57 protein-coding genes (2 of these 57 cut by a window edge) are annotated in these 57,671 nt (G+C 55.4%); 39 read left to right on the top strand and 18 right to left on the bottom strand.

From position 1 onward, the window contains the following. From NST04_RS29315 to NST04_RS29335, 5 genes are all read right to left on the bottom strand, one after another. Positions 1-674, bottom strand: partial view of an ABC transporter permease gene (locus NST04_RS29315; RefSeq protein WP_036696916.1) — the 5' portion only. It extends 118 nt beyond the left edge of the window; 674 of the gene's 792 nt are visible here — the first part of the coding sequence; its start codon is at positions 672-674; its stop codon lies off the left edge, out of view. A gap of 7 nt (positions 675-681) precedes the next feature. Then, on the bottom strand, positions 682-1,512 hold the full coding sequence (locus NST04_RS29320; protein WP_341187397.1) for an ABC transporter permease: 831 nt from the start codon (positions 1,510-1,512) through the stop codon (positions 682-684). 19 nt (positions 1,513-1,531) lie between these two features. Continuing rightward, positions 1,532-2,347 carry an ABC transporter ATP-binding protein gene (locus NST04_RS29325; protein ID WP_341187398.1) on the bottom strand — a complete coding sequence of 272 codons (816 nt, stop codon included), beginning with the start codon at positions 2,345-2,347 and terminating at the stop codon, positions 1,532-1,534. A gap of 493 nt (positions 2,348-2,840) precedes the next feature. Continuing rightward, entirely contained in the window at positions 2,841-3,320 is a 480-nt protein-coding gene (locus NST04_RS29330) for a GNAT family N-acetyltransferase (RefSeq protein ID WP_341187399.1), read from the bottom strand. 72 nt (positions 3,321-3,392) lie between these two features. Further along, positions 3,393-4,292: an NAD(P)-dependent oxidoreductase gene (locus tag NST04_RS29335; RefSeq protein ID WP_341188080.1), complete on the bottom strand. Its 900-nt coding sequence runs from the start codon at positions 4,290-4,292 to the stop codon at positions 3,393-3,395. A gap of 260 nt (positions 4,293-4,552) precedes the next feature. Between NST04_RS29335 and NST04_RS29340 the strand changes: the two genes are divergently transcribed. The 3 genes from NST04_RS29340 (at position 4,553) to NST04_RS29350 (ending at position 7,252) form a co-directional block, all read left to right on the top strand. Beyond that, positions 4,553-5,908 (top strand): glucose-6-phosphate isomerase, encoded by a 1,356-nt coding sequence (locus NST04_RS29340; protein ID WP_036700477.1) that lies wholly within the window; start codon positions 4,553-4,555, stop codon positions 5,906-5,908. A gap of 126 nt (positions 5,909-6,034) precedes the next feature. Beyond that, a complete protein-coding gene (locus tag NST04_RS29345) occupies positions 6,035-6,667 on the top strand; it encodes a YigZ family protein (RefSeq protein ID WP_076159126.1) in 633 nt (210 codons plus the stop codon). Positions 6,668-6,670: 3 nt separating this feature from the next. Next, positions 6,671-7,252, top strand: a complete 582-nt coding sequence (locus tag NST04_RS29350; RefSeq protein ID WP_341187400.1) for a TetR/AcrR family transcriptional regulator — start codon at positions 6,671-6,673, stop codon at positions 7,250-7,252. Between the two features lie 144 nt (positions 7,253-7,396). Here NST04_RS29350 and NST04_RS29355 read toward each other — a convergent pair whose 3' ends face one another. After that, complete coding sequence (locus NST04_RS29355; RefSeq protein ID WP_036727896.1) at positions 7,397-7,798, bottom strand: secondary thiamine-phosphate synthase enzyme YjbQ; 402 nt, start codon at positions 7,796-7,798, stop codon at positions 7,397-7,399. A 194-nt stretch (positions 7,799-7,992) separates the two neighbouring features. Here NST04_RS29355 and cysT point away from each other — a divergent pair, with 194 nt between their 5' ends. From cysT to NST04_RS29395, 8 genes are all read left to right on the top strand, one after another. Beyond that, entirely contained in the window at positions 7,993-8,808 is an 816-nt protein-coding gene (gene cysT, locus NST04_RS29360; protein WP_341187401.1) for a sulfate ABC transporter permease subunit CysT, read from the top strand. After that, positions 8,805-9,602 (top strand): sulfate ABC transporter permease subunit, encoded by a 798-nt coding sequence (locus tag NST04_RS29365; protein WP_341187402.1) that lies wholly within the window; start codon positions 8,805-8,807, stop codon positions 9,600-9,602. The genes cysT and NST04_RS29365 overlap by 4 nt, the downstream gene beginning before the upstream one ends. A 2-nt stretch (positions 9,603-9,604) precedes the next feature. Next, positions 9,605-10,669: a sulfate/molybdate ABC transporter ATP-binding protein gene (locus tag NST04_RS29370; protein WP_341187403.1), complete on the top strand. Its 1,065-nt coding sequence runs from the start codon at positions 9,605-9,607 to the stop codon at positions 10,667-10,669. A gap of 30 nt (positions 10,670-10,699) precedes the next feature. Beyond that, entirely contained in the window at positions 10,700-11,773 is a 1,074-nt protein-coding gene (locus NST04_RS29375) for a sulfate ABC transporter substrate-binding protein (RefSeq protein WP_341187404.1), read from the top strand. 207 nt (positions 11,774-11,980) lie between these two features. Next, positions 11,981-12,763 (top strand): MBL fold metallo-hydrolase, encoded by a 783-nt coding sequence (locus NST04_RS29380; protein ID WP_341188081.1) that lies wholly within the window; start codon positions 11,981-11,983, stop codon positions 12,761-12,763. A 90-nt stretch (positions 12,764-12,853) separates the two neighbouring features. Next, positions 12,854-13,201, top strand: a complete 348-nt coding sequence (locus tag NST04_RS29385; RefSeq protein ID WP_341187405.1) for a VOC family protein — start codon at positions 12,854-12,856, stop codon at positions 13,199-13,201. A gap of 301 nt (positions 13,202-13,502) precedes the next feature. After that, a complete protein-coding gene (locus tag NST04_RS29390; RefSeq protein ID WP_341187406.1) occupies positions 13,503-14,084 on the top strand; it encodes a GNAT family N-acetyltransferase in 582 nt (193 codons plus the stop codon). Positions 14,085-14,099: 15 nt separating this feature from the next. Further along, on the top strand, positions 14,100-15,863 hold the full coding sequence (locus tag NST04_RS29395; protein ID WP_341187407.1) for an ABC transporter ATP-binding protein: 1,764 nt from the start codon (positions 14,100-14,102) through the stop codon (positions 15,861-15,863). Positions 15,864-15,867: 4 nt separating this feature from the next. Here NST04_RS29395 and NST04_RS29400 read toward each other — a convergent pair whose 3' ends face one another. From NST04_RS29400 to NST04_RS29410, 3 genes are all read right to left on the bottom strand, one after another. After that, positions 15,868-16,224, bottom strand: coding sequence for a hypothetical protein (locus NST04_RS29400; RefSeq protein WP_340991419.1), 357 nt, complete (start codon positions 16,222-16,224; stop codon positions 15,868-15,870). 112 nt (positions 16,225-16,336) lie between these two features. Then, positions 16,337-17,149, bottom strand: coding sequence for a Cof-type HAD-IIB family hydrolase (locus NST04_RS29405; RefSeq protein WP_341187408.1), 813 nt, complete (start codon positions 17,147-17,149; stop codon positions 16,337-16,339). A 122-nt stretch (positions 17,150-17,271) separates the two neighbouring features. Further along, on the bottom strand, positions 17,272-18,183 hold the full coding sequence (locus NST04_RS29410) for a DMT family transporter (RefSeq protein WP_341187409.1): 912 nt from the start codon (positions 18,181-18,183) through the stop codon (positions 17,272-17,274). Between the two features lie 232 nt (positions 18,184-18,415). Between NST04_RS29410 and NST04_RS29415 the strand changes: the two genes are divergently transcribed. Next, the gene (locus tag NST04_RS29415; RefSeq protein WP_341187410.1) at positions 18,416-19,126 is read left to right on the top strand and encodes a metal-dependent hydrolase; all 711 of its coding nucleotides are present in this window, start codon (positions 18,416-18,418) and stop codon (positions 19,124-19,126) included. Between the two features lie 90 nt (positions 19,127-19,216). On the opposite strand, the gene NST04_RS29420 is transcribed toward NST04_RS29415, so the two are convergent. Continuing rightward, entirely contained in the window at positions 19,217-20,221 is a 1,005-nt protein-coding gene (locus NST04_RS29420) for a lipoate--protein ligase (protein ID WP_341187411.1), read from the bottom strand. 269 nt (positions 20,222-20,490) lie between these two features. Here NST04_RS29420 and cobD point away from each other — a divergent pair, with 269 nt between their 5' ends. The 10 genes from cobD (at position 20,491) to cobS (ending at position 32,006) form a co-directional block, all read left to right on the top strand. Further along, the gene (cobD, locus tag NST04_RS29425) at positions 20,491-21,582 is read left to right on the top strand and encodes a threonine-phosphate decarboxylase CobD (protein WP_341187412.1); all 1,092 of its coding nucleotides are present in this window, start codon (positions 20,491-20,493) and stop codon (positions 21,580-21,582) included. 54 nt (positions 21,583-21,636) lie between these two features. Continuing rightward, on the top strand, positions 21,637-22,620 hold the full coding sequence (locus NST04_RS29430; RefSeq protein ID WP_341187413.1) for an adenosylcobinamide amidohydrolase: 984 nt from the start codon (positions 21,637-21,639) through the stop codon (positions 22,618-22,620). Between the two features lie 40 nt (positions 22,621-22,660). Then, the gene (gene cbiB / locus NST04_RS29435) at positions 22,661-23,626 is read left to right on the top strand and encodes an adenosylcobinamide-phosphate synthase CbiB (protein WP_341187414.1); all 966 of its coding nucleotides are present in this window, start codon (positions 22,661-22,663) and stop codon (positions 23,624-23,626) included. 114 nt (positions 23,627-23,740) lie between these two features. Continuing rightward, complete coding sequence (locus NST04_RS29440; protein WP_341187415.1) at positions 23,741-24,370, top strand: histidine phosphatase family protein; 630 nt, start codon at positions 23,741-23,743, stop codon at positions 24,368-24,370. A 604-nt stretch (positions 24,371-24,974) separates the two neighbouring features. Beyond that, positions 24,975-26,435 (top strand): aminotransferase-like domain-containing protein, encoded by a 1,461-nt coding sequence (locus NST04_RS29445; protein ID WP_341187416.1) that lies wholly within the window; start codon positions 24,975-24,977, stop codon positions 26,433-26,435. A gap of 9 nt (positions 26,436-26,444) precedes the next feature. After that, positions 26,445-27,533: a D-alanine--D-alanine ligase gene (locus NST04_RS29450; protein WP_341187417.1), complete on the top strand. Its 1,089-nt coding sequence runs from the start codon at positions 26,445-26,447 to the stop codon at positions 27,531-27,533. A 5-nt stretch (positions 27,534-27,538) separates the two neighbouring features. Next, positions 27,539-28,762, top strand: a complete 1,224-nt coding sequence (locus tag NST04_RS29455) for a pyridoxal phosphate-dependent aminotransferase (protein ID WP_341188082.1) — start codon at positions 27,539-27,541, stop codon at positions 28,760-28,762. 819 nt (positions 28,763-29,581) lie between these two features. Beyond that, positions 29,582-30,643, top strand: a complete 1,062-nt coding sequence (gene cobT / locus NST04_RS29460) for a nicotinate-nucleotide--dimethylbenzimidazole phosphoribosyltransferase (RefSeq protein ID WP_341187418.1) — start codon at positions 29,582-29,584, stop codon at positions 30,641-30,643. Beyond that, the gene (gene cobU / locus NST04_RS29465; RefSeq protein WP_341187419.1) at positions 30,640-31,197 is read left to right on the top strand and encodes a bifunctional adenosylcobinamide kinase/adenosylcobinamide-phosphate guanylyltransferase; all 558 of its coding nucleotides are present in this window, start codon (positions 30,640-30,642) and stop codon (positions 31,195-31,197) included. The genes cobT and cobU overlap by 4 nt, the downstream gene beginning before the upstream one ends. Further along, a complete protein-coding gene (cobS, locus tag NST04_RS29470; RefSeq protein ID WP_341187420.1) occupies positions 31,194-32,006 on the top strand; it encodes an adenosylcobinamide-GDP ribazoletransferase in 813 nt (270 codons plus the stop codon). The genes cobU and cobS overlap by 4 nt, the downstream gene beginning before the upstream one ends. A gap of 713 nt (positions 32,007-32,719) precedes the next feature. Here the strand turns inward: cobS and NST04_RS29475 are convergent. Further along, positions 32,720-32,998 carry a hypothetical protein gene (locus tag NST04_RS29475; RefSeq protein WP_341187421.1) on the bottom strand — a complete coding sequence of 93 codons (279 nt, stop codon included), beginning with the start codon at positions 32,996-32,998 and terminating at the stop codon, positions 32,720-32,722. Here NST04_RS29475 and NST04_RS29480 point away from each other — a divergent pair. Both NST04_RS29480 and NST04_RS29485 read left to right on the top strand, forming a co-directional pair. Then, positions 32,976-34,607, top strand: a complete 1,632-nt coding sequence (locus NST04_RS29480; RefSeq protein ID WP_445667964.1) for a cobyric acid synthase — start codon at positions 32,976-32,978, stop codon at positions 34,605-34,607. The two genes, NST04_RS29475 and NST04_RS29480, sit on opposite strands and share 23 nt — an antisense overlap. A gap of 2 nt (positions 34,608-34,609) precedes the next feature. Next, positions 34,610-34,936, top strand: coding sequence for a YnfA family protein (locus NST04_RS29485; protein WP_341187422.1), 327 nt, complete (start codon positions 34,610-34,612; stop codon positions 34,934-34,936). Between the two features lie 103 nt (positions 34,937-35,039). On the opposite strand, the gene NST04_RS29490 is transcribed toward NST04_RS29485, so the two are convergent. Next, positions 35,040-36,728, bottom strand: a complete 1,689-nt coding sequence (locus tag NST04_RS29490) for a methyl-accepting chemotaxis protein (protein WP_341187423.1) — start codon at positions 36,726-36,728, stop codon at positions 35,040-35,042. A 301-nt stretch (positions 36,729-37,029) separates the two neighbouring features. On the opposite strand from NST04_RS29490, the gene NST04_RS29495 reads away from it, so the two are divergent. Beyond that, positions 37,030-37,737, top strand: a complete 708-nt coding sequence (locus tag NST04_RS29495) for a queuosine precursor transporter (protein ID WP_341187424.1) — start codon at positions 37,030-37,032, stop codon at positions 37,735-37,737. Between the two features lie 116 nt (positions 37,738-37,853). On the opposite strand, the gene NST04_RS29500 is transcribed toward NST04_RS29495, so the two are convergent. Beyond that, the gene (locus tag NST04_RS29500; RefSeq protein WP_341188084.1) at positions 37,854-38,948 is read right to left on the bottom strand and encodes a M24 family metallopeptidase; all 1,095 of its coding nucleotides are present in this window, start codon (positions 38,946-38,948) and stop codon (positions 37,854-37,856) included. Positions 38,949-39,122: 174 nt separating this feature from the next. Between NST04_RS29500 and NST04_RS29505 the strand changes: the two genes are divergently transcribed. From NST04_RS29505 to NST04_RS29515, 3 genes are all read left to right on the top strand, one after another. Continuing rightward, entirely contained in the window at positions 39,123-40,328 is a 1,206-nt protein-coding gene (locus NST04_RS29505) for a PQQ-dependent sugar dehydrogenase (protein WP_341187425.1), read from the top strand. Between the two features lie 133 nt (positions 40,329-40,461). Next, positions 40,462-41,304, top strand: a complete 843-nt coding sequence (locus tag NST04_RS29510) for an SDR family oxidoreductase (protein WP_341187426.1) — start codon at positions 40,462-40,464, stop codon at positions 41,302-41,304. A gap of 77 nt (positions 41,305-41,381) precedes the next feature. Then, positions 41,382-41,885: a GNAT family N-acetyltransferase gene (locus tag NST04_RS29515; protein WP_341187427.1), complete on the top strand. Its 504-nt coding sequence runs from the start codon at positions 41,382-41,384 to the stop codon at positions 41,883-41,885. Positions 41,886-41,905: 20 nt separating this feature from the next. On the opposite strand, the gene NST04_RS29520 is transcribed toward NST04_RS29515, so the two are convergent. Next, complete coding sequence (locus tag NST04_RS29520; RefSeq protein WP_036727611.1) at positions 41,906-42,259, bottom strand: winged helix-turn-helix transcriptional regulator; 354 nt, start codon at positions 42,257-42,259, stop codon at positions 41,906-41,908. 90 nt (positions 42,260-42,349) lie between these two features. Between NST04_RS29520 and NST04_RS29525 the strand changes: the two genes are divergently transcribed. The 5 genes from NST04_RS29525 to NST04_RS29545 all read left to right on the top strand — a co-directional run bounded on the left by NST04_RS29525 (position 42,350) and on the right by NST04_RS29545 (position 47,881). After that, complete coding sequence (locus NST04_RS29525) at positions 42,350-42,610, top strand: YqkE family protein (protein ID WP_036727612.1); 261 nt, start codon at positions 42,350-42,352, stop codon at positions 42,608-42,610. 401 nt (positions 42,611-43,011) lie between these two features. Beyond that, positions 43,012-44,451: an RtcB family protein gene (locus tag NST04_RS29530; protein ID WP_341187428.1), complete on the top strand. Its 1,440-nt coding sequence runs from the start codon at positions 43,012-43,014 to the stop codon at positions 44,449-44,451. Between the two features lie 2 nt (positions 44,452-44,453). Beyond that, on the top strand, positions 44,454-45,740 hold the full coding sequence (locus NST04_RS29535) for an ATP-binding protein (protein WP_341187429.1): 1,287 nt from the start codon (positions 44,454-44,456) through the stop codon (positions 45,738-45,740). 421 nt (positions 45,741-46,161) lie between these two features. Beyond that, the gene (locus NST04_RS29540; RefSeq protein ID WP_341187430.1) at positions 46,162-46,665 is read left to right on the top strand and encodes a sigma-70 family RNA polymerase sigma factor; all 504 of its coding nucleotides are present in this window, start codon (positions 46,162-46,164) and stop codon (positions 46,663-46,665) included. Beyond that, entirely contained in the window at positions 46,658-47,881 is a 1,224-nt protein-coding gene (locus NST04_RS29545; RefSeq protein ID WP_341187431.1) for an anti-sigma factor, read from the top strand. The genes NST04_RS29540 and NST04_RS29545 overlap by 8 nt, the downstream gene beginning before the upstream one ends. A 69-nt stretch (positions 47,882-47,950) precedes the next feature. Here the strand turns inward: NST04_RS29545 and NST04_RS29550 are convergent, their stop codons facing one another. Beyond that, complete coding sequence (locus NST04_RS29550) at positions 47,951-48,523, bottom strand: imm11 family protein (RefSeq protein ID WP_341187432.1); 573 nt, start codon at positions 48,521-48,523, stop codon at positions 47,951-47,953. A gap of 241 nt (positions 48,524-48,764) precedes the next feature. Between NST04_RS29550 and NST04_RS29555 the strand changes: the two genes are divergently transcribed. The 3 genes from NST04_RS29555 to NST04_RS29565 are packed head-to-tail and all read left to right on the top strand — an operon-like array spanning position 48,765 to position 50,480. Further along, positions 48,765-49,271 (top strand): metallophosphoesterase family protein, encoded by a 507-nt coding sequence (locus NST04_RS29555; RefSeq protein WP_341187433.1) that lies wholly within the window; start codon positions 48,765-48,767, stop codon positions 49,269-49,271. Between the two features lie 12 nt (positions 49,272-49,283). After that, positions 49,284-49,745 carry a GNAT family N-acetyltransferase gene (locus tag NST04_RS29560; RefSeq protein WP_341187434.1) on the top strand — a complete coding sequence of 154 codons (462 nt, stop codon included), beginning with the start codon at positions 49,284-49,286 and terminating at the stop codon, positions 49,743-49,745. 21 nt (positions 49,746-49,766) lie between these two features. Further along, positions 49,767-50,480 carry an HAD family hydrolase gene (locus NST04_RS29565; protein ID WP_341187435.1) on the top strand — a complete coding sequence of 238 codons (714 nt, stop codon included), beginning with the start codon at positions 49,767-49,769 and terminating at the stop codon, positions 50,478-50,480. Positions 50,481-50,925: 445 nt separating this feature from the next. Here the strand turns inward: NST04_RS29565 and NST04_RS29570 are convergent, their stop codons facing one another. Continuing rightward, the gene (locus tag NST04_RS29570) at positions 50,926-52,038 is read right to left on the bottom strand and encodes an FAD:protein FMN transferase (RefSeq protein WP_341187436.1); all 1,113 of its coding nucleotides are present in this window, start codon (positions 52,036-52,038) and stop codon (positions 50,926-50,928) included. 163 nt (positions 52,039-52,201) lie between these two features. Between NST04_RS29570 and NST04_RS29575 the strand changes: the two genes are divergently transcribed. Further along, entirely contained in the window at positions 52,202-52,774 is a 573-nt protein-coding gene (locus NST04_RS29575; RefSeq protein WP_341187437.1) for a TetR/AcrR family transcriptional regulator, read from the top strand. 200 nt (positions 52,775-52,974) lie between these two features. After that, positions 52,975-54,729 carry an SGNH/GDSL hydrolase family protein gene (locus tag NST04_RS29580; protein ID WP_341187438.1) on the top strand — a complete coding sequence of 585 codons (1,755 nt, stop codon included), beginning with the start codon at positions 52,975-52,977 and terminating at the stop codon, positions 54,727-54,729. Between the two features lie 100 nt (positions 54,730-54,829). On the opposite strand, the gene NST04_RS29585 is transcribed toward NST04_RS29580, so the two are convergent. After that, positions 54,830-55,762 carry a glycosyltransferase family 2 protein gene (locus NST04_RS29585; RefSeq protein WP_341187439.1) on the bottom strand — a complete coding sequence of 311 codons (933 nt, stop codon included), beginning with the start codon at positions 55,760-55,762 and terminating at the stop codon, positions 54,830-54,832. Positions 55,763-56,002: 240 nt separating this feature from the next. Here NST04_RS29585 and NST04_RS29590 point away from each other — a divergent pair, with 240 nt between their 5' ends. Then, the gene (locus NST04_RS29590) at positions 56,003-56,728 is read left to right on the top strand and encodes a DsbA family oxidoreductase (RefSeq protein ID WP_341187440.1); all 726 of its coding nucleotides are present in this window, start codon (positions 56,003-56,005) and stop codon (positions 56,726-56,728) included. 689 nt (positions 56,729-57,417) lie between these two features. Here NST04_RS29590 and NST04_RS29595 read toward each other — a convergent pair. Then, positions 57,418-57,671, bottom strand: the 3' end of a protein-coding gene (locus NST04_RS29595; protein ID WP_341187441.1) for an oleate hydratase. Its footprint extends 1,327 nt past the window's final position; the window shows 254 of its 1,581 coding nt (coding positions 1,328-1,581); its start codon lies beyond the right edge, outside the window — the gene reads right to left on this strand; it ends in the stop codon at positions 57,418-57,420.

Below are 57,671 nucleotides of genomic sequence, written 5' to 3' on the forward strand. Positions count from 1 at the left end.
CCGCAGACGGTGGCCGCCGGATAGAAGCTGATGAACAGCATGGGGAGTACAAAGCTGAACACGGATTTTAGCATCCGCGGCATATAAGGCTCCGGGCAGCGGGTAATCTGATAGCTGGCGTTGGTCAGCAGAAAGATCCAGTCCAGCCCTTTGATAGTGAAAAAAGCAAGCCCAGAGGTCAGTACGAACACTCCGCAGTACATCAGGCAGCCTCCGGCCAGCGCCATCGCCAGAATGCCGAGTCTGCCGGGCGTCAGGGGAACGCCGAGCTGTCCCAGCGCCCAGCCCGCCGCACAGATCCCTGTAAACGGCCGGACCAGCCGGTGCAGATGGAATCTGGAGGCGGCGACCTGCACGAACAGGGACCGTGGACGGAGCAGCAGCCGGTCGAAATCGCCGGAGCGCAGCAGATGCCAAGGGAAATAATCAAAACCACGGCATAGACTCTCGGCAAGTCCGAAGGAGGCCACCGCCAGCGAGTATACCAGAATGATATGGGCCACAGTCCATTCGCCCACATTACCAAAGCGGGAAAACAACAAGACGGTGGCGATGGGATCAGTGACTACTACGGTAAGCACCTGAATCAACATCAGCCACCAGCCTTTGTATTCCATGCCGGACAGCAGATGCATCCGCAAGTATTTGCAATAAATTTTACCTTCAGCAAGCATACGTTACTCACCCTCCCTGGACGATAATGCTGTGCAGTCTGCGTTTCATGATCATCCGGCCCGCTGCGATAAAGATAAGGCTCCAGAGGAGCTGTAAGCCGATGCCGGGCAATGCGGCGGCAGGAGCCACGCTTCCTATATAGAGCTGCAGAGGGATGTCGGCAAATCCGCCAAACGGCTGCAGGTACAGGAAGGTCTGCATGAAATCAGGCCAGAGACGCAGGGGAAGATAGGTGCCGGACAATATGCCGCTTAGCAGTAGAAGCATATAGGTCGGTCCGTCCCCCCAAGTGATATTCAGCCGGATCGCAGTCACAAGCATAGCGAAGGACGAGCACAGTACAAACGCCATAACTGCCGACAGAAGGAAATAGAATAGTGCAAGCAGGGAGGCGGGTCCGCCTAGGGCATATCCGGCAGGCATCAGGAGCCCGGCCATTACGGTAGCCAGTCCCCTGATCCAACTGGTGCCGAGCTTGCCGGCCGAGCTTTTGACAAACCAGTGGGCGTACAGGTTCATGGGCCGGCACAGCTCGATACCGACGTCACCGTTGTTGATTTTGCCCATAATTTCACTGTCGATGTTCATACTCTGGAGTACAAACAGCCCCTGGGCCAGCCAGACATAGGATATGGCCTGAGGAAGACTGAGTCCGTTATTGTTCCAGGAGCCATTGTCGCTGTATGTATAGAACACGGTGAACAGCACACATTCTATAAGCGCCCAGAACACACTGACCATCGTGCCCGATATGGCGGATACCCGGTACTGGAGCCCTTCTGCCATGCGGATTCGGAAGAGGGAGCTGCAGGCCCGGCATGTATTTCTAAAGTTCATTGTGCACCTCCTGATGGCTTTAGCCCAAAGCCAAGTCATTGTACATAGCCGCAATCATCGCATCCGTGTTCACTTTCATGACGACCTCCGGTGCATATTTCTGCTGCAGACCTGAGAGCTGCCCGTCATAGAGCAGTTGGCCATGCCCGATCACCATGACCCGCTGGCATAATGCCTCAATATCGTCCATATCATGTGTGGTCAGCAGCATCGTAATCCCGTACTTCCGGTTCTCTTCCTTCAAAAAATTGCGCAGCGCCAGCTTAGATACCGCATCGAGTCCGATGGTTGGCTCATCCAAAAAGAGAAGCTTCGGCTGGTGCAGCAGTGCCGCTACCAGCTCACAGCGCATCCGCTGCCCGAGCGAAAGCTGCCTCACCGGGGTCCTTAAGAGCGCTCCCACATCAAGTGTTGCCGATAACTCGGATAGTCTTAAGCGGTAGTCGCCTGGGGGGATCGCATAAATATCCTTCAGCACATCAAAAGAGTCTGCCACAGGAACATCCCACCATAACTGTGAGCGCTGGCCAAATATGACGCCGATCTTGGACACATGCTCTACGCGGTGCTTCCATGGAATCTTGCCCAAGATGGTGCATTCTCCGCTATCGGGTGTCAGGATGCCGCTCATTACCTTGACGGAGGTGGATTTGCCGGCACCGTTCGGGCCAATGTAACCTACCAGTTCACCCTCTTCAATATCAAAGCTGATGCCGCCGAGCGCGTCCACCCGGGTCACATTCCGCATGAACGCTCCTCTCAGCAGTCCCCATTTTCCTTCGGGCCGTTTGTACACCTTGAAGCTTTTGCGGATATCTCTTAGTCTGATTTGCATGTCAGTCGCCTCCTTCGTGCAGAAGATCATATCATCAGGGGAGGAGAGGGGGACAGCTGCGTCGGACGCCTTCTTGATCCTTGCTGCCCGGCTAACAGTGGGAGAATCATTTATTTTCTTCATTTTCCATAAAAATGCTTGTTATGTTGACATTTCTGTGCTATATTAATTTTATAGTTAACGCAAGGAAAACGTATGTTTTTTTGTATATGTACTGTAAAATAAACTTCTCATACCGGTGATGAAATCACCGGTATTTTTGCGTTCTCGCCCTAATTAGGCGGCCTTGCCATGAATGCAAAGAAAGGTGCCCTGGAATTCCAGGGCACCTTTTCGATGGGATGCGGGCAGAATGTATGCGGAAAACCGAACACAATAGGCTAGGCGTCGGCACATGGTCCAAATGTATGCGGAAAACCGAATACATTCTTAGGTGCGGCATAAAATATCGGGTGGTTCACCCGATAGGATAATTCTGCTCTAAACAGCTTGCCTATGTCAGCGGATGTGTCCGCGCATATTCCCAGATGCTCTGGCTGCTCTCCGCATCATAGATTTCTCCGGTACGAATGAATCCGTGCTTCTCATAGAAGTGATGATTGCGGACGGCCCACGAGGGTGTATCCAGCGTCCAGCGCTTGGCAGCAGGGTACTGTACAAATAAGAAATGCAAAGCCTCATGTCCGAAGCCTTGATTCTGGCAGAGCGGATCGATAAAGATGCGGCCCAGATGACATTCCTCTTCTGAAGAAGAAGGGAAAATAATCATCCCGCCGACAATTTCACCATCTTTCAGGAGCTTGTAATAATGGCTCTGTTGCATTTGCCCGATCTGCCAAGACACCGAATCATAGCCTGGAGGGCCATCCTCCTCTTTATCCTGATAACGGCGGGCATCATCGTCGAAGGTTCTTTTTTGTACATCCGCCAACATGGCTGCATCTTGTGGCCGGGCGAGTTCAAAGGTCAGCATTGAAATTTCCTCCTCTGTTTACAATAGTGTGTAACACCATCATAAACAGATTCTGGAAAAGCCGCCGTTAGATTAGTTACCTTCTCCGATCTTCTTCCCGATCCAGTCCTCGTAGGATTTGACCACCGCGGACAGGTCCTCGTCGCCGTAGCCGTGGTTGAAGCCTGCCTGGAACATGCTCTTGGCTACGCCGAGCATAGGGGAAGGGACGCCGGTGGAATCACTGAGCGAGGATGCCAGCTTGAGATCCTTAAGCATCAGGGCGAGTGAGAATTGGTTGCTGAAGTCGCCATCAATGATCTTCTGACCCTTCAGCTCGGCCTGCTTGCTGCCGGCCGAACCGTTCTTCACCAGCTCCAGGAACTTGTCTGCGGGCACCCCGGACTTCACAGCGATGGAGAAGCCCTCGGCGAGCGCGACATTGTGAATGCCGACCATGGCATTGTGAGCCAGCTTGGCTACAGCGCCGCTGCCGTTAGCGCCCATATGAAGCAGCAGGCGGCCCATGGAGTCGAAGAGATCCCGGTGCTTCTCAATCACTTCGGCATGTCCGCCGACCATGAAGACCAGTGTGCCGTCGATAGCTGCCGGCTTGCTGCCGGTTACAGGGGCATCAAGGAAGCTGCCGCCCCGCGCTTCAACTTCAGCGGCGATCTCTTTTGCAAGGCCGGGGGAGATGGTGCTGGAATCAACCACAGTTGTTCCCGGCTGAAGGGTAGCGAGAATACCATCGTCACCGTAGAAGACTTCACGGATCGAATCATCGTTGCTGATCATGGTGATAATAACATCCTTGCCTTCCGCTGCTGCCTGCGGTGTGGCGGCTGTTTTCGCGCCTTCCTGTTCCAGAGGTTTGCATTTCGCTGCTGTACGGTTGTACACCGTAACCTCAAAGCCGCTTCGCAGCAGGTTCGACGCCATAGGTGCTCCCATTGTTCCGAGTCCGATAAAGCCGATGTGCTTCATTTCAATTCCACCTTTGCTCTCCTGAGATCATATTATAGAAACTAAGTTTGCCTTCATTCTATCAGAAGGTTACAGCATGTTCCACAGAACAGGTATGCTTGTCTGCTTGGTAACCGCTTTCAGTGTTTTTTTCATAAACAGGGTTCGGAAAGCCGGGGATATGCCTTAAGACCTTGCCAGTCAAGGCAAATTAAAGTATTCTAGATTATAATGTTGCAACACACGGTGTCAAATCTAAAGAGATAAACAGGAGGCTACCATTACCGATGTCCAAGAAGATTAATTTTGACTACACCAAAGCCCTTTCCTTCTTCAGCCAGACCGAGATCGACTACTTCGCCGCTCCGGTGAAGCTGGCCCACGAACAATTGCATAACAAGAGCGGAGCCGGCTCCGATTACCTGGGCTGGATCGATCTCCCTACAGCGTATGACAAGGAAGAATTCGCCCGCATTCAGCAGGCGGCCAAGAAGATCCAGAGTGATTCCGAAGTATTGATCGTGATCGGGATCGGCGGCTCTTATCTGGGAGCACGCGCAGCTATTGAGGCGCTGTCGCATTCTTTCTACAATAACCTGTCCAAGGACAAGCGCAAGACACCGGAGGTTTATTTTGCCGGTAATAACATCAGCTCTACCTATATCACGCATCTGCTTGACCTGGTAGAAGGCAAAGACTTCTCCGTGAACGTAATCTCCAAATCCGGTACAACTACCGAGCCTGCCATTGCCTTCCGTATCTTCCGTGCAGCACTGGAGAAGAAATACGGCAAGGAAGAAGCACGCAAACGGATCTACGCTACAACAGACAAGGAGAAAGGCGCACTCAAGAAGCTGGCTAACGAAGAAGGCTATGAGTCGTTCATTATCCCGGATGATGTAGGCGGACGTTACTCCGTATTGACACCGGTAGGCCTTCTGCCTATCGCCGTAGCGGGAATTAACATTGAAGAAATGATGCAGGGGGCCGCAGCCGCAGCCGATGAGTTCAACAATCCCGATGTGGCTACGAACCAGAGCTATCAATATGCTGCAGTACGTAACGCGCTCTACCGCAAAGGCAAGACGACAGAAATCCTCGTGAACTACGAGCCGTCCCTGCACTTTGTCTCTGAATGGTGGAAGCAGCTGTACGGCGAAAGCGAAGGTAAGGACTTCAAGGGAATCTATCCGTCCTCGGTGGACTTCTCGACGGACCTGCACTCCATGGGCCAATTCATTCAGGAGGGTAACCGCAACATCTTCGAGACGGTTATTCAAGTGGAGAAGGTACAGCACCATGTAACGATCGAGAATGATCCGGACGATCTGGACGGCCTTAACTTCCTGACCGGCCAGACGATGGACTTCGTGAATAAGAAGGCGTTCCAGGGAACTATGCTCGCGCATACCGACGGACAGGTGCCGAACCTGATCGTTACGATTCCTGACCAGACGCCTTATACTTTCGGCTATCTGGTGTACTTCTTCGAGAAGGCTTGCGGGATCAGCGGATACCTGCTGGGTGTGAATCCGTTCGACCAGCCGGGTGTTGAAGCCTACAAGAAGAACATGTTCGCACTGCTGGGCAAACCAGGCTACGAGAAAGAAAAGGCAGAGCTGGAAGCCAGACTTACCGAATAGTCCCACTCTAGCCGCAGATCATTCATAGTAAGATAAGTCATCAGGGAGCAGTCCATAGGTAACCACTACCAGGGCTGCTCCTAATATATATCAAGTCATCACATGTAGAGTAAGGAATGGACAACAATGCTGGAACAATACCGGACGGTGCGTACCCCCGGCTCGCTGGAGGTCGTAATCCGTAAATCACGCTTCATCGGGCATGTTATGCCGGTGGAGAACGAGGAAGAAGCTGTGCAATTTATCGATTCGATCAAGAAGCAGCACTGGAATGCTACGCATAACTGCTCTGCTTATATGATCGGGGAGAGGGATGAGATCCAGAGACAGTCGGATGACGGGGAACCGAGTGGAACGGCCGGGAAACCGATTTTGGAAGTAATCCGCAGCCAACAGGTGAAGAATGTCGCTATTGTAGTTACCCGTTATTTCGGAGGCATTATGCTGGGTGCAGGCGGGCTGATCCGGGCCTATACCGATGGCGCTGTACTGGCGCTTGAGGCCGGAGAGGTCATTACACGTGTGCTGAGACGGGAGGTATTCGTGGAAATCGAGTACACTTGGCTGGGCAAGGTGGAGAATGCACTGCGGAGCCGGAATATCCAGACCGGAGAAACTTTGTTTACGGATAAAGTTACACTGCTGTGTCTTCCGCGCAATGATGAAGGTGACGCATTTATCGCATGGATAACCGATCTTACGGAGGGGCAATCCCTCGTTACGGAAGGGCGGCGGCTTTACTACAGCGAAGGGGAATAGATTATGGCAAGAAGAGCAGTGGAACAGGAGTTGTCGAGAGAAAGAATTCTGGAGGCGGCGAGGCATCTTTTCATCACCAAAGGGTACCGTGCCATTTCGATGCGCAGCATTGGCCAGCACCTGGGTTACAGCCACGGCTCCCTGTATTACCATTTCAAAGAGAAGGCCGAACTTTTCTACGCCATTGTAGTTGAGGATTTCAATCATGTGGCTTCGCTGCTGAATGAGGCTATGACCACTCCGCCTGAAGAGGGAATGACCCGGGTGGAGCAGCTGATTATGGAGTTCATCCGGTTCGGGCTGGATCATCCGTATCAGTATGAGATCATGTTCATGATCCGCGACGAAGAGCTGCTGGCGTATTGCCGGGCAGAGCAGGGCCGGTGTTTCGAGTTATTCGCAAGTATTGTCCGCCGTCATATGAAGGAAGAGGGATATGTATCGGAGGACTGGCAGAAGGTGCCGCTGACCTTATTCTTATCTGCTCACGGATTCATTTCGTATTATATTCAGGATAAAGTGTTGTTCGAAGATGTGAAGCAAGCTGCCCTGACACATGTCAAGGTATTAAGCCGCAGTTTATAATAAGCTGTTTTTTTTAACAGCTCGTACTTTAGAGCGTTGCATTGGTATAACTTTGCATGGTGAAAGTGTTTCAGGAACTATAAATTGTATAGAGAGCAGCTTCGCGGTTCATGCGTTGCTGCTCTTCTACAAGGGCAGGCAGTGCTAGCCTTCCATAATTTTGAGGTGACACTGGCGTTGCCTTGGACCGTCGAACTCGCAAAAATAGATGCCCTGCCAGCGGCCCAGCAGCACAGCCCCTTCATGAATTATAAGAGTCTGCGAAGGACCGGCCGTAATGGACTTCAGGTGGGAAGCCGTATTGCCCTCCGCATGGCGGTATTTGGGATGCTCCCAAGGATAGACCTCATCCAGACGCATCAACACATCACGCTTCACATCAGGATCGGCGTTCTCATTAATCGCAATCCCTGCGGTGGTGTGCGGGCAATAGACAATCAGCAGTCCGTTAAGTACCCCGCTATTCTTCACATAAGCCTGAACCTCGCGGGTAATATCCCGCATTTCATCCCGTTTGCTGGTGGTGATCTCCATAGTATGCAGCATCATGAACAGCCCCTCTCTGATTTGAATGCAACAAGTGCTACTTATACTTTAACCCAAAAACTAACAAAGTAATTGACGGCAGCAAGCGGTATTTGGTAAAGTAGGGATAACTTTAAACCAAGTATATTAATAGGAATAATCAAACCTTAAAGTCGAGTATACCGACCGGTTATCCGGAGGTGGGAGGTTGACCATTGAATTCGCTGATCAGGCACAAGGGCTGGACCTGGGGATTTAGATCAACGGTTGTACTGTATTTTGTCATACTGATTGTGCTGCCGATCCTTGGGGTCTATTACAATTCATTCTCATCCGGGCTCGGAAGCTTCACTGAAAGTGTAAGCGATCCAATTGCCTGGAAGTCGGTCCTGTTAACACTCAAGCTGGCGGTCATTGCGGCTCTTACGAATGTGCTGCTGGGCACGATGATCGCCTGGGTCCTTATCCGTTATAAGTTCCGGGGCAGGGCGCTGCTGAACAGCCTTGTCGATCTCCCGTTTGCTCTGCCTACTGCGGTTGGCGGACTGATGATTCTGCTGCTGCTGGGTCCGGGAAGCCTGATCGGGGGCCTTGCGGAATCCCTGGGCTTCACGATTGTTTTCCACCAGCCTGCCATTGTAATTGCCATGGTATTCGTCACATTCCCCTTTGTCATCCGGGCAGTACAGCCGCTGCTGGAGGAGCTGGATGCTTCGGAAGAAGAGGCAGCCTATACGATGGGAGCAAAGCCAAGCCGGGTCTTCTTTCAGATCATTCTTCCGTCAATGGCACCTGGCATGATCGGCGGCGGGATGCTGGCCTTCTCGCGGGCGCTCGCTGAATTCGGTGCGGTTGTCCTCGTGGCAGGCAATATTCCGGGGCGCACGCTGGTGTCTTCTGTTTATATTTTCGGAGAGGTCGAAAGTGATAATCCGGCGGGAGCCGCCGCGGTGTCGATCATTCTGTTGACCTTATCCTTCCTGATTCTCTGGCTGATCAGCCTTATGCAGATGCGGGGGAGAAGATCATGAGAAGATTGTGGATTGGACTGACCTATCTCGTGTTCTTTATTCTAATCGCAGCTCCGCTTGGCAGGATGACAATGGGGGCCTTCAGCGAAGGCTGGAGCGGCTTCTGGAACGCCCTGACCCGGCCCGAGGCGCTGCATGCGCTGCTGATGACCGGATACGTTGTGGGGGTAGTGACGCTGCTGAATACGCTGTTTGGCATTATGACGGCCCTGTATCTGGTGCGGGCGAACTGGCTGGGGCGGCGTCTCAAAAGCCTGCTGAACAGCATTGTGGATCTGCCTTATGCGGTATCGCCGGTTATCGGCGGGCTGATGATCGTTCTGCTGCTCGGGCCGGACAGTGCGCTGGGTGCGTTGTTTGAGCAAATCGGAGTGAAGATTGTGTATGCTTTTCCGGGAATGGTGATTGCTACGCTGTTCGTGACATTCCCGCTGATGGTGCGCGAGGTGATGCCGGTGCTGCAAGAGATCGGCTCCCAGCAGGAAGAGGCTGCGTCTACACTTGGCGCCTATGGCTGGACGACCTTCTGGAAGGTGACCTGGCCGTCTATCCGCTGGGCGGTTATCTATGGAGTGATTCTGACGGTGGCCCGCTCGCTGGGAGAGTTCGGTGCGGTGCTTGTCGTCTCAGGTAATATTATGAACCGGACCCAGACGGCTACCACACTGGTCTATCAGGATGTCGAGAATTTCAATGTTACGGCTGCGGGCGGGATAGCACTGGTGCTGGCCGCATTCTCCGCAGGACTGCTGCTGCTTATGGAATGGAGCAAGAGAAGAAAGGGAGGGCACTAATTATGCATGTAGAGGTCCGGGGACTCGATAAGCATTTTGGCGATTTTCATGCGGTGAAGGATGTCCATTTCGGCATTACCAAAGGCCATCTGATCGGGCTGCTCGGCCCAAGCGGCGGCGGCAAAACCTCGATCCTGCGGATGCTTGCAGGACTTGAGACGCCGGACAGCGGCGAGATTATTTTCCACGGCCGGGCGGTGAACCATCTTCCGCCGCAGGAGCGTGAGATCGGCTTTGTCTTCCAGAATTATGCGCTGTTCAAGCATATGACGGTGTTCGAGAATATCGCCTTTGGCCTGAAAGTCAAGAAAGCCAGTAAGTCTGTCATCCGTGACCGTGTCACCGAGCTGGTGGAACTGACTGGACTGAAGGGCTTCGAGAACCGGTATCCGCATCAGCTGTCCGGGGGGCAGCGCCAGCGGGTGGCTTTTGCCCGGGCGCTGGCCCCTGAGCCGCAGCTGCTGCTGCTGGATGAGCCGTTCGCCGCGATTGATGCGAAGATCCGCCAGGAGCTGCGTTCCTGGCTGCGGGAGCTGATCGAACGTGTCGGGATCACCTCCATCTTCGTTACCCACGATCAGGATGAGGCGATTGAAGTGGCGGATGAGATTATGATCATTAATCAGGGGCGGCTGGAGCAGAAGGGTACGCCTTGGGATATCTATAAAGAGCCGAAGACACCGTTTGTGGCCACCTTCATCGGGGAATCTACGCTGATCGAGAGTGCCTCCGAGCTGAAGGGCTTCGAGGGCGCAGGCGACGGTAAGCCGACCAAGGCGCTGATCCGTCCCGAGTACATTGAGGTAGGCTACCTGCATGAATTCAAAATGGCTTCGGCCACGGAGCAGGGTACGGTCAAGCATCTGCATTTTCGCGGAAGTGAATGGCTCGTGGAGGTTGAGGTAAAGGGACATAAGCTGGTCACCTACCGCTCCCTGGAGAAAGAAACGCTGACTCCGGGCCAGGAGATATCCGTGCTGGTACACCGCGCTTACCTGTTCAATGAGGAGCGGAGCTGGATTCAGGAGAATGGACTGAAGAAAGATCCGATGCCTGTATTTATCTAAAAAATAAATGATGTGGGATGTGTCGCCGGTATGAGGCTTATCAGAAGGAGCAGACAACTGCACGGATGGCTGACGGTCTTACTGCTGGCGGTGTTCGCCCTGACCGCTGCCGGCTGCGGGAATGAGCAGCAGGCTGCGGGAGAGGCAGGTGCGCCTCCGCAGGGAGATCTGACGCTTGTGGTGGGTGCCTATAGCGTGGTGAAGGATGCCATGGGCGAGATTCTCCCCGGGTTCGCGGAGAAGTGGAAGGCGGATACCGGTCAATCGATCGTATTCCAGCAGTCCTATGAGGCTTCCGGTACCCAGGCGCGGGCGATTGCCGGCGGTTTCGAGGCGGATGTCACGCTGCTTGCCATGGAAGGCGATGTCGGGAAGCTGGTCAAGGCCGGTCTGGTGGAGAAGGACTGGAAGCAGCGCGGCGGTGAGGCGGGCATGGTGACGCGGTCGGTTGTGGCTCTGGGAACGCGGGAGGGCAATCCGAAGGGGATTCATGATTTTGCCGATCTGGCGAAGCCGGGGGTGAAGGTGCTCTACCCTAATCCGAAGACCTCCGGCGGTGCCCAGTGGGACATCAACGCAATCTACGGGGCTGGCTTGAAGCGTTCGGAGGAGCAGGAGGGGGCGAAGGACCCTGCGGCGGCCAAGGCTTTTCTGGAGAGCATACACCGAAACGTCGAATCTCTGGATAAAAGCGGGCGGGCCTCGATGGCTGCCTTCGAGTACGGGGTGGGCGATGTAATCGTCACTTATGAGAATGAGCTGCTGGCGCGGATTGCCGAGGGTGTGAAGTATGAGGTGGTCATCCCGAAGAATACGATCCTGATCGAGAATCCTGCGGCCGTGGTGGATAAGTATGCGGATAAGCATGGTACCCGTGCAGCCGCAGAAGCGCTGGTCGATTATCTGACAACGCCTGAGGCACAGGAGATATTCGCCAAGTTCGGCTTCCGTCCCGTGAACCAGCAAGTCTACGCGGCACATGAGAGCCAGTATCCGGTTCCTGCCGGACTGTTCGACATCAGCTATCTTGGCGGCTGGGAGGAAGTCCGCACCACGTTATACTCCAAGCGGGGCATATGGTATCAGGTGCTGGCCGGGATCTAGACTGGCTAGGCTGATAGATGGAGCAGAGTGCGATTAGCAGACATGTGCTTAGGTGCAGTGCGAGGGATAATGAGAGCTGTTCTCCGGCCGGATGAGGCTGAAGGACAGCTCTTTGCCGTTCTTATGGGCCAGTGTGCAAAGGACCGGCTCCTGTTCTATAATAAACTGACAGATATTCGAGAAAAAGACGATGAGGTGGGCGGGCATATGGATACATTAGTGTTCCTCGGAACAGGGGATGCCATGGGCGTACCCCGGGTCTACTGTGATTGTGAGACCTGCACGGAAGCGAGAATCACCGGGCGCAACAACCGCCTGCGTTCTTCTGTGCTTATAGATAACGGCAGCGGCTTCCTGGCGATCGACTGCGGACCGGACTGGCGGCGGCAGATGGAGCTGCAGGGACACCGTACCATGAAGCGTCTGCTCGTGACACATGCGCATTTCGATCATATCGGCGGGCTGCCGGAGTGGGCCGACAGCTGCCGCTGGATGGGCTTCCGGGGCGAGCTGTACGCTCCGGCAGAGGTTATTCCTGTCATTCAGCGGCAATACCCGTGGCTCACCGGACATATCGACATGATTCCTTGCGATGACGGCATCACATTGGACGGCTGGCAGATTTCGACTTGGCGGGTCAACCATGGCAAGAATGGTTATTCCTACGCCTACCGGCTGGAGAAGGAGGACTATGTCTGGGTGTACTGCCCGGACTCGATCTCTCTGACCACGGAGGAAACCAGGCGTATGCATGGAGCGGACCTGCTGGTGCTGGGAACCAGCTTTTATTACGAGGCAGCTGAATTGTCCACCCGCTCTGTGTATGATATGACCGAAGCCGCCGACCTGCTGGAGACCGTTCAGCCGCGCCATGCGGTCTACACACATATGTCGCATGACATCAATCTGGACAAGGATTATATTCTGCCTGAGAAGGTTACGCTTGCTGTGACGGGGATGAGGCTTCCGCTGTACCGGGAGGAGTTCTAAGCAGCATAGTAGTGCGGGAGTTGTGTGATGTCACTTAGGATGTGTGCAATTTGAATTAGTGAGTTGGAGTGCCGAGAGGAGCTGGTTGTGATGATCAAAGGTTTCGGAGGTATCTTCTGGAGGACCGGAAATCTTGAAGCGGTGAAGAAATGGTACAGTGAGGCACTGAAGCTTGAAATCGACAGTTGGAACGGGACTGTAATCAGACCCGGGTCAGGCAATGAGACGGTCTTGTCCTTCTTCAGTGAGCATGATCCTTATTTCCCGGCAGAGCAACAGGTGATGTTGAATTTCCAGGTTCATGATCTGGACGAGGTTATCAAGCATCTGGAGCAGATAGGCGTACCGCTTGCCAAGAACAAAGAGAGTAGCGAATTCGGACAATTTGTTTGGATTACAGACCCTGACGGGCGGCTGGTTGAGCTTTGGGAGAAATAAAGCCGAAATACGCTCCTCATAGAGCAGACAGGTTTGATTACTGCTGCTGTATGGGGAGTTTTTATTATGCTTTTCAGCCCCAAGACCGACATGGGAATCAGCCCCCCGCCGCTGGGTCCCTTACCTGGGGTCTAGTAAACTAGAGACATCGGAGCCGCAGAGAGTGGGCCCACCACGAGCCCCTCTTCCAGTTTTATGTATATGATGTGTTTATTTCTTTATTTTCAAAAAGAGAAGGAGGCACTATACTATAACGATGTTCCATAATCCAATCAATCGATCATCGTGGAGGTTTATGAATATGAGTAATGATTTCATTCCGATTATGCTAGATATTCCAGAGAGCTTTGAGACAGAGCGGCTGCTTGTCCGTGCTTTGCGGCCTGGAGACGGTAAGGAAATGAATGAAGCCATCCGGGAGAGTCTGGATGAGCTGAAGCCGTGGATGCCCTTTGCCCAGAGTATGCCGGCTGTGGAGGAAACGGAGCAATACGTCCGTGAATCGCAAGTAGCCTATCTGAAACGCACCACTTTGAATATGGAGGTTTTCCGTAAGGAGGACGGCAGATTCGTGGGCAATATAGGTCTGCATCATGTGGATTGGGATTGCCGCCAATTCGAAATAGGGTACTGGATCAGAAGCTCTTGCTCGGGCAAGGGATACATGACGGAAGCGGTGAACGGAATTACAGATTTTGCAATCAGAGAACTTGGAGCAAGCCGGATTGAAATCCGGTGCAGTGCCCTTAACGGGAGAAGCGCGGCTGTCGCGGAGCGTGCCGGATTTACACTGGATGGTATTTTGCGCAAAAGCACCCGTGAGTCGGACGGGGAGCTCCATGACAGCAAGGTATATGCCAAGGTGCGGGGTGCTGAATTCTAAAGAGGAGCTGATGATGTGAAGAAGAAAGGCGCTTTTACCAGATTAAGTACATACATGCTTAGGCATAAGCTAATTTATGCTGTATTGCTCTTGGTGACGTTGTTCAGTATTGTGCTCGATCTTACGATGGCCTGGTTCCTGGCCCGGATTACGGATGCGGCGGTCCGGCTGGATGTGGAGGCGTTCAAGGGGCTTACCTGGTTCGGGATTCTTTTCTTGCTGGTTACGGGATTGAATACCTTCGTCAGTGCGTATCTCAAGACCAATGTATCGGCCAAAATCAGAAATGAGCTGCGCCAGGATATGATGGGACATACGCTGGCCTTGCCGCAGTCTTATTTCGACCGCAATCATTCGGGTGATTTGTTGTCCCGGTTCACGAATGACAATCAGTCGGTGGGGGAAGCCTGCGGGCAGGTGATGCTGGATCTGCTGCGCAACCCGCTGCTGGCGGTAGCCTCCTTCGGTTATCTGCTCTATATTAACTGGCTGCTGGCGCTGATCTGCCTGTCCATCGGGCCGCTGCTGTTCCTGACCGGTAAAATCTTCGGCAATGCGATGCGCATCAACAGTGTGCGGGTGCAGGAAAGTATGAGCCGGACGACGGCTTTTCTGAACGATATTCTGGGCAGCAGTATGGTGTTCAAGGCCTTCTCCATGGAGCGCAGGCTGCAGAAGCAATATGTGGGCTACAGTGAGGATATTGCCTCAGGGGAGAAAAAGAAAGCAAGAATCGAAGGCGCAACCGGAGCGATCTCCTCCTTGCTGGGGAATCTGACCTTCCTGCTGGCGCTGGTGATTGCCGGGTGGTTCGTGGCGAATGGAAGACTTGAGGTCGGGGCGATGATCGCCTTCATTCAGCTGATGAACTATCTGGTGGGTCCGTTCTCGTCCCTGCCGGGCCTGGTCGCTTCCATGCAGCAGTCGCTGGGTGCAGCGGAGCGGATCTTCGAGGTGATGGATGCGCCTGCGGAGGTTGAGGTGCTGCCAGAAGTCCGGGCGGAGCTGCCGGGATTCGGGGAGCTTCGGCTTGCAGAGGTATCATTTAGCTATCCGGGAAGTGAGAAGCAGAGCCTGAACAAGGTCAGTCTGGAGCTAAGATGCGGACAACAAATGGCCGTAGTAGGTCCGAGCGGCGGCGGGAAATCTACTCTGTTCAAGCTGCTGCTTGGTTTCTATCAGACAGATGCGGGTGAGGCTGCGATCAACGGCCGTCCGATCAGCGGAATACCGCTTGCAGAGCTGCGGAGCTACTTCGCCTATGTACCTCAGGAGTCGGGCCTGTATTCCGGGAGTATCCGGGACAATATCGAGAGCGGCAAGCCTGGTGCGTCAGATGAAGAGATTGTTGAGGCGCTGCGGCAGGCGAATGCGTATGAGTTCGTGATGGAGCTGCCGGAAGGCATACACACGGATATCGGTGAGCATGGCTCCCGGTTGTCCGGCGGCCAGAGACAGCGGCTGTCCATTGCCAGAGCGATGCTCAAAAATGCGCCGATTCTGCTGCTGGATGAAGCTACGGCTGCTCTCGACAATGAGTCGGAGCGAATGGTCCAGCAGGCGATCCGTAAGCTCATGAACGATAAGACAACGCTTGTGATCGCCCACCGGCTCTCAACGATCCAGAATGCCGATGTCATACTGGTGATGGAGAACGGGGAGATTGTAGAGCTGGGCGGACATGAGGAGCTGCTTGCGGCTGAGGGGCGGTACTCGGATCTGTATCATTCACAGCTGGAGCAGGAGGCGGAAGAGGAATTGTTAACCCCTATAGTCTAGCCTGCTAAAAACTGTCCATGGCCTGGATCACCTGTCCCAGCGCCTGGAGTCTTCTTTCAAGAAGCGTCCGCTGCGGGCTGCCGGCCTTTGACTTGGCATAACTGGATTCTACGGATGGGGTTAACCCGAGCAGAACATGGCGGGCTTCTGCCAGCTCGGCAGGGGTATAAGAGAGCGGCTTCTGATTCCAGACGTTGTCCAGAACAGCTAACCCGATCTGCATGGCATTCAAGCGTTTCTGGACCAGAGTCGTATTGGAGCCGCTGCTTGTCATCTGGGTTAGGGCGCTCTCAAGCTTACGGATGGTCGATTGCATCGAGGCTATGGATTGCAGTTGTTCCTCATTTGATATCTCTTCCATGAAGGATCTTCCTCTCTATATTAGGATAAAAGGGTGGCGCACCGCAGTTCGTACCATGAACCTGCGGGGTACCACCCTTTTGGGTGTTATACTCCGCTGTTATTACAGCAGCTTATGCTTCTTGGACTGTGTTAAGAATGAACTTATCAATGGCGTATTTCACGCCGTCCTCATTGTTGCTGAGTGTAATGAAATCAGCGATTTCCTTAAGCGCAGGAATGGCATTCGCCATCGCCACACCGAGCCCCGCAGCTTCAAGCATCTCATGATCATTCCAGGAATCGCCGACAGCCATCGTTTCGGACAGCTCGCAGCCAAAGTGTGCTGCCAGGAATTCCAGGGCCAGGCCTTTGGTGCCTTCATGATGCATGATCTCCAGGAAATGCGGCTTGGACTTCGTGATATGAACCGAATCGCCGAGCAGGCTGCGCAGGATCGGAGACAGCTCATCGAGGAAATCGGGATCATCGATAATGAGCATTTTTGGTGTTTTTTGCGGAACCAGCTTGGCTTCCCAGTCCGGCTCAATGTAGTACTGCGTTCCGTTCAGAGTGGAATAGTCAATCAGCTTCTGGTTCTCTTCGCGGGCGTACAGCTTGTCGTCAATATAAGTCTGCAGGTGCAGGTCATGCTCTACACAATACTGGAAAAGCTTGCGCACCGCGTCCTGCGGCACATAACGCTCATACAGGACCTCTTCATCAAGCAGGTTCTTTACCAGCGCCCCCTGATAGGTGATGATCGGCACATTCAGTCCGGTCTGGCGGGCAATCGCCTGGGCGGAAGCATAAGCGCGGCCGGTAGCAAGGGTAACCACAACGCCTGCGGCTACAGCCTGCTCCAGCGCGGTCTGGGTGGCCGGGGTCACTTCCTTGTCGTCGTTAATCAAGGTATCGTCAATATCAATGGCAATCAATTTGTACATTTGGGTTCTCTCCTAAGTATGGTTTGTAGTCCGGCTATCCGCTATCACTTCTATAGGAATAGGAACGGAAGCACGGCTCTCTGTCTGTAGCAAATCTGGTAAAAGGGTTCGCGGATTCCGGTTCAGCCCTCCGCCTGGGTCCCGGACGGTGCGGGGCTGAGCTCTGCCAGCAGCATGGCGGCCAGAATGCAGCCGCAGCCGAGCAGCGCAGATGCGCCGAGCGTCTCTCCGCCGAAGAGCAGGCCGGTGACGGCCGCGAACACCGGCTCCATGGCATAGATGATCGCCACCCGGGACGGGGTGGTGTATTTCTGGCAGGCCGTCTGAATCCAGAAGGCGAAGGCACTGGTTGGCCCGATGGAGATCAGCATCGCAGAGAGCACCTCCGGCTGGCGGAGCAGCTCTCCGCTGTGCAGCAGCGGGCCGCTTCCATCCACGAGCAGGGAGGCAGCGATGCTGAGCAGGCCTACGAAGCCGAGCTGAAGCGCCGCCAGCGGCAGGGCCGGATAACGCGGTGCGTATCTGCCGGTATACGCGATTTGTAGCGCAAAAGCCACGGCGCAGAGCAGAATCAGGCCATCGCCCTTATTGAGGGAGAAGGCAGAGCCGGTAAAAGTCAGCAGATACAAGCCGCCTGCTGCAAGCCCGGCGCTCAGCCAGGTATATCTGGAGATGGCCGTCTTGAGCAGCGCCAGAGACAGGAACGGCACCAGCACCACCGACAGACCGGTAATAAATCCTGTGTTAGAAGTGGTGGTGTACAGCAGCCCCATGGTCTGGAAGCCGTAGCCGAGGAACAGGAAGAGGCCCAGCAGCAGGGCATGCACCACCATGCGCAAGCTCAGCTTACGCCATTCCTGGCGGTAAAAGACAGCGGTAATCAAGGCCAGCAGCACAGCGGCACCTGTAAACCGGATGCTGTTAAAGGCAAGCGGCGGCAGCACCCGCACGGCGGACTGCACGATCAGAAACGTGCATCCCCACATCATCGCCACCAGGAGGAGACTTAAGTCGGCGATTCGGGAGCGATTCACAGTGTGTCATCCTTTCAGGGCCAGTTGAGTTGTCCAAATTGTATCCTAAAACAGGGGGCAGGACAAGCCGAAACTGTATGGCTTCCTTGACCCCGCGGGCCTGAAGAGCCTCTAAACTACATATAAGCTGGACAAAAAAGGAAAGCCTTGGTATACTTCGGTAACCGCACACCTGTTCTTATTTCGGGACATCCAGAAGCATTTATACTTTCATCTAAGGAGCGGATTCACCATGATGGGCAAATCCCATTTAGTTATCAGCACCGGGGTTACCCTGTCCGCCATGAGCTTGCTAGGGCATGCCGTTACCCTTCCGGCTGTTGCCGTCGCCGTGGTCAGCTCACTGCTGCCCGATATCGACGAGCCGAATTCCATGCTGGTACGCAAGGCCGTGCCGGAGTTTTTGCTGCGTATTCTGCAGGTAGCGCTGATCGGAGCGGGCATTTATCTTTATTTTGCCGGGATAGCGGAGCCGCCCTGGAATATCGCACTGGCGCTGCTGGTCGGCAGCGTATCCTTCCTGCCCAGCCGCAGGCTGCGGCATCTGGTGATGCTGCTGATTGCGCTGGCCTTGTTTGCTTTTGCCGATGCCTATGATCCATGGAACTATATCGCCGCCTGTGTGCTGGTCGTAGCTTCCATAGTTCCACACCGGGGAATCACACATACGCTGTATGCCGTGGCCGGATGGGGCGCGCTGCTGTACTTCGTCTCCCTTGACATGAATGACGGCGGCAGTCTGTGGATTGCCGGGAGCCTGTCCTACGGACTGCATCTCCTTGCCGACTCCCTGACCCAGCGCGGGATCACCCCGTTGCCTCCGATCCCCTTCAAGCTGCGGCTGAAGCTGATGAGCACCGGCACCAAAAAGGGCAACGCGGTGGAGAAAGTATGCGTGATGCTTACGCTGGCGCTCGTTGTGTATGTGTTCGTGCTTGTATAGCGGCGAATCCGGCAAGGATACGAAGACAAAGAACCCCACTAGCTCTGCGCAGGACGCGGCAGGTTAGCGGGGTTCTTTTACATGCAGCTGCTATTCCTCAAGAAACACAAGTCCGATGAAGTCCTCCGGTTCAATGCGGCCGAAGTAATGCTTCAGATCGAGATCAGCCAGCGCCTGGCGGACCTCTGCCTCCTCATAACGCTTGCCGCGCAGCGCGTTCTCCACATCAGCTACATCGCCGACGCCGAAGAAGTCGCCGTAGATTTTGATCTCCCGGATGACCGAATCTTCAATGTCCATGCGGATATCCACGAGCCCGGCCGGGAATTTGCGGGTGTGCTTCACGTTGCTCTTAGGCGAGAGACCGTAGTTCCAGTCCCAATTCTGGTAATGCTCCTTGGAAATTTCATTGATCCGCACCCAGTCGTCCATTGTCAGCTTGTACTGCGGCACCTCAGCGGCCTCCATACCGAAGATCGAACGCAACAGCCCCTCGCGGAATTGTTCAATCGTCATGTCAGGATTGCCCAGCAGCTCCTTGATATTGGCGACCCGGCTGCGCACGGACTTGGTGCTCTTCGACTTGAACTTCTCGGGATTCACGTTCAGGGAAGCCTGGACATCATCCAGATTCAGATCGAACATCAGGGTGCCATGGCTGAACATACGTCCGCGTGTGGAGAACTGGGCGTTGCCGGAGATTTTCTGCTCCCCGACCTGTAGATCATTGCGTCCGCTCAGCTCCGCGTTCACGCCCATAGACTGCAGATAGTCGATGACCGGCTGGGTGAATTTCAGGAAGTTATGGAAGGACTGGCCGTCATCCTTGGTAATGAAGCTGAAGTTGAGGTTACCGAGATCATGATACACCGCACCGCCGCCGGACAAACGCCGCACGACCTGGATGTTATGCTCCTTCACATATTCCTGGTTAATCTCCTCGATCGTATTCTGATGCTTGCCGATAATGATCGACGGGCTGTTGATATAGAAGAGCAGGTAGCTCTCGTCCATCGGGAGGTTTTTGAGCGCAAATTCCTCAATGGCCAGATTGATCGATGCGTCTGTGATGCCGGTATTATCAATAAAAAGCATTCGTGATTCCTCCGTTAACCATAGTAAACTGCTGTACTTATTCTAAACTAAAAGAGAGATTTCTACAAAACGGAACGGGAATGGCGGGTAGAGGCAGGGAAATGGGTGATATAGCATTGACGGATTTCCGGCAATTGGCCAATAATTGGGAGAATGGTGATAGAACTACGGATAGTGAAGTGGAAACATGGACACGGAGGATATTATGATGGAGAGATATGGACACGGGGGATATAGGATGGCGAAATATAAACATGGGGGATATACATATGCTTGAAAAATATGGACATGGCGGTGATCTGCTGACCGCAGCTGAATTATACGGCGATAGCAGCGGCGGGTTTTTGGATTTCAGCGCGAATATTAACCCGCTGGGGCCGCCGCCCGGTGTGCTGGCGCTGCTGCGGGATGCGGTCTCCGCTATCACAGCGTACCCCGATCCGGGCCACCGCAGGCTGAAGGCGCTGCTGGCGGAGGAGCTGGGTCTCGGCACGGAGTGGATTACCGTGGCGAACGGGGCGGCAGAGTCGATGGCGCTGCTGCTGCTGGCGGTGGCTCCGCACCGGGTGGGCATCGTGGAGCCGTGCTTCTCCGAGTACCGCCAGCTCGCCGAGCAGTTCGGCGCGGAGGTATTGTCCGTTCAGGGGAGCAGCCGGACGGATTACCGGGCTGACGTGGACGGCATCTCCGGCCTGCTGGAGCAGGTCGATCTGCTGTTCCTCGGCCAGCCGAATAATCCGAACGGCGTCCAGTATCCGCTGGACGAGCTGCGGCAGTTCGCGCAGCAGGCGGAGGCCTGCGGGACGGTGCTGGCGGTGGATGAAGCGTTCATCGACTTCATCCCGGAGGCGGACCGGCAATCTCTGCTGCCGGAGCTGGGGGCTTATCGTCATACGGTGCTGGTGCGCTCGATGACGAAGTTTTTTGCCATTCCGGGGTTGCGGCTGGGCTTCACTGCCGCGCATCCGGCGCTTGCCGCGGCCATGACGGGCAAGCAGGTGACCTGGAGCGTGAACGGCCTGGCGCTGCTGGCCGGTGAAGCTTGCCTGCGCTGCGGCGACGGCTACGGGCAGGAGACGCGCGCGCTGATCGCAGCCGAGCGGCAGCGGCTGCGGGAGGGCTTGCTTGAGCTCGGCTGCGGCGTGCCGCCGGGCGAAGCGAACTTCCTGCTGCTGCGGCTGCCCGCTCCGTGGAGCGCGCAGGAGATGCAGCAGCGGCTGGGCGCGGGCGGCATCCTCGTCCGCAGCTGCGCGATGTATCCCGGCCTTGAAGCCGGGCATATCCGTGTCGCGGTCAAGGGCCGCGCAGACAATGACCGTCTGCTGCGGCAGATGGGGGAGCTGATCCGAGCGGGGATGTGAGACATCCGCAATCAGGAGATTTTGAGAGTCACTAAAGAAAGGAGTCGGTGATACGTGGATGAGATCGAGGTTAGTTTGCCTTTTAATTTTGAAGACGGAGTGAAGACGTACCAGAGCAAGGTGTGGCCGGGGCTGGCGCTTGAATGGCGGGAGGGCCATCTGCTGCTGGAATTTCCGGCTGAAGCGGACAGTATATCAAGTGCGGTATATGGCGGAGGCGCGGGGCGTCTGAAGCGTGCGGTGAACCAATACGTCAGCCGGGACTACGAATGCAGCAATCCGGTGCAGGATCTGGAAAACAAGCTTCAGGAGTGGGGCTACCCGCTGGAAGGCTGCGCGGGCCTGATGACGGCAGTTCCGCTGGAGCACGCCGCCGTTGCTGAGGAGGATACCGGATCAGCGGGCATATTCTGCTGCGTAACAGCGGCTGCGGGCAACGCGGCCCGGGCGGGATCGCAGCGTAGTGTGCTGGCAGCCTACCGTCCAGGCACGATCAACATCATGCTTGGGATTGATGGCTGGTTGTCCCAGTCAGCCATGGTTAACGCTGTGATGACGGCTACCGAAGCAAAGGCTGCGGCATTGGCAGACCTCGGAATCAAGGATTCCGAGAATGCCCTCATTGCGACCGGTACCACTACGGATGCTATCGTGCTTGCGGTGAGCGGAAGCCGCCGCTATGCTGCGGAGCATGTGTATGCCGGGACGGCGACTGACCTCGGCGGAGCCATCGGCAGACTGGTGTACAGCGCGGTGACGGAGAGCCTGCGCTCAGTGGAAGCAGCGAAATCTGTGAGCAGAGCGCAGGCGGAAGAATCGCAGGCTACACAAGGAGTAGACGCGGAAGTGTCGCAGGCTGCGGGCGGGGGAGATGCGGAAGCATCACACGCTGTGCGAGAAATAGACGCGGAAGCGTTACGAGCTGTGCACGGGGTACACGCGGAAGAATCGCAGGCTGCGCAGGGCGTTGACGCGGAAGCGTCAGAGGCACCACGATCTGATCTGCCCCGTGTCACTCAGAGCGGCGGCCGGGAATGACGAACACGGACTGTTATACAGAGCGGCGGGGTGATCCAAGGTGAAGCTTGCTATCATCCTGCTCTCTGCTTATATTGTGGACCGGATAGCCGGTGACCCGCGCAAGCTTCCCCATCCCGTTATTTATATGGGGAAGGCGATAAGTGCCCTGGAGCGGGGGATTCGCCGCTTCGCTGCAACGCCCAATGCTCTGAAGCGGGCGGGAATTCTTCTTCCTCTGCTGGTAGCAGGCGGCGCATGGGCGCTGACAGCGCTGGTTGTCATGCTGCTCTACCGGCTATCGCCCTGGCTGGCCGGAGCAGCCGAAGTGTGGCTGATCTCCACCACCATTGCCTCCAAAGGGCTGAAGGATGCGGGCATGGCAGTTTACGCCGAGCTGCGCTCGGGGGATCTGCCCGCTGCCCGCCGGGCGCTCGGGATGATTGTCGGCCGCGATACAGGCCATTTGGATAGCCCGGAAATTGTGCGCGGTACGGTAGAGACGGTCGCGGAGAATATCGTCGATGCGATCATCTCGCCGCTGTTCTTCGCCCTGCTGGGCGGCGCACCGCTGGCTATGGCTTATCGTGCAGTGAACACGCTGGATTCCATGGTCGGCTACAAGAATGATAAATACCGCGATCTCGGCTGGGCATCGGCCCGCCTGGACGATGTCGCCAACTACATACCGGCGCGGATGACCGCGCTGCTCTTGACCTTATGTGCGGCGCTTCTGCGGCTGGACTGGCGCAGATGCTGGCACACGGTTCGCCGGGATGCCCGTCTTCATCCCAGCCCGAACAGCGGCTATCCGGAATCGGCAGTGGCCGGAGCCCTCGGCATCCGGCTCGGCGGGGAGAATGTATACCATGGCGTCACCTCCTTCCGCGCTTACATGGGTGATCCGCTGCGGACGATGGAGCCGGAGGATATTATTGTGACCTCGCGGATGATGATGTGGTCATCCGCAATATTTGTCTGCATCTGTGCAGCCGTTGCCCTGCTATGGCACGGGATTGGGGGCTAAAGCCGAATGGGGAAAGCTCAGAAAGCTCGAAAAACTCAGGAAGCTCGAAAAACTCAGGAAGCTAAGAACATCCAGGAAACCTGGGGAGATCAGGCAGCTCCAAAGTTGCAAGACATGCCATCATCACTCATCCAATCTGCGCAGCCGGAACTGGAGCTGGTTTTAGTCCGACATGGCTATACCCAGTGGAATAAGGAACACCGTTATCTGGGCAGCACTGATTTGCCGCTTGTGCCGGGGGAGGCAGAACGGCTTGAGAAGCTGGGGACACAGCCGCCGCTTGGCGGGGAGTTCAGCCATGTCTATTGCAGTGATCTGCGCAGATGCCGGGAGACTCTGGCGGCCTTGGTTCCGCGACTGATGCCGCAGGCAGTCTATGATTCCCGGCTACGGGAGATGGACTTCGGGGCATGGGAGGGGTACACGTATGACCAACTTAAGGATAATCCGCTGTACCGGAGCTGGATTGACAACCCTGGGTCCGCAACGCCTCCGCAAGGGGAGGCGTGGGCGCAATTCGCCGCCCGGGTTGAGCATTTCTGGACACAGCTTCAGCAGGAAGCAGAGGCTCCTGTAGTACCCCGTATATTACTGGTAACGCATGGCGGCGTTATCCGGCAGCTGCTGGCGCAGATCATCGAAGGTGTGACGTTTTATACCGCAGCAGCACCCGCTCCAGGTGAGGTTACGGTCCTGCGACTGCGGAGGGATGGAGGATGCTGGCACATGGCAGAGGGGAACTAACGGTGACTGATGGCGCAACTGCTAACGGGTGATGATCCGCTAATGAACACACTAATGCTAATGTTGCTGATTACCCTGACACTAACAAATACGCTAATGAACATGTTAACGCTATCTCTAACGCAAATGCTGATGGTTACACCCAATCGCTGACGCGTGATTGCACTTTGTACATCAGAATGATCTAAAAACGTATCCAAAACTCATTCTGCTGTATTTCCTGCAACAGAATTTCAGCAATTAGCCCGATAACAGCCAAAATCCAAATTTCTAATGCACATAATGCAGCAGAATACGAAAAAGGGCCAATATACGCTTATCTGATTGTACAAAATACAATAGAACCCTCAGGGAGCGCTCAATTAGTGCCCGGGCAATACCCGAGACTACCCGATAATCACAACCCGCCCGTATCCGTCCGTATCCGCCCGCATCAGGTATTCCCCATTACCGGCATGCTGAGAAGACGCATGTATAAGCAATATTAGCTCCACATTCCAGCCCCTCATCCCCCACAGAACCACGTCCGGCAGAAAATCCCGGGGCGGTGGTTCTTTTTTTACGGCAAAGTCTGTGCCATGATAGCTATGGAGGCGATCGCAGGATGTTTAAGGATTTCAAGCTCATTGCCGGGCGTCCGGTATCGATCCAGGTGAAGGATTACATGAAGCATCTCATCATCAAAAGCGCGCTCCAGGGCGGGCAGAAGCTGCCCTCCACACGTGAGCTGAGCACCTTGCTGAAGGTCAGCCGGAACTCGGTGATCTCGGCTTATGAAGGGCTGGAGGATGACGGCTTCGCCTACACCGTACAAGGCCAGGGCAGCTACGTCGCACAAGGCGCGGCAGCTCAGAACGGTGCGGAAGCCGCCCCATGGACGTTGGACTGGAAGGAACGGCTTAGCGGGCAGGCGCTGCTTGCAGAGGAGCTGGACATTATGAAGCGGGGGATACGCGCGGAGAAGGGCACGATTTCTTTTACCAGCATCGCCCCGGATGAGCGTCTCTTCGAGCTGGATCATGTCCGCAGAGCGTTCCTGGAGCGTATGTCCGTAGAGGGCAACGTTCTGCTGAATTATGGATATGCCAAAGGCTATAAGCCGTTAATAGACTATCTCAAGCAATATATGGAGCATAAAGGCGTGGATCTGCGCGGCAAGGATATGCTGATTACGAACGGGTTCACGGAAGGCTTCGACCTGGTGCTGTCGGCTCTCGGCAAGCGGCATGGCGCAGTGGTCTGCGAGAATCCGACGCATCATACGGCGATCAAGAATCTGAAGCTGCACGGCTTCGGAATTCACGGGGTCACGATGGAGCGGGACGGCATCCACCTCGGGGAGCTGAAGCAGGCGCTGGAGGCGCGGCCGTATGACTGTGCTTATCTGGTTCCCTCCTACCATAATCCCACCGGCATCGTCATGTCCCCCGAGAAAAGACAAGGGCTAATGAAGCTGATGCAGGACTACAACGTGCCGGTGATTGAGGACGGGTTCAATGAGGAGCTGCGCTATTCCGGCGCCCATGTGGCTCCGTTAATTGCGGCGGCGGGCGGCGGGAACGGCGTGGTGTATCTCGGCAGCTTTTCCAAAGTCCTGTTCCCCGGGCTGAGGGTGGGCTGGGTGCTGGCGGATCAGGAGCTGATCTATTATCTGGAGAGTGTGAAGCGGGCGCGGACCATTCATACCTCGACGCTCGACCAGTCCATTCTGTATCAATATCTGCTGGGCGGCAACCTGGAGAAATATCTCAAAAAAGCCCGGCTGGAGTATAAACGCAAATACGAGCTAACCCTGGCCTGCTGTAAGGAGCATATACCCTATGCCTCCTTGTCGGGTGATGGGGGGCTGCATCTGTTCGTAACGTTCGCGGAGGGCTTCAACACAAGGGAATTGCTGGCGGCTTGTCACGCGCGGGGAGTTATTTTTACGGCGGGAGACATCTTTTTCACAGACGGTGCAGGGCAGAACACGCTGCGGCTGGGCTTCTCCAGGGTAGCGGATGAGGATATCGTGAGGGGTATTGCAATCATCGGGAAGACAGCACGGCAAATCATGGGAGAATGAGGTGCGGATATGCTAAGAGTAGGTGTGATTATGGGCGGAATATCGTCCGAATATGAGGTGTCGCTGAAGACCGGCAGGGAGATGCTTAAGGCGCTTGATCCGGCAAAATACACAGGAATCCCGGTACACATTACCTCGCGTAAAGAGCTGCTGGAAGGGACGGCCGGACTGGACTTCGCTCTGCTCGCTCTGCATGGGGCCTATGGGGAAGATGGGACGGTGCAGGGAGCACTGGAGACGCTCGGAATTCCGTATTCCGGGAGCGGGGTGCTCGCAAGCAGCTTGTGTATGGATAAAGGGCTGGCCAAGACGATCATCCGCAGCAAAAGCCTCCCCACACCCGACTGGCTGTGCTGGGACAGCATGGATGACTATGCCCCGGAAGCCGTGGAACGGCTCGTCTATCCGGTGATGGTGAAGCCGAATTCCGGCGGGTCCAGCATCGGCATGACTAAGGTGAATCATCCGCAGGAGCTGCGGGTGGCGGTTGACAAAGCTTTTGCCAGTGCGGATGGAGGCGCGGTGCTGATTGAACACTACATCCAGGGACAGGAGATTACCTGCTCCATCCTGGGGGGAGAGATGCTGCCGGTCATCGGGATTCAATCGCTGGGTGCAGACTGGTTCGATTATGAGGCCAAATACGAGCAGGGCGGAGCAGAGGAGCGGATTATACGGCTGCCGGATGCGTTGCAGGAACAGGTGCGGACGGCGGCGTTAACCTGCTACCGGTCGCTCAAATGCGCAGTGTATGCACGGGTGGATATGCTGCTGAAGGATGGTATTCCTTATGTGCTGGAGGTGAATACATTGCCAGGAATGACGGCAACCAGCCTGTTACCCCAGAGTGCAGCGGCAGCCGGGATGGACTTCAGCAGCCTGCTGGAAGAGATCATTACCGGATCGCTGCGTGAGCGCGGGGGGCTGCAAGGCACATTTGACGAGGGAGCGCGGACGGCTGTGGAGTCAGGAATGGAGCCGAAGTGGCAAGTCAAGGTAACGCAGGAAGCCGCTTATTCCAATCATACCCATAATACCAATCATGTCCCCCAAGCGTCTCAAGCCCAGCCTGTAGAATCTGGAGGTGTCAAGCTATGAGCACTATGAGAAGGAATAAGGTTGACTTGCCTGAAAATAGAAGTAGCAGCCCTGTTCACAGCCAACTCATCAATCCGCGTTTACAGGAGATTCCGCCTTCGGGAATCCGGGCCTTTTTTGATCTGGCTGCGGGTAACAACGATATTATCTCGCTGGGAGTAGGCGAGCCGGACTTCGCAACACCCGAGCAGGTAAGAGCTGCTTGCATCCGTGCGCTCGACCGCGGGGAGACCGGGTACACCTCTAACAGCGGACTGCCGGAGCTGCGGGAAGAAATTTCCGGCTATTTGGAGGCGGGCTTCGGATTGCGTTATGATCCTGCGGATGAAATTCTGGTTACGGTGGGGAGCAGTGAAGCGTTGGATCTGGCACTGCGGGCTTTCATGGCTCCCGGGGATGAGATTCTGATTCCTTCTCCGGGTTATGTCGCCTACGCGCCTATTGCCCATCTGAACGGCGGGACACTGGCACCGGTGGAGACAACGGCGGAGGAAGGCTTCAAGCTTACAGCAGCAGCCTTGCGTCGAGCGATTACTTCACGTTCCAAGCTGCTGATGGTGAATTTTCCAAGCAATCCTACGGGAGCGGTTATGACTTACGAGGACTGGCTGCCGGTTGCTGAAGTGGTGAAGGAGCATGGCTTGATCGTTATTTCCGATGAGATCTATGCCGAGCTGACTTACGACAGCAAGCATGTGAGCATCGCTTCCCTGCCCGGGATGCAGGAGCGGACGGTGGTGATCAGCGGGTTCTCGAAGGCTTTTGCCATGACGGGCTGGCGGGTAGGCTATGCCTGCGGGAACCGCGAGCTGCTCTCGGCCATGCTGAAGATTCATCAATACACTGCCATGTGCGCACCGCTGCCGGGGCAGATTGCTGCGGTCGAAGCGCTGCGCAGTGCGCTCCCGGATATGGAGCGGATGAAAGCATGCTTCAAAGAACGCCGCTCGCTGATCGTGGAGGGCCTGCGGGCCGCCGGATTGTCCTGCCATATGCCGCAGGGGGCCTTCTATGCTTTCGCTTCGATCAGCCGCACCGGGCTCGGGTCAGAAGAGTTCGCCATGCGCCTGCTGCAGGAGGCAGGGGTTGCCGTGGTGCCGGGTCATGTGTTCGGAACTGGAGGGGAAGGATACATCCGCTGCTCCTACGCCGCTTCTACGGCGAAACTGACCGAAGCGCTGGAACGGCTGGAAGGCTTCATGAGAGTTAAAAATCTAATTGTAAGTTGATTTCATATCCCCTATAATCCTAACAGGAAGAAATAGGGAGATTGTAACAGCACTCCGGCCCGTCGCCGGATCAGGAAGCCCCCTTCTTCATATGGAGGGGGCTTTTGGGTTGCAGTAGGGGAAAGCTGGTACTGAAGGACGGAGGCCGGCTGGCAGAGACGCTGTTGGCTGTAAACTATGTAATTGTGGCAGGATGTAGGCTGGTGGGAGGAATAAGAGTGAGAAATCCCTTTGGTTGTGGTGGAAGTAAGCGGGTGAATGAGGTGAGAGGGAGAAAATCCTTTGATTCTACAGTGCTGTGAGGCACAAGTGCACCTGATTTCGGCGAAACGGGGCTAGGAGGTTAAATGAGGGGTATTAGTGCACCCGATTTCGGCGAAACGAGGCTTGACGGTCGAATGAGGGGCATTAGTGCACTTGATTCTGGCGGAATGGGGGTAAGCGGTTGAATGAGGAGCATTAGTGCACTTGATTTCGGTAAAATGAGGCTCGATGGTTAAATGAGGGGCATTAGTGCACCTGATTTTAGCTAACTTGACCTACCACACCTTGCACCATTCCGCCACCCCCGCACCTTGCAACTTTTACACAGTATGTTTATACAATGCACCAACTCTACAGCAGTATTTGACTAAATTTATCCTTCTAATACAGGCAGACTTAGACTCTTCTTTTGCTAATGAGCGGCATCGCCTGCAATACTTGCAAATTTAAGCTTCAATGAATGTTAAACAATTTCAACGTGATCTGATCAGCAGACACAGATGTATTCTTGCAACGGGAGTCCGCTTTCGCACTAACTAATAGGAGGCATTATTAATGATCTCAGCCATTCAAGACGTAACCGGACGGATTGCTCCGCCTGACGAAAAAGCTACACTCCGCGCGGTGCTCCGCCTGAACAGTCTGACCAAGCCGCCCGGAAGCCTCGGGCGGCTGGAGGCGCTGGCTGTACGGCTGGCCGGAATCTCCAAAGTAGAGCAGCCCTGCTACAGCAAACGAACGGTAGTGGTTATGGCCGCAGACCATGGGGTCTGCTGTGAAGGGGTCAGTGCTTTTCCGCAGGAGGTGACCATGCAGATGGCCTATAACTTCCTAAGTGGCGGGGCAGCTGTGAATGTTTTGGCCCGTCAAGGCGGTGCTGAGGTACAATTCGTGGATATCGGGATCAACGGCGACATCGACCACCCGCAGCTGATTAACCGCAAGGTCCGCCGGGGCACAGACAATATGGCAGCAGGTCCGGCGATGAGCCGGGAGGATGCGCTGCGCGCGATTCTGGCCGGAGTTCATGTGGCGCAGGAGGCGGTGAAGAACGGCACGGAGATTTTTATTACCGGGGAGATGGGCATCGGGAATACGACAGCCAGTGCGGCGGTCTTGTGTGCACTTGAAGGTATTCCGGCAGAGACGGCGGCAGGACGCGGGACAGGCATTAACGATGAGCGGCTCCAGCACAAAATCTCGGTAATTGAACGTGCCCTCCAGGTAAATAACCCCGACCCCGCTGATCCGGTTGATGTGCTCGCCAAGGTCGGGGGGCTTGAGATTGCCGGGCTGGCCGGGCTGATTCTCGGAGCGGCAGCCCTGCGGATTCCGGTCATTCTGGACGGCTTCATCTCGGGGGCGGCAGCCCTGATTGCCCGGGCACTGGCGCCGGAATCTACAGCTTATATGATCGCTTCCCATGTCTCTGGTGAGCAGGGGCATAAGCTGATGCTGGACCGCCTCGGTCTGGAAGCGCTGATTGATATGGGCCTGCGGCTGGGCGAAGGCACCGGGGGGGCGCTATGTCTTCATTTCATCGAAGCGGTCTGCCGGATTATGCGTGAGATGGCGACCTTCGAGAGTGCGGGCGTCTCCGGCTCGGAGAGCGTATGAGCATTCTGGTCACGGGCGGGGCACGCAGCGGTAAAAGCGGCTTCGCCGAGCGTCTGACTCGCAAGCTGGCTGACTCGCAGCGGGCGGTCTATGTGGCAACCGGACAGGCTTTTGATGCGGAGATGGAGGCGCGGATTGCATTGCACCGGCAACAGCGGCAGGCGGACGGCTTCCAGTGGGAGACGTTGGAGGAGCCGCTTAAGCTCGCAGCGCTGCTGGAGCAGCTCTCCGGCAGCGGCCAGACTGTGCTGGTGGACTGCCTGACGCTCTGGCTGTCGAATCAGCTGCTGGCTGTGGAGGAGAAGAGCGGCAGGAAGGAATTGGTAGAGGCTGCAATTGCGGAACTGGAGCAAACCGTCTCGGGCTTCGAGGGCACGCTGATTCTGGTTACGAATGAAGTGGGCGACGGCATTGTGCCGGAATATGCGCTGGGGCGGCTGTACCGTGATCTGGCCGGAAGAATGAACGCCAGGCTGGCTTCCCGGTGCGGGCAGGTCTTTCTCGTGACTGCCGGAATCCCGATTGAGCTGAGAAGCCGGGAGTATCTCCTGTGAGTGCGCGGGGAAATGCCGCGGCTGCGTTTCAGTTCCTGACGCGGTTTCCGGTCCGCACCAAGGGAGACTTCTCGCCGGAGCTGCTGCGCGCGAGCGTGGCCTATTATCCGCTCGTCGGGGCAGCCATCGGCCTTAGCACCGCACTCTGCGCCGCCGCAGCAGGCTGGCTGCTGCCCGCCTGGCCTGCCGCTGTCGTCACCCTCATCCTGTGGGTAGGGCTGACGGGCGGTCTTCACCTGGACGGCTGGATGGACAGCGCCGATGCGCTGCTCAGCTATCGCTCCAGGGAGCGGATGCTGGAGATCATGAAGGACAGCCGTGTTGGCGCTATGGGCGTGCTGGCCTGCGTGCTGCTCCTGCTGCTAAAGGCCTCGCTGCTGGCGGCATGGCTCGAAGGCGGCAGCTTCAGCCTGCTGCCGCTGCTCCTGCTGCCGCCGGTCTGGGGCCGCTGGTACATGGTGCGGGCGATGGCCCGCTATCCCCTGGCCCGCGGCAATGAAGGGCTGGCCGCCACCTTCGGCGGGCTGCCTACCCGGCAGGAGCGGCGCGCGGGTCTTAGCGCCGCACTGCTGACGCTGGCCGCTGCCGCCGCGCCTCTGGCGCTGGGCGCGGGCAGCGGGGCCTGGCCGCTGCTGGCGGCTGCGGCCATCCTGGCTCCGCTGGCTGCGGCGGCCTGCGGCAGGCTCGCGGCGCGGCGGATCAACAGCCGGCTCGGCGGGCTCACCGGCGACGTCTACGGCGCGCTGGGCGAGCTGCTGGAGACGGTGGTCCTGCTTGTGCTGGTACTGGCTCAGCACAACCTGCCTTAGCGGGCCGCGCGGCAACTGCCCGCATCCGCGTCCGTCTGAATTGTGCGCCGTACCTACACAGTATTTATGCGCCGCTTCGCGCCGCGCCCGTAGCGAACAATCAGTGATACATGTATTCTGTGCAACTAAAAACATTGAAACGGCATGCTTTCTTCTTGTAACTGTAGTCTGTACAACTAAATATGTCTGAATGGGCGAAAATCCAGATATAGTAGAGATTTAATTGCACGAAATACAGCTAAACGGAGATTCGGCGGCAGACCAGGCGATTTAGTTGTACAAACTGCAATTAAGCCCCCCTGCACCCTAACCGGGGCACGGTGAACTCTCGGCCAGCGATAAGTTAAAGCGGTGCTCACAAGTATAGGTCAGATGATTACTAATGCATAATCTGATTTACACTAGCGGGTAGGCATGATGAAGCTTGAAGGACTAGAAGTGAAGTCACTGGGACAAATGTATGCGAAAAACAACATACAATCTGCAGGTAGGGGTGTGTGTGGCTCGAATGTATGCGAAAAACAACATACAATTTGCAGGTAGGGGTGTTTGTGGCTCGAATGTATGCTGAAAACAACATACAATTTGCAGGTATGGGTGTTTGTGACTCGAATGTATGTTGAAAACAACATACAATGTGTAGGTAGAGGTGTACGGGGCCTAAATGTATGCGGAAATCCGAACACAATGTGCTGGCGCGAAGGTAAGGGGCCCTATGTATGCGGAAAACCGAACACGATAGCAGGTGCTGTACCAGTGGTCCTCGTTGCGCCGTCCAGCCCAGGTGCACCGCTTCGTCCGGCGCAAGAACTGACCGCGCCGTCCAGCCCATGTGCACCGTTTTGCCCGGCGCAAGAACCGACCGCGCCGTCCAGCTGCGCGAGCCCTACACCATACACCGCACCACTCGGCAACCAACAGCTGCCGCCGCCAAGCGCCGGCAGCAGCAAGAAAGCGAGGAAGATGAACATGGAAGATACAGCCGCACACACAGGTGCAGCCCGGGCAGCGGAAGCCGGTCAACGGCGGTCCGGCGCTGTGCTGATGATCCAGGGGACGGCCTCCGATGTCGGCAAGAGCCTGGTCACCGCCGCCATCGGGCGGATTATGACCCGGGACGGCTACCGGACCGCACCGTTCAAGTCGCAGAATATGGCGCTGAATTCCTATGTCACAGCGGACGGCAAGGAAATCGGCCGTGCCCAGGGGATGCAGGCGGAAGCCTTTGGCATTACGGCTACCAGCGATATGAATCCGATTCTGCTGAAGCCTTCCGGTGAGATGAGTGCGCAGATTGTCGTGCACGGGGTGCCGCATGCCGCGCTCAGCGCGAGGGAATACCGCGAGAAGTTCCTTCCCGAAGCTAAGGACACTGTAATGGATGCGCTCGGACGGCTGCGGGAGGCCTATGATATCGTGCTGATGGAAGGCGCGGGCAGTCCGGCAGAGATCAATCTCAAGAGCCGGGATATCGTCAATATGAATCTGGCCGGATGGGCGGATTCGCCTGTGCTGCTGGTCGCCGACATTGACCGGGGCGGGGTCTTCGCCTTCATTGTCGGTACACTGGAGCTGCTGGAGCCGCATGAACGCGCCCGGGTTAAGGGCTTCATCATCAATAAATTCCGCGGGGATGTCTCCCTGCTGCAGCCCGGACTGGACTGGCTGGAGGAGCGCACAGGCATCCCGGTACTCGGGGTGCTGCCGTTCCTGCCGCAGCTGCGGATTGAGGCGGAGGATTCCGTAGTACTGGAAGGAACGTCAGGCCGCCAGCGGGAGGAGTCCGCGAAGGAGCTAGATATCGCGGTCATCCGCTATCCGCGGATCTCCAACTTCACCGACTTCGATCCGCTGGAGGAGGAGCCGGATGCTGCCGTACGTTATGTGCAGTCGGCAGATGAGCTTGGAACACCGGATGTCATTATCCTGCCGGGCACCAAGAACACCGCTGCTGACCTGCAATATCTGCGCGAGCAGGGGTTCCCGGCTGCAATCGAGCGTGCGCTGGAGCGGGGAACACGGCAGCTTGCCGGAATCTGCGGCGGGTATCAGATGCTGGGCTTGAAGCTGCTTGATCCCCATGCCGTAGAGAGTGCGGAGCCGGGGGAGAGCGAGGGGCTGGGCTATCTGCCGCTCTCCACAGCTTTTCTCCAGCACAAGACTACGGTGCGGGTGAGCGGCAGGCTGGCTGCGGATCACCCTCTCTGCTTAGGCGACGCAGCCACGGGCGTAACACCGGAAGCATTGCCTGTTGCCGGTTATGAGATACATATGGGAACAACCACGAACCACGATCCGTCTTCGGTTCTTAGTCTGTTTACACTGGGCGGACCGGAAGGGCAGGCAGTGCAAGAGGGCTGGGGGACACGGGACGGCAGAGTTTGGGGCAGTTATCTGCATGGGCTGTTCCATAATGATGCTCTGCGCCGGAGCTGGCTGAACGGACTGCGCATTTCCAAGGGATTGGCACCACTGACCGCTACTTTCTCGGCTGCTGCACTCCGTGAGCAGGAATTCGACCGGCTGGCAGATGCCGTAGAGTCCCATTTGAATATGGCTGCCGTATATGCAATTATGGGTCTGCCGGGAGGGGGAGAATAGCGATGCTGCTTGCCGTGCTGCTATTTGTCGTAGCTGGTCTCGCTGAGATCGGCGGCGGGTATCTCGTCTGGCTCTGGCTGCGGGAATCGCGCCCGTTATGGTATGGGTTGGCAGGCTCGGTTATCCTAATCGCCTATGGTATAATCCCGACCCTGCAGAAGTTCCCTTCGTTTGGCCGGGTATACGCCGCTTATGGCGGAGTATTCGTCGTGCTGGCTGTCCTGTGGGGCTGGCTGGTGGACCGCAAGACACCGGATCTCTACGATTGGATCGGAGCCGGCATCTGCGTCATCGGGGTATCTGTCATTTTATGGGCGCCAAGGCACTGAGCAACAACCGTCACTTTTCATAAAAAAAGCAGTTGCAAAGGCGGCGTCGCCTCGGGAACTGCTTTTTCTATTAGTTAGTTTAACTGATTAGCTTCCAGCACCCTCAAATCTTAAACTGCTGAGCAGCCTTCTGCAGCTTCACGGCCTGCTGGTACAGATGCTCCACAGTCTGGGCGTGGCCCTCCAGCTCCTCATGCTGGCGGGCCGAGTTGTCGGCAAGTGTGTCTGCGTTCTGCTGCGATTTGGCGGTAATCTGCGCCGTTTCTTCTACAGAGGCACTGACTTCCTCGGTGCCTGCCGAGATCTGCTGAGTGGCGGCAGAGACGGACTGGATGCTGTGATTGATGCTCTGAATGAGGATCAGCAGGTGGTTGAAGGCATTGCCGGCTTCGGTCACCTTATTCATCCCGGAAGCCACCTCAGCGTTGACATGGTTCATTTCGGATACGGACTGGTTCATATCCTGCTGCAGACTCAGCAGGAATTCGCGGATCTGTTCATTGGATTCCTTGGACTGCTCGGAGAGCTTGCGCACTTCCCCGGCAACGACAGCGAATCCGCGGCCATGTTCCCCGGCACGTGCGGCTTCAATGGAAGCATTCAGCGACAGCATCTGAATCTGCTTGGTAATCTCGGTAATCCCTTGCACGACCTCACCAATCATCAGCGAGCGTTCGTTCATCAGGCGGAACTGCTCCAGCGATTGTACGGAGGCCTGCTCTACCTGGCGCATCTGCTCCACTGCACTCTGGGCAATATCGTTGCCGCTCTGGGCTTCGGTGGAAGCCTCGCTGATCTGCTCGGTGACCTCACCGGCGGCGGAGGCAATATGCTGGATGCCCATATTGATCTCATCCATCGCGCGGGAATTATCCATCGCGCTGCTGGCAATCATGGTGCTGCCCTTGCCGATCTCCTCCACAGAGGCCGCTGAATGTTCAGCCATCTCATTAAGGATCTGGACACGCGTCTTCAGATCATTGGAATCAGCCACTACGGTCCCGGAGGTATCCAGCACATGTCCGATCATCTCCTTCAGACGTTCACTCATGATGCGGAAGCTCTCGGAGAGCTGTCCGACTTCATCCGTACCCCCCAGGGTCAGCGCTTCGGTGAAGTCGCCGCTTGCCAGCTTGTTGCTGTAGGCAGCAAGCTTAGTGATCGGGCGGGTAATTCTGCGGCTCATGAAGCCTGCGGCAGTGACCCCTACCAGCAGTGCCAGCAGGGTAATTCCTGCGCTTGTCCACAGGATGCTGCTCATCTTGTCTTTGACGAAGTCCATATCTGCGCTTGCAGCTACAATCATGGTCGTTCCGGGAACGCCGACATAGGCACTTTTATGTATACCATGGCTATCACTATACATCTCACTAAGTCCATTTTTTCCTTTGGAGGCTTGCTCCATGGCAGGAGATACTTCTATTACTTCATCCGGTTTGAGCTTGGCACCATGATCTGCGGTCAGGACAGTGGCCTGGCCATCCTTCAGATTGATGAGGAAGATAGTATCCACATCCAGCTTTTTACGCTTATCCTCCAGGTAGAATTCGACATTGGTCCTGGCCTGCTCATTTTTGTTCAGGGTCTGCTGCGCACTGGTTGCATTCAGGTTCTTATAGGCATCCTGGGCGGCGGCACTCAGAGACTTGTCGATCTGCGGAATGACATAGCTGTTAATGGTCCCGATAGATATAAGGTAGAAGCTGATACTCAACGTAAGAGAAGTGAGTAGCAGAACGACGAACAGCAACAGCGTAAACTTGCGGCTAATTGATTTTTTGAAGCCAAACATGGCATTCGCTCCTTTTTACGTGAAATGCATCTTAATCTCCATATTCTATAGAATTAACCTCCGGTTGAATAGTGAAAAATTGCTATATGCTGCATTATTTTCAGAAAATCCTGAATATTTAACGACTCTATCACTATTTCGGCAAAAAGAAGCAAGGAATTGCTGCTTTTCTGAAAATTTAAAATTTCATAGCATGTTAGCTTTGTATGTGATAGAGTAATTATGTTTTGTTTCTTAACCACTGTGATCCGCGGTTCGTAACCATCCCGCGTAACCAAAACTAGGAGGAATACCAGGCATTATGTTTAACTTGTTGTGGGGCGTTTGTTTCGTTGTCGTTAATTTTGTGTTTTTTCTGCTGTGCTACCGCTTATTCGGTAAAAAAGGGCTCTACGCCTGGGTCGGCATGGCGACCGTAGTCGCTAATATCCAGGTGGCCAAGACCATTGCAATGCCGTTCGATATCGTGATGACGCTGGGTAATACGATGTATGTCACGCTCTATATGACCAGTGACCTGCTCAATGAGCGGTACGGGCGGGCTGAAGCGCGGAGTGCTGTGTGGTTCGGCTTCTTCACGCTGCTGATGACGACCGTCATTATGCAGATGGTGCTGGTGTTCAAGCCGCAGGAGACGGACATTGCCCAATCCGCGCTGCAGACGATATTCGGCCTGATGCCGAGACTGGCGCTGGGCAGTCTGACCGCTTATTTTATCAGCCAGTTCCTGGATGTACGGCTCTACGCCTGGATCCGGAAGTATTACGGCAGCTCTAAGCAGCTATGGATCCGCTCGAATGGCAGCACGATGATCAGCTCCTTTGTCGATACGCTGATCTTCTGTACGATTGCTTTTGCCGGAACCTATGACATGAAGGTGTGGACCGAGATTCTGCTGACCACCTACCTGTCCAAGTTCATCCTCACGGCCGCCGGCACACCGGTGCTGTATCTGGGCCGTTCCTTCAAATTCGCCGAAGATGAGCAGAAGCCTGTTATCCGGGAGTAAGCCTCCCGACGATTAAAGCCCCAGCCCCCGGAGATCCGGGAGTCTGGGGCTTTTGTGTGCCGTGATGTATGGCGGACTCGCGCGCTAACTTGAAGCTTCCTGAACGCTCAGCAGAATTACAGGTTAAGCACTGTCCATTCTTTGGGAAAGCTGGTCAGCGTCTGCGGACCTTCGGCGGTGACCAGCACATCATCTTCAATGCGCACACCGCCGAGACCCGGCACATAAATTCCCGGCTCTACGGTGAAGACGTTGCCGTTCTGGATAATATCCGTATTCAGCCCGTGCAGCGAAGGGTACTCATGGGTGTCCATGCCCAGTCCGTGTCCGACACGGTGCATGAAGTACTCCCCGTAACCTGCGGCTTCAATCACATCACGTGCGGCCTTGTCGACAGAACCGAAGGACGCTCCGGCTACGGCGGCGGCAATGCCTGCTTCATTGGCGGCAAGCACAGCACTATATATATCACGCAGTCTGCTGTCCGTTTCTCCCACCGCGAAGGTGCGGGTGATATCGGAAGCGTAGCCTCCGGCATACACACCGAGGTCGAACATTAGCAGGTCGCCCGGCTGAATCAGGCGTTCGCCTGGTACACCGTGCGGAAGGGCCGTATTCGGGCCGGACAGCACCATCGTATCGAAGGAGGGGCCGGAGGCGCCGACTTTTTTCATCAGATACTCCAGCTCCGCTACCAGTTCAATCTCGCTGACTCCGGCTTTGACATGTGCCAGGCCTTGGCGGAGAACCTCCTCCACCAGCTCGGCGGCATGCTTCATGATACGTACTTCCTCCGGGGTCTTGACCGCGCGCATCGCCCGGAGCAAATGGCCGATATCCTGGTAGGAACCGGCGGCGACCGCTTCTGCGAGGAGCTCATACCGGCTGACGGAGAAGTGTTCCTTCTCAATGCCGATACTGCCCGGATTAACACTGCCGAAGCGTGACTTCAGCAGAGCGTAAGGGTTGTCCGTGTCGTTGTGTGTCAGAATCGTCTTCACCGAGGAGGCGGCATGCGCGGCTTCGGCATCCAGCGCCGGAACGATCAGCACCGGTTCTTCGCCCCGGATCAGCAGCAGGCCGAGAAAACGTTCATGCGGGTTGCTGGCAAAGCCCGTCAAATAGTACACATGCTTAGGATCGGTTACGAGCAGGGCATCCAGGCTTGCGGCTGTCATGTCCTGCTCCAGTTGTTGCAGAGCTGCATTCATTTCAATAGTTCCCCTTTCATCTACACGCTTGAACAGCAATGTTTCCATTATAATTCATAAAAATGGATGCTGCACCTCCCGTTATCACTGTAGCCTCAGTCGTTTGAGGAATAGAAGCATAGGGTAATAGTTGCCACAATCAGGATCTGATAATACCTGAAGGAGGTTAGGGATATGACTGGATCAAAAATTAGGTTGCTCTCTCGTGCAATTCTGCTACGTGTAACACTGGTCTTGCTGATGACTTTGCTGTCAGCCTGCAGCTCCGCTGCACAGGAGGATAAGCTGCAGGGCAATGGAGAAGAAGGCCGTCCGCCGGCTAACGCTCAGCCAGACGAAGCTCCGGGTGCCTCCCCGGGTTTCCCCTATACTGCAGAGACGCTGGCCAGCGGGCTGGAGGTTCCCTGGGAGATGGCATTTGCGCCGGACGGACGGATTTTCATTACAGAGCGCACCGGCAGCCTGCGTGTCATAGAGAACGGCAAGCTGCGCGATGCTCCGCTCCTGAAGCTCTCTGATCCTTTGGTCAGCAAGGGAGAAGGCGGGCTCTTGGGCCTTGCGCTTGATGCTGATTTTGAGCAGAACGGACGGGCTTATGTCTATCACACCTACCGCACCGAAGAGGGAGAAACGGCCAACCGGGTATTGCAGCTTCAGATTGGAAGCAGCGCAGCAGAGATCAGCGGGGTTCTGCTGGATCATATACCGGGGGACACCAATCATAACGGCGGGCGGATCAAGATCGGTCCGGACGGGAATTTGTACATCACCACAGGTGACCGCTATGAGCCGGAGCTGGCGCAGGACAATAATAGCCTGGGCGGCAAAATCCTGCGGATTACGCCCCGCGGCTCCATCCCCGAAGACAACCCGTGGCCCGGATCGCCGGTCTATAGCATGGGCCACCGCAATGCCCAGGGTCTGGCCTGGCAGCCGGAGAGCGGGGCGCTCTACAGCTCCGAGCATGGCCAGTCCAGTCACGATGAGCTGAATCTCATCGAGGCCGGAGCCAATTATGGCTGGCCGCTGATCGAAGGCGATGAGACTGAAGCCAGCCAGCCTGAACTTGTGACTCCGCTGGTTCACAGCGGGAAGGAGACCTGGGCTCCGTCAGGAATGACCTTCATTACGCAGGGACCTTGGGCCGGTGAGCTGCTGGTTGCCAGTCTGGCGGGACAGCAGCTTCTAAGGGTCTCGCTGCCGCCTGCGGGCGGAGCGCCTTCAATGACCAGCCTGTTCAAGGACAAGTACGGGCGAATCCGCAATGTGGCGGAAGGGCCGGATGGCACACTGTACCTGATGACCAACAACCGCGACGGCAGAGGCGACCCGCAGGAGCAGGATGATCAGCTGATTGCGCTGCGTCCGGACTGGAAGTGAAGAATTGGCGGGTCTTTGACTATGTTAACCCTCTGAAATGATGTAACATGAGCTTAGCGCATATACTCGGATATGGAGTAAGGCTAGGCCAGTGCTTAAGCTGTGCCGGCCGGCGAGGAAGGGGAGAATGTCCATGCAAGGCAAAACCGTGCTGATCACCGGTGCGAACTCCGGGATGGGGCTGGCCACAACCGTAGAAATGGCCCGCAGGGGAGCAACTGTCATTATGGCCTGCCGCAGCCTTAAGCGGGGAGAAGAGGCACTTGCCGAAGCAGTGCGGCAGAGCGGCTCCAGCCAGATCCGGCTGATGCTGTGCGATCTGGCTTCCTTCGATAGCATTCGCGCTTTTGCCGGGGAGTTCACTGCCGAATATCCGGTACTGGATGTTCTGATCAATAATGCAGGGGTGGTAGCACTGAAGCGTGAGCTGACAGCGGATGGCTACGAGCTGGATCTGGGCGTGAATCATCTGGGTCATTTCCTGCTGACCCATCTGCTGCTGGAGCGGCTCAAGGCCGCAGAGCAGGGGCGGATTGTAGTGGTAGCCTCGGGTGCCTATAAGATCGGCAAGCTCTATCTTGAGGATCATACGTTGTCGCGCGGCTTCAATCCGGCCAAGGCATACGGCCGCTCCAAGCTGGCGAATATTCTGTTCACCCGCGAGCTGGCGGAACGCTTGAAGGGAACGCAGGTGACGGTGAACAGCCTGCATCCGGGTGCAGTAGGAACGAGCATCGGCGTGAACCGGGAGACGGGCTTCGGACGCCGGGTTCTGAAGCTGATGTCCTACTTCTTCCTCACTCCAGAGCAGGGGGCGGATACAGCCATCTATCTGGCAACTGCGCCGGAGCTGGACGGGGTAAGCGGGCAATATTATTACCGCCGCAAGATCAAGGAACTGACGCCACGGGCGGAAGATACACAAGCAGCCGCAAGATTATGGAAGTGGAGTCTGGAGCAGACGGGGCTTGAGTAGAGCTGCTGCGTAATAAGACCGGCTTGGAGTATAATTACTGTACGTATGCTTATACCACAATTAGGAGGAAATAGAGCATGGAATGGCAGGCTTATACCATAGAGGATGCACGAATTGAGGATTTGGGAGCGATTGTGGAGATCTATAATTCGACGGTTGCCGGAAGAGTGGTAACTGCGGATCTTGAACCGGTTAGCGTGGAAGAGCGGGTGGGATGGTTCCATGAGCATAGCAGCCATCACCGGCCGCTGTGGGTACTGAGACAGGGCAGCGAGATCGCAGCCTGGTTCAGCTTCCAGTCATTCTACGGACGTCCGGCTTATAATGGAACAGCAGAGATTAGCGTCTATGTAAATGAGAAATTCCGCGGCAGCGGTGCAGGAAGCATTCTGCTCGCCAAGGCAGTGGAGGAATGTCCGCGCCTTGGGCTGCAGAATCTGGTCGGGTTCGTATTCGGCCATAATGAGCCCAGCCTCGGACTGCTGCGGAAGTTCGGCTTCAAGGAATGGGGGCTGCTGCCTGGAGTCGCGGTGCTTGACGGCATCCCGCGCGATCTGGTCATCATTGGCCGCAAGCTGTAAATGTATAAATAGACAGGCCTTTATTGGGGTTGAGGAGGAGCGCTGAAGGCGGAACGGCATTCCTCTTCCGTAATCCATGATTCCGACCAGACCTGAAGATCGCGGATGACGGATTCCAGCGCCCGGCCTTTGCCTGTAAGCGAATACTGGATGCGGACGGGGGTCTCCGGGAACACCTCGCGCAGCACGATGCCTTCCTGCTCCAGCTCCTTCAGCCGTTCAGACAGCAGTCTGCCGCTGACAGGCAGCGAAGACTCGATTTCCCCGAAGCGCTGGGGCCCCTGGAGCAGCTGATAGATGATTAAGCCCGTCCAGCGTCTGCCGATAATATCCATGCTTTTTTGTAATCTTGGACATAACTCTGTGGATTTCATTAGGCTCACCTCTTACTGTACATTATAAACGAATTTCCCTGTACCTAAAACAAATTTGAAGGATTATAGATGCATGAAAGGATGATTCCCATGGCAAAAAAGAAGAAGAATACACCGGCCCCGCGCCCTGCGGCAACGGATGCTCCGGCAACCTTGAAGGATATGCTCAGCGGCGAGGTGCTGGAGAAGCTAAAGGCGCAGTCCGATGCGCTCAAAGCAGAGGAGCGGGACAAGAAGGAGGCTGTCCTAAAGGCAGCGGAGGATAAGCGGAAGGCGGAGCAGAAGCGGCTGGAAAACGATTTCGGCCACCTGCTGGAGAACAGTAATCAGGACTGGTCCAAATTTAAGTAAAATAATTCTTTACCAGAATAAGGGTTGACAATCTGCTGCAAGGCCATATATTATTGGGTTTATCATTTAGAGAAGGGAGGCTGACGGGTCATGATTGGAACAAATGAACGGAACAGACAGCAGGATCACCTGACAACCGCATATGTACGATCTGATCTCATCGCCTTCGTCCGGAAGACATAATGCGCAGGGTATTGCTGCTGATGTCTGAACTGAATACGGGTGTGCTTTGAACGGGTGCAAGCTTCAACGGGAAGCTGCACTTAGCGCGCCGGGAGCCGCATGATCAGAACTGGTCTGCGGCTCTTTTTTGTGTACCTGGAAACTCGAAATCTGCATAACCCCTATGGAACCAAACCAGAAACCCAACCTGAGAGGAAATGAAAATAGATATGAACAGCATGAAGCAACAAGCGGAGGAAATTTCCCGCTATAAACATGAGGTGGCCCTTCCGGGCGGCGACCTCAAAATCTACGCCAGTGAGCAATTATTCGGCACGCTGGATTACAAGGTCCTGGAGATGGCTAACAATAATCTGCAGATACCCGGCATCGAATATATGAGCTATACCCCGGATGTGCATGTAGGCGTCGGAACCTGCATCGGTACAACCGCAGTCTGGGATTCCGGATCAGGCTATGTGTCGCCGTCCATTGTGGGCAGCGATATCGGCTGCGGGATGCGCGTGCATCTGACCAACCTGCATATGGATGATCTGCGTGAAGTGAAGCTGCGCCGCAAGCTGGTCCGCGCCATTGAGAAATATCTGCCGATGGAGGCCCAGCAGCGTGGCCACTACAGTGATATCCGGCTGGAGAATATCGTACGCAAGGGCCTGCACGGCCTGCCGAACAAATATATCCCGGACAGCTACACGCCGAAGAAATCAAGTGCGCTGTCCCACGTGGAGATCAGCAAGCTCGGCTTCGATGAAGAGATTCTGAATGAGCTGCCGGACATGGCTTGGCACCGGGGACACCGCCAGCTCGGAACCCTTGGCGGGGGCAACCATTTCGTGGAGATTCAGGCGATTGAGATCGCAGAGGAGCAGCGGGAAGTAGCCGAAGCCTGGGGGCTGAAGGACGGACAGATTGCCGTGATGATCCACTCCGGCTCACGGGCCTGGGGCGGTATGGTCAATCAGTTCTGCACTCCGGCGTTCGCCAAGGTCATGGGCCAGCTGGGGCTGGGCAGCGCCGACCCGCGTCTGATTTTTGCGCCTCTGGCACACCCGCAGGCTCAGCGCTATGTTAATCTGATGTACTCAGCACTGAACTATGCGGTGGTGAACCGCCACCTGATCGCTTATGGAGTCCGTGAGGGCTTCCGGGACGTCTTCGGCACGAAGTGCGAGCTGCGTACCCTTTACGATCTGATGCACAATTACGCCTGGGAAGAGAAAACTTCCTCAGGCAGCAAGTTCGTCCACCGCAAAGGAGCCACCCGCGCTCTGCCTGCGGAGCATGCGGATAATCCGCGCCCATATGCAGCGACTGGACATCCGGCGCTGATTCCCGGCTCGATGGGCACCTCATCCTATATCATGGTCGGCCAGACCGGCGGGGAAGAGAATTATTATTCCATCTGCCACGGTGCAGGACGTATCCGCTCCCGCTCGGCCACCAAGCGGCTGGTGAGTGTCCAGGAGTTCTCCCGGTCGATGAAGGTGGGGACGGAAGATGAGATTGTCGTGAACCAGCATTCCCTGGAATCTATTATTGACGAATCTCCCCAAGCCTATAAGAATGTAGATGAGATCATAGAAAGCGTTACGGGCGCCGGCCTGGCTGCCGTGGTGGCCAAATGCAAGCCGCTCGCAGCGATAAAGGGGACGAAATAAGGATGGAGCAGGAGAACAAGAAACCGGCTGTAATCTATGAATATGATGAAGAAAGAGCCGGAATTATCAAAGGCTACGATGTTTACGCCCGTCTGGTGGACGGCATCCTTGAAGCTCTCTATACCCGGTACGGTGTCCGTTATGAGCTGTATGCCAGTGATGATCCCAACAGTGAGTACTGGAAGCTGCTGGAGAACGATGTGCAGAGCGGGAATGCCGGTGTGGAGCATGTAGCGCGGATTTTTGACCGGCTGGAGGACCGGACCTTCGTGTTCGATGATGAGAAGGAGCAGCCGGAGTATCATATCCATCTGTCGGTCCGTAATAATGTGCTCGCTTATCCGGCGATGGGCATTGCGCTGGCGCGGGTTCCGGTGTTTCAGGAGAACGGGATTAACTTTCAGGATTATGTGTTTGCCGCATCAGATCAGCAATTGCAGTTCTTCCTTGGCAATGTGCGCAAGCGTCAGCGGGAGCAGAATATCAACAAGGTGACGGTGTTCACTGACCGGCGCAACGGGATTTCCCGTGAGGATGAGCCGATTACGCGTGCGGTTAGGCGTGAAGAGGTGATTTTGGATGCCGGTATCAAAAAAGAGATCTACCGCTCGCTCGACCAGTTCTTCGATAGCGACCGCAGCTTCTATGTCACCTACGATATCCCGTACAAGCGGGGGATTCTGCTCTACGGGCATCCGGGCAACGGCAAGACCACTCTGGTCAAATCCATTGCCGGAAGCGTGCCGGGGCCAGTGCTCTATTGGCAGATTACGGAGTATACGAGCAGCGAATCGGTGAATGAGGTGTTCGAGGCTGCGGCGCGGCTGGCGCCGATGGTACTGGTGATTGAGGATATTGACTCCATGCCGCAGGAGGTCCGCTCCTTCTTCCTCAACACGCTGGACGGGGCGACCTCCAAGGAAGGAATCTTCCTGATCGGCACGACTAATTACCCGGATAAAATCGACCCGGGTCTCATGAACCGCGCCGGGCGCTTCGACCGGGCCTATGAGATCAAAATGCCAAGCGAGGCGTTGCGCCTTGAATATCTGCAGCTGCGCGGCTTCTCCGCCTTCGCAGGTGAGGAAGGCACGGCTGCCGCTGCGCGCCTGACCGGGGATTTCTCCCTGACTCAGCTCGGCGAGCTGTATGTCAGTGCTGCACTGGAATGGCATGAGAACGGCACGGCGGATGTGGAGCTCCTTGTGCGCGGCATGCGCGGCGAGCTGGACAAGGGCCGCAAACGGGAATGGATGAAGGATGCTTCGTCCAGCATCGGCTTTTATTGAGCCGCCGGGGAACTGTGGCGGAATAGCAAGTACTTGAGGGAGCCGTGAGGCTCCCTTTTGTTCGTAATGTTCAGGAAATGATGACGGGGAGGTGCTTTGGCCGAATGTATGTTGAAAACAACATACAATGTGCTTGGACGCAGGCATGTGGCCAAAATGTATGTGGAAAACAGTATACATTGTGCTGGCACGTAGACATATGGCCCAAATGTATGTTGAAAACAACATACATTGTGCTCGCACGCAGGCATATGGCCCGAATGTATGCGGAAAACAACATACATTGTGCTGGTGCTAAGGTAATTACATATGGTTTCACATCTTAGGACGAACTTGTTTAGGTTCCAAAGTATGAAAGAAATTTCCTGCAAAAGTGTAACTTTTCGCGTGCTCATACGTGGATGGAGTAAGGGGGGAGGAGATGGAGCCGAATTCGCTGGATGAACTATATGAGCTGTACGTGGCCGATATCTACCGCTATCTGCGCTCCCTCTGCCAGGATCATCATGCGGCTGAAGATTTGATGCAGGATACCTTTTACCGTGCATATCTGTATCTGGAGGATTGCCGGGAGGAGCGGATTAAGCCGTGGCTGTTCAGGGTGGCCTACAACGCCTTCATTGATTATACGCGCAAGGAGAAGCGGAGTGTGGCGAAGGAAGGCGCTTATTTCAGCAGCCTGCCCCACCCGGAGACGACGGAAGGCACTCTGCTGAAACAGGAACGCTGGGAGGAAGCGGCGCGGGCGCTCAGCCTGTTGCCGGAAGGGCAGCGCCATGCGCTGCTGCTGCATGATGTTCATGGACTGACCTACAAGGAAGCTGCTGTCATTATGGATGTGGGCCTTTCCCAATACAAGATACTGGTGTTCCGCGCCAGACAGAAGCTGCGCGAAGCGGAGCGGAGGAGGAATGAGCATGAGTGAGGAGTTCAAAGCGAAGCTGCGCCAATACAGCGAGGGTACACTCCCGGAGGAAGAGCGTGAGGAGCTGGAGCGTGAGCTGGCGAAGCTTGAAGCGTATCAGCTGTATCTGGAGGAGCAGATGGAGCAGGAGGAGCAGAACAAGCAACAGGAGCAGGCAAACGGGCCGTGGAAATGGATGGACCGGACAGGGGGAGCAGCCTCCGGGATGCCGCAGGACAAGAAGAAAAAGAAGCGAGAGAAGAAAATTATCCGCCGCGGCAAATGGAAAGCACGAATCACCAACACGTTTACTGTATTTTCGGCGTTCCTGATCTTTACGGTCATCAGCAGCATCATTACAACAGTCTTCTACAACACCGGCGACCGCATGGATACCTACCGTGATGTGGTGTCATCAACGATTGCCGTTACCCGCCCTAACACCACGGTGCATCTGTCAGCGGATGTGCGTTATTTTTTCCGGATGGAGTTATCCGGGAATCTGCTGAAGAAGGTGGGCAGCGAAAGTATTCAGGTCGGTAATTATACACAGAAGTTTCTTCTGGGGCTGGACAATATTGGTGAGTTTAATTGGATGGATGAGCGGAACGGGTCTGGAAAAGTGTTCTATTATCCGTCAACAGAGGGGACTGCCGGGAGCGGGGATGACAATGACCAGTGGAAGAGGCTTGCGAAGCTGCCTGAAGGTACGGTTGCCGAGGCGTATCTGTCGCTGGACCGTCTGTACACGACAGATGAGCTGCTGAAGCAGCTGGAACCGCTGAATCTTCAGCCGGTCTGGTTCGGGGCGGATGCCGGACCTTCGACGAGGGAGAACGATGTGGTCGTACACCCGCTTGGCTTCCCATATAATCCTATCTGGCATAAGGATGATATGAAGAGAACCGCAGTCACCAAAGAGAAAACAGGCTGGTTCAGCTCTGTATCCACCTACGGCAGCGTGTCGCCTTCCGTCGAGGCATACGGGAGCGGTGAACTGCGTGATGCGAATTTCATCAAGACACTTAGACTGCTGCAGGAGCATCCGGGGCTTACCAGGTCAGCGGCGTATATCAATCAGTTAGACACCTCCGTGGCCTATCTGGAGCAGAACGGGGTGAAGCTCTATGGGGCCGTTGTCACCGGACCGGTCAAGGAACTGCTGAAGCTGCGCGAGGCTTCATGGGTGAGCCACCTCCAGGTGGGGGAAGTGCGGCTGTGGAACTGGACGGAGTGAGGATTGCAATACAGGATAATGTCCAAGAGCCGCAGTTTACAGCGCTCCCCGGCAAGCTACAAGTCAGCATCAGATGGCGGTGACCTGTAGCTTCAACTTATGCTTTTGGCATAGGGCGTAGAATTCGCCAGAGATGATAGGCTGCATCACGTAAACGTGTGCCAGCAAGAAAAATTCCCGCCCGGCAATCTGCCCGGAATCCAGAACGAGCCTGGAGATCACCTTAACGGGCTTGCGCTGCGGCTGATGCACAGAAGCGGCGATGACCGCCTTGCGTCCGTATTCCGACCGTTCGTAATCGAAGCCGTCCACCCGGTCCGGCAGATGCGCGATCCAGTAGGTCCGTTCCACCGGGAGGCCATTATGGTAGCGGACTACGGCGGGGATAAACTGCACGCTTGTGGGGACTTGCTCCAGCAGCGCTTTGAATGCGTCCGATACCACCCTTGTGCCCGTGACCGTCTCGAAATAGTCCACTTTCAAGCTGCGGACTGATGACATAAGCCCGACTTCAGCTTTTGTATCGCGGGGCAATGGACCGTCCACAGCCATATAATTGGTGTCCAGTTCAGGCGTAAAGGTTGTGCCGCCGCTGATAAATCCGCTGCGGGGATATTGCGATTCGAGCAAATAGTAGTCCATACGCACTATCGCTCCTTTCTGAAGTAAAGGCATATCCATTCATTATAAGGTTCGCAAATGCAGAAGAAAAGCGCCTTACCCGGCAAGGCGAAGCGGCGGCGGAAGCCGGGCCTTCCGCTTGCAATCCCTCTTCAGGGCATCGTACAATGATAGAACGTAAACTTGGATTTGAACATAACAATGGCTGGGAACCGCAGATTACCGCGCTTCTTAGCCATTTTGAATAAGGAGGAGAAGGCAGATGAAGATTGGAGTTGTGTCGGATACCCATCTCTCAAGCAGGGCCAAGGGCTTGCCGTCCGTGCTTATGGAAGAATTCCGCCAGGTGGATATCATTCTGCATTTGGGAGACTGGGTGTCGCCGGAGATTTATGACATGCTGGCCGAGCTTGCTCCGGTAGAGGGAATTGCCGGGAACAACGATGGATATGAGATCATTGAGCTTTTCGGCGAGAGCAAGATCCTTACGCTGGAAGGCATGCGCATCGGAATGATTCACGGACATGCACCGTATTCCCGCAAGGGAACGGATGGGAATGCGCTGCTGGCCTTTGAAGGCCAGGATGTGGACTGCATCCTCTTCGGCCATTCCCATCAGCCGCTGATGCGCCGGGAGAATGGGATTCTGTTGTTCAATCCGGGCTCGCCTACGGACAAACGCCGGGAGAAGCAGTATTCGTTCGGTCTGATGGATATTGAGGATGGTACCATTACCGCCCGTCATGTTTTTTACGATTCCAGGGAATAAGGGGGCGTACCTTTGCTGAACTTTCGCTTTGAACGGGCGGGTCTTGAGGATGTGGAGGAGCTTGCACCGGTTTTTGATGAATACCGCAGCTTTTACGGCCAAGCCGCCGACCTGGAAGCTGCCCGTGAGTTCCTGACGGCAAGACTGCAGCATGAGGAATCGGTTGTCTTCATGGCGGTCGCCGGTGAGGGTGAAGACAGGCAGGTTCATGGATTGGCGCAGTTATATCCTTCGTTCTCTTCCGTTACGCTCCAGCCGGTATGGATTCTGAATGATCTGTTCGTGACGCAGGAGCAGCGGGGACAGGGACTGGGCTCATTGCTGCTTGAAGGCGTGAAGGGCTTCGCCCAGGGGACAGGAGCCAAAGGGCTGACGCTGTCCACCATGATGGACAACACAGACGCCCAGCGTTTATATGAAGCCCATGGATACGTGCGGGACGAGAGCTTTTTCTATTATTATTTATATTTCTAAGGCAGGGTTAGGAGAGTTAGTGTGACGGAGACAAACGGTAAGCTGGCTGTGTTTTTTGATCTGGATGATACGCTGTATGACCACCTGGTTCCCTTCCGGGAAGCCGTACGTGAGGTGCTGGACCCTGAGGAGGACAAGCTGGATTACGCAGAGCTGTTCTACACGGTAAGACATCATAGTGATTTGCTGTGGCCGAAGTATCTGCGCGGGGAGATGGAGCTGGAGGAGACGAGGGTGATGCGGCTGGAGCTGGCTTTTGCCGAATTTGGCATGCCGCTCTCCCGGGAGCAGGCGGTGCAGATACAGGCCTCCTATATTGCCCGTCAGTATACGATTGAGATGATCGAAGGCGTAGCGGAGCAGCTGCAGCGGTTCATTAGCCAAGGCCACCCGGTAGGCATTATCACGAACGGCCCGCAGGAGCACCAGATGGGCAAGCTGCGCGGGCTGGGCATCGACCGGATCATTCCGCCGGAGATGATCTTCATCTCGGATGCGGTTGGTCTGGCGAAGCCGGACCCGGCCATCTTCGTCCATGTCAATAAGATGACGGGAACCACACCGGAGAATAGCCTCTATGTCGGCGATACCTGGGCGAATGATGTCGTAGGTGCGCTTGCCGCCGGCTGGAAGGTCTGCTGGTATAATCCGCGCGGGCGGCAGCCTGGCACGGACCATACGCCGAGCTATATTTTTACGAGTTATAAGGAGTTCAGTGAGCTGCCGCTGGTGTGAGAATTGAGTGATTACAAGGCGCATTCAATCCTACAACAAAAGGTGCCCTCCATTATGGAAGGCACCTTTTAGTTTTTGTCTAGGAAATCATGCGAAAAACCGAAAATAATGGGTGCTGCTGCACCGAGGAAGGGGCCCCGTGCTTCACAGTCAGTAACAGCAATAGAGAAATCCTGCAAGAATTGCAATAATACTGCCCCATAGAAACGGCTGATGCTGAAATCCTGCACGAAATGCAACAAATCCAGCGTTAACTTGCTCTAACTACCGAAATTTGTGCAAATAATGCAACATTGTACTTCAGCCAGTAATAGGTATAGAGGAATCCTGCAATATGTGCAACAATTCTCTATACTGCGTCCGGTGAGAGAAGGCATCAGCATCCTACACCCGTTAGGGAGATTTTGTACTTCTTGCACAGTCAGCACCAAACGCTGCGAACCTGTTAATTAGCGAAGCTATAAGTCGGATCGGTCAGATTCAGCCGTTTTTTCAGCTCAGAGGTGGCATAGATCTTGTTATCGTCCGTAATGAAGAAGGCCTCAACCTTCTCCGGCAGCGCTTCGAGATACTTCATGCCTTCTTCCAGGCCCATGAGGAACACACCGGTGGAAAGAGCGTCCGCATCTGTCGCATTGGGGCTCATGATAGTGATACTCTTCAGCCCGTTCTGGGAAGGGAAGCCCGTGCGGGGGTCGAGGATATGGTGGTAACGCACCCCGTCCTGCATGAAGAAGCGCTCATACACCCCGGAAGCATCAATGACCTCATCGGTAATTTTAATCGTGCCGAGCTGGGTGCCCCGGCTCTGATCGGGGTCTTGCAGGCCGATATTCCACTGGGAACCATTGGGCTTATTGCCAAGGGCGATAATGCTGCTGCCCCCGAGATTAATCATCGCGCTGTTCAGGCCCTGAGCCTTGAGATAGTCGGCGATCCGGTCAGCCGCATAGCCCTTACCGATTCCGCCCATGTCCAGCACCATGCCTTCTTTGGCTAACTTCACCGTCTTCGCGGCTTCATCTACGATAACATCCTTATAGTTGGTCAAGCTGCGCGCCTTGTCAATCGCTGCCTGGTCCGGCACGCGCTCTCCGCCTTCGCCGATGGCCCAGAGGTCGACCAGCGGCCCGATGGTCGGATCGTACAGCCCGTCCATTTCCTCGGCATATTTGAGGGAAAGCTTCACGATATCCAGCGTTTCGTCAGACACAGCAACAGCTTGCTTACCGGCGGCCTGATTCACTGCGTACAATTCCCCGTTCGTCTTGGTACGGCTGAACTCGATGTCCATCCGTTCCAACATGGCCTGAATATCATCCATGTTCTTCTGCTCTACCGTATCGCCGAACACCTTGATATTCACAACGGTATCATAAATATAAAACGTCTGCTCCAGGGACTTCGTATCGCCGGTTCCAGTAGCTGCAGGACTGTCTTCACTTTTGTTGTTGCCTACTGTAAGCCAGATTAACACAGCCGCAGCGATAACAACGACGAGCGCGGCCAGAATTACAACGGTTTTTTTGTTCTTAGATGTTTTTTTGATTTCAGACATATTCCACCATCCATACAATTAGTTTCGTGGTTGCATCTTTACTATCATACCCCAGAAAGAACGGCAATGGATACTCATTTGGTGACATTTTGTCCGAAAGCGCGGCTTGCCGAAGGGGAAGGCTTGTGATATTTTCAAAATATAAAGTAAAGGAGCATGACCCATGTCTATTGACCGTAAAGCGTTAATCCTGCAGGCAGCAACCCTGTCCTTTGTACAATTTGGCTACAAGGCTACAACGATGGATCAGGTATCCAGAATCGCCAATGTGGGCAAGGGCACGATTTATACCTTTTTCAAAACCAAGGAAGAACTGTTCGAGGAAATTCTGGACAAGGCCACCTCTGAATTAACATCGGTGATGAGCCGTGTGGCTGCGCAACAAACGACCTTCGTGCATAAGCTGCTCAATCTGCTGGACTCTATTCTGGAATTCCGCCTGGACCATGAGCTGTTCGTGAAGCTGGCCCAGGAGGTGCGTGACATCGGTACAGCCCAGGCGCTCGAAGGAGTGAAGCGGATGGAGGGCTACGCGCTGGACTTCTTGCAGCAGCAGATCGAGGCGGCAATCGGGAGCGGAGAAGTGAAGCCGTGCGATGCCAGTGTGGCGGCGTTTATGATTCTGCGGATGTATCTGGCGCTGACCACGGAATGGAACAAATCCCATGAGCCGCTGGATCAGGACAAAATCAAAGAGCATATGATTTTGTTCATCTCCACCGGAATGCTGCAATAGAGGCAGACTAGCGAATTGTTGTAATAGCTAAACAGAGCTTCAGATTGTACGTTGAGCTGTGCCGTCACCACGGGCTATAATGATAGCGTGAATGTAGACGATTATGGCGCAGCTGAAGTCAAGAGCGGGCATGGCGGCGGTTGGGAGCTGTCCTGCTCCTGATGGGTGAGAGCGCCTTCAGACAAAGGAGGCTGATGGATATGGAAAAGTATAGCGGCGGTACCGGGCTTGGCGGGCAGGAGGGTCCGGCGGCACCCCAAGATCCGGTGCTTCGCCGTGACGGCTTCTTCGTCATGTTCGAGACGGCGGTTGAGGCAACCGCCCGGGCGGAGGGCAAGCCCTCGCAGGAGGTCTATCTGGAAGGCAATTATCTGATCGATAAGGCCAAATACATAGGCGGGGTTACGGATGAGCAGATGCTGGCGATGCTTAGAGACTGGACCGGCTTCCGCAAGCTGGTGCACAGCATTGGAGTGTCCGTGAAGACGGCGGAGGAAGGGGCAGCGGTCACTTTTCTCCTGCAGAATTGGGGCAGAACCAGCAAATATGAGACCGGCACGCAGCTGCGGGTCCCTTGTCCTGGCGATGGAACGGAAATCATAGTGAAGCTGGAGGAGCACGAGTGGTCTGAGGAGGATGTGGCTCCCGGCAAATACGCCTTTGAGTTCAACAACGAAGGGGAACTGGCGACAGCGAGCATCGTTCTCTACCTGAATGACGGGTATACAGCGCCTGAGCTGACAGCGGAACCTCCCGTAGACTTCGATTCGTCTGCTTACCGCGCAATGATTGCGAAGTCTTTGCTCTATGCGGGCAATAACCGGCGGCTGAAGCGGGCTATGGACAAGGCTGCAAGCGGCGAGGATGTGACGATTGCTTATATTGGCGGGTCCATCACACAGGGTGCAGGAGCCAAGCCGATCCATACAGAATGCTATGCTTATCAATCCTACTTGAGCTTTAAGGAGCTGTTCGGCAAGGACGGAGGAGAGAACATTCATTTCATCAAGGCCGGGGTTGGCGGGACGCCCTCCGAGCTGGGGATGATCCGCTATGAGCGGGATGTGCTGAGGGATGGCGCAGCCGCTCCTGACATCGTAGTGGTGGAATTTGCTGTGAATGATGAAGGGGACGAGACGAAGGGTAACTGCTTCGAGAGCCTCTGTCTCAAAATCCTGTCTGCTGCAAACCAGCCTGCTGTCATCCTGCTGTTCAGTGTCTTCGTGAATGACTGGAACCTGCAGGACCGTCTCTCCCCGGTAGGCAGACGCTATAATCTCCCGATGGTCAGTGTCAAAGATGCAGTAACCGAGCAGTTCCGGCTGAGCAAGGCCGAAGGAAATATCATCTCCAAGCGGCAATTCTTCTACGATATTTATCACCCTACGAATGATGGGCACCGCGTAATGGCGGACTCCTTGGGCTACCTGTTCTCCGAAACCGCCCGGGCGGGGATGGATGAAGAGGGGGAGGCTGCGCTGACGGGAGCGCCTGTGCTCGGCAATGATTTTGCACATGTCCGGCTGCTGGACCGCATAAGTGATCTGGGCAGCGCAGGTACTGCGATTGCTATTGAAGCAGGCGGCTTCAACGGTACGGATGAGGAGCTGCAGCAGGTGGAGATGGATGCCAACCCGTTCGGCACTCCGCAATTCCCGCATAACTGGATGCACACGGCTACGTCCGGTGAGGGACGCTTCAGGCTGACAATCGCCAGCAAGAATCTGATCCTGGTCTTCAAGGATTCGGGCAGCCCGGATGTGGGCAAGGCGGAGGTCTATGTGGACGGCAAGCTGGTTCTGACGGCAGATCCGCATGTGAATAGCTGGACGCACTGCAACGCTGTGATTCTGTATAAGAATGAGCAGAGCGAGGAGCATGTGGTGGAGATCCGGATGGCGACGGAGGATCAGGAGAAGTGCTTCACCATCCTGGGATTTGGCTATACGGCTTAAGAACCGAGCAGGTAAAAGGGTGTCACCGGGCAGCACGAAGCTGCTTCGGGGGCACCCTTTTTGCGAATTATCATTTGGATAAGGAGTAATGAATTAGAACCTAGTCCAGCATGAATTCCCTGTATTTATTCTTGCGGGGATTAAGCACGAACAGGATGCCGCTGGCGTAGCCGGAGACGGCATTGAAATTCCGCTTGAGTGTAGACTTGACGGCGAGGTAAGACAAGGTCCAGAGCAGAGCTGCATAATTCTTCACGGGTGCTTTGCGCAGATTCAGGAGATAATAATGATTGACTGCGGTCGCCCGGGCGACACGACCTGCCTTGTCGCGCGAGCTGGGCGATTCATGATGCATGATTTTCAGCTCCGGGTTAATCACCAGCTTACCGTATCTGCTCGCTAGATGGCACATATAGATATCGTCCGCTACTGCATAGCTGGTCATCCAGGGGTACGGCTTCATATCCCGCAGCGCCGAGCTGCGGAAGGACATATTACAGCCATGGAAGAAGTCCGTCTCAAAAATATTCTCCGTCTCCCCCCATAAGAGAAGAGATCCGGCCAGTGTGCTTGCCGACAGTCTGCCTGGGGAAGACGACATTTGACAAGTCAGCCTGCCGAGCAGCTTGCCCGACTTGCTGCTGGAGAGACCCTTGGCGATTCCGCCGACTCCCACAATAGACGGATCTGAGGCATAGGTATCAAGCATCCGGCGGATATAGAGCGGATCGTCCAGCTCCGCGTCGTCATCGAAGCTGAGCAGAATCTCCCCGTCGATGAGCCCGAGAGCCTCGTAGCGGGAGAGCCAGACACCGGGCTTGGTTTTGCGGTAATAACGCAGGCTGGCATCCGGAAGATGCCCGAGCACCTCATGGAAATACTCCAGCACCTGTTCTTCGATCTCACCGTCGTCCACGATCAGCAGTTCGATGGAGACATTCTCCAGCCCGGTCTGCGCGCCGATGGATTCAATGCAGAGGGTCAGATCGCTGATCCGGTTACGCGTGGGAATGACTATAGACAGGTCATGCATGCCGTTGACTCCTTTCGGGACTCCTTAGTTGCTCTAATTTTACCTGTCCGCCCGGGCGGACGTATATACCTCTTTCGTTTACTTTTCTCCGGGAAGTATACTGAGAACTGAGGATACGGGAATTCAGAGGACATCAGAGAATAGTGAAAGTTCAAAAAGTTTGTTTGTAATTTTCGGTTTTTAACTATATAATAGTAAGTAGTTGATTGATGACACTATTACCCTTCAGGAGGAATTCACATGAGAATTGATATATGGTCAGATTACGCTTGCCCATTCTGCTACATCGGCAAAAGACGGCTGGAGCACGCGCTGAGCCAATTCCCCGGCCGTGACCAGGTGGAGGTCGTGTTCCGCAGCTTCCAGCTGGACCCGAATGCACGCACCGATGAGACGAGAGATATCCATGAGCTGCTGGCCAGCAAATACGGCATGACCCGTGACAAAGCCAAGGAGATGAACGCACAACTGGCTGAGCAGGCGAAGGGTGTGGGTCTGGAGTTCAATTTCGATACGATTCAGTCCACGAATACCTTTGACGCTCACCGCTTGAGCCACTACGCCGCTACTGAGGGCAAGGCTCCGCAGATGACCGAACGGCTGCTGCGTGCTTATTTCACCGATTCACTGAATGTGGGTGACCGCCAGGTGCTGGCTGAGCTGGCTGCCGAGGCCGGACTGGATCAGGCCAAAGTGGCTGAGGTGCTCGACAGTGAGGCTTATGGCGACCGGGTTGAAGCAGACATTGAAGCTGCCCGGCAGCTGAACATCACCGGCGTTCCATTCTTCGTCTTCAATAATAAGTACGCCGTATCCGGTGCACAGCCGGGTCCGGTCTTTACTGAAGTACTGGACACGGTATGGGCGGAGGAACAGAAGGGTCCAGAGCTTCAGGTGGTCGGCCAGCCGAAATCCGGGGCTGCACCGTCTGCTGACGGCTGCGATGACGGTTCCTGCAGCATCTGATTGCGGTCAGTGGCAGGCTTCAGGTAAGCGTTGCAGCGTTTTGCACCGGGACGAACGAATCTGGTTACGGACTACAGTTCCGCTAATTGCGCTAAAAGGCCATTTTGGGCGGCTTGCCGGACTCAGAGGACGTTATGCAGAGGTGTTGGAAGCGAAATTGCAGGATATTCGGCACTTAAGCACACTTGTGTCCGCAAGGTTGCTGCAAAAGATGATTTGCTACAAATAAGCGCACTGGAGTCCGCCGCTGGAGACTGTGTATCGTGATCTATCCAGTTAGGAGACTAGGCTTCGGCTGACCGGAACAGGCTGGAAAGTATGGCATTCCTGCCGCCGCTGGCTTTTCCGGGCAAGTTTGCAACAAATGGACGCACGAAACCCCCGCCGCATGAAATTCATGCAGCGGGGGTTTTTGGTGCTTACAAAGACCACAGGCCTGGAGCGAAAACCCGAATACAACGTGATAACACGAATGCCAGTGACCCAAATGTGTGCGAAATACCGAACACAATCGCAGCTGCGTGGGCCAATGACCCAAATGTGTGCGGAAAACCGAACACATTTGGGCAGTTGGGTTGGCCACCAGGGTGTACATGCGTGAAGCCAGCTGCCAGTCGCGCCCAGCCGGCCGTCCTCAGATGGCGGGCTGGGCGTCCGGGCGGCAATACCGCAGCAGCATCTCCATTTCGTTACCGGAACGAAGTCACGAGACTGGAGAACAGTGTGCGGACATCGTTCTGGTAGGCATTGATCGGCTCTACCGGACGGTTCACGTCGAACAGGGTGTAGACGGCGATGCGGGCGGCACGGACTGAGTATTCTTCTGTGAAAACGATATCGTCCGGGATCTCGCAGTATTGGCCGATAAAGGCCAGATTGGTTGAGCCTTCAGGCACCACCCGCGGCCGGTCGCTGTTCAGGCGCGGCATGAACTGGGAGGTGA

The organism is Paenibacillus sp. FSL H7-0756 (assembly GCF_038006765.1).
Lineage (GTDB): Bacteria > Bacillota > Bacilli > Paenibacillales > Paenibacillaceae > Paenibacillus_AQ.

Coding starts and splice junctions, on each gene's coding strand:
- cobU (WP_341187419.1), top strand. CDS start 30,640: ATGAGCATTCTGGTCACGGGCGGGGCACGCAGCGGTAAAAGCGGCTTC.
- NST04_RS29505 (WP_341187425.1), top strand. CDS start 39,123: ATGACTGGATCAAAAATTAGGTTGCTCTCTCGTGCAATTCTGCTACGT.
- NST04_RS29530 (WP_341187428.1), top strand. CDS start 43,012: ATGAAGCAACAAGCGGAGGAAATTTCCCGCTATAAACATGAGGTGGCC.
- NST04_RS29380 (WP_341188081.1), top strand. CDS start 11,981: ATGGATACATTAGTGTTCCTCGGAACAGGGGATGCCATGGGCGTACCC.
- NST04_RS29445 (WP_341187416.1), top strand. CDS start 24,975: ATGTTTAAGGATTTCAAGCTCATTGCCGGGCGTCCGGTATCGATCCAG.
- NST04_RS29515 (WP_341187427.1), top strand. CDS start 41,382: ATGGAATGGCAGGCTTATACCATAGAGGATGCACGAATTGAGGATTTG.
- NST04_RS29480 (WP_445667964.1), top strand. CDS start 32,976: ATGGAAGATACAGCCGCACACACAGGTGCAGCCCGGGCAGCGGAAGCC.
- NST04_RS29485 (WP_341187422.1), top strand. CDS start 34,610: ATGCTGCTTGCCGTGCTGCTATTTGTCGTAGCTGGTCTCGCTGAGATC.
- NST04_RS29375 (WP_341187404.1), top strand. CDS start 10,700: ATGAGGCTTATCAGAAGGAGCAGACAACTGCACGGATGGCTGACGGTC.
- NST04_RS29415 (WP_341187410.1), top strand. CDS start 18,416: ATGATGGGCAAATCCCATTTAGTTATCAGCACCGGGGTTACCCTGTCC.
- NST04_RS29400 (WP_340991419.1), bottom strand. CDS start 16,224: ATGGAAGAGATATCAAATGAGGAACAACTGCAATCCATAGCCTCGATG.
- NST04_RS29325 (WP_341187398.1), bottom strand. CDS start 2,347: ATGCAAATCAGACTAAGAGATATCCGCAAAAGCTTCAAGGTGTACAAA.
- NST04_RS29420 (WP_341187411.1), bottom strand. CDS start 20,221: ATGCTTTTTATTGATAATACCGGCATCACAGACGCATCGATCAATCTG.
- NST04_RS29525 (WP_036727612.1), top strand. CDS start 42,350: ATGGCAAAAAAGAAGAAGAATACACCGGCCCCGCGCCCTGCGGCAACG.
- NST04_RS29580 (WP_341187438.1), top strand. CDS start 52,975: ATGGAAAAGTATAGCGGCGGTACCGGGCTTGGCGGGCAGGAGGGTCCG.
- NST04_RS29390 (WP_341187406.1), top strand. CDS start 13,503: ATGAGTAATGATTTCATTCCGATTATGCTAGATATTCCAGAGAGCTTT.
- cobD (WP_341187412.1), top strand. CDS start 20,491: ATGCTTGAAAAATATGGACATGGCGGTGATCTGCTGACCGCAGCTGAA.
- NST04_RS29440 (WP_341187415.1), top strand. CDS start 23,741: ATGCCATCATCACTCATCCAATCTGCGCAGCCGGAACTGGAGCTGGTT.
- NST04_RS29490 (WP_341187423.1), bottom strand. CDS start 36,728: ATGTTTGGCTTCAAAAAATCAATTAGCCGCAAGTTTACGCTGTTGCTG.
- NST04_RS29590 (WP_341187440.1), top strand. CDS start 56,003: ATGAGAATTGATATATGGTCAGATTACGCTTGCCCATTCTGCTACATC.
- NST04_RS29365 (WP_341187402.1), top strand. CDS start 8,805: ATGAGAAGATTGTGGATTGGACTGACCTATCTCGTGTTCTTTATTCTA.
- NST04_RS29350 (WP_341187400.1), top strand. CDS start 6,671: ATGGCAAGAAGAGCAGTGGAACAGGAGTTGTCGAGAGAAAGAATTCTG.
- NST04_RS29340 (WP_036700477.1), top strand. CDS start 4,553: ATGTCCAAGAAGATTAATTTTGACTACACCAAAGCCCTTTCCTTCTTC.
- NST04_RS29555 (WP_341187433.1), top strand. CDS start 48,765: ATGAAGATTGGAGTTGTGTCGGATACCCATCTCTCAAGCAGGGCCAAG.
- NST04_RS29385 (WP_341187405.1), top strand. CDS start 12,854: ATGATCAAAGGTTTCGGAGGTATCTTCTGGAGGACCGGAAATCTTGAA.
- NST04_RS29345 (WP_076159126.1), top strand. CDS start 6,035: ATGCTGGAACAATACCGGACGGTGCGTACCCCCGGCTCGCTGGAGGTC.
- NST04_RS29405 (WP_341187408.1), bottom strand. CDS start 17,149: ATGTACAAATTGATTGCCATTGATATTGACGATACCTTGATTAACGAC.
- NST04_RS29575 (WP_341187437.1), top strand. CDS start 52,202: ATGTCTATTGACCGTAAAGCGTTAATCCTGCAGGCAGCAACCCTGTCC.
- NST04_RS29450 (WP_341187417.1), top strand. CDS start 26,445: ATGCTAAGAGTAGGTGTGATTATGGGCGGAATATCGTCCGAATATGAG.
- NST04_RS29455 (WP_341188082.1), top strand. CDS start 27,539: ATGAGAAGGAATAAGGTTGACTTGCCTGAAAATAGAAGTAGCAGCCCT.
- NST04_RS29550 (WP_341187432.1), bottom strand. CDS start 48,523: ATGGACTACTATTTGCTCGAATCGCAATATCCCCGCAGCGGATTTATC.
- NST04_RS29570 (WP_341187436.1), bottom strand. CDS start 52,038: ATGTCTGAAATCAAAAAAACATCTAAGAACAAAAAAACCGTTGTAATT.
- NST04_RS29320 (WP_341187397.1), bottom strand. CDS start 1,512: ATGAACTTTAGAAATACATGCCGGGCCTGCAGCTCCCTCTTCCGAATC.
- NST04_RS29355 (WP_036727896.1), bottom strand. CDS start 7,798: ATGCTGCATACTATGGAGATCACCACCAGCAAACGGGATGAAATGCGG.
- NST04_RS29520 (WP_036727611.1), bottom strand. CDS start 42,259: ATGAAATCCACAGAGTTATGTCCAAGATTACAAAAAAGCATGGATATT.
- NST04_RS29535 (WP_341187429.1), top strand. CDS start 44,454: ATGGAGCAGGAGAACAAGAAACCGGCTGTAATCTATGAATATGATGAA.
- NST04_RS29370 (WP_341187403.1), top strand. CDS start 9,605: ATGCATGTAGAGGTCCGGGGACTCGATAAGCATTTTGGCGATTTTCAT.
- NST04_RS29500 (WP_341188084.1), bottom strand. CDS start 38,948: ATGAATGCAGCTCTGCAACAACTGGAGCAGGACATGACAGCCGCAAGC.
- cobT (WP_341187418.1), top strand. CDS start 29,582: ATGATCTCAGCCATTCAAGACGTAACCGGACGGATTGCTCCGCCTGAC.
- NST04_RS29545 (WP_341187431.1), top strand. CDS start 46,658: ATGAGTGAGGAGTTCAAAGCGAAGCTGCGCCAATACAGCGAGGGTACA.
- NST04_RS29495 (WP_341187424.1), top strand. CDS start 37,030: ATGTTTAACTTGTTGTGGGGCGTTTGTTTCGTTGTCGTTAATTTTGTG.
- NST04_RS29585 (WP_341187439.1), bottom strand. CDS start 55,762: ATGCATGACCTGTCTATAGTCATTCCCACGCGTAACCGGATCAGCGAT.
- NST04_RS29510 (WP_341187426.1), top strand. CDS start 40,462: ATGCAAGGCAAAACCGTGCTGATCACCGGTGCGAACTCCGGGATGGGG.
- NST04_RS29330 (WP_341187399.1), bottom strand. CDS start 3,320: ATGCTGACCTTTGAACTCGCCCGGCCACAAGATGCAGCCATGTTGGCG.
- NST04_RS29540 (WP_341187430.1), top strand. CDS start 46,162: ATGGAGCCGAATTCGCTGGATGAACTATATGAGCTGTACGTGGCCGAT.